Annotated in this window: 47 protein-coding genes, 3 tRNA genes and 1 pseudogene; 22 read left to right on the top strand and 29 right to left on the bottom strand. The window is 62.3% G+C overall.

What is annotated here, in order from left to right; translation table 11 throughout:
- From ACTJKL_RS29920 to ACTJKL_RS29905, 4 genes and pseudogenes are all read right to left on the bottom strand, one after another.
- Positions 1-230, bottom strand: a pseudogene (locus ACTJKL_RS29920) (IS110 family transposase); the annotation flags it as partial.
- A gap of 551 nt (positions 231-781) precedes the next feature.
- Positions 782-1,999, bottom strand: a complete 1,218-nt coding sequence (locus tag ACTJKL_RS29915) for a L,D-transpeptidase family protein (RefSeq protein ID WP_379942133.1) — start codon at positions 1,997-1,999, stop codon at positions 782-784.
- 130 nt (positions 2,000-2,129) lie between these two features.
- On the bottom strand, positions 2,130-3,422 hold the full coding sequence (locus ACTJKL_RS29910) for a DNA polymerase IV (RefSeq protein ID WP_379942135.1): 1,293 nt from the start codon (positions 3,420-3,422) through the stop codon (positions 2,130-2,132).
- Between the two features lie 206 nt (positions 3,423-3,628).
- Positions 3,629-3,901 (bottom strand): DUF3572 domain-containing protein, encoded by a 273-nt coding sequence (locus ACTJKL_RS29905; RefSeq protein ID WP_026168581.1) that lies wholly within the window; start codon positions 3,899-3,901, stop codon positions 3,629-3,631.
- A gap of 156 nt (positions 3,902-4,057) precedes the next feature.
- Here ACTJKL_RS29905 and ACTJKL_RS29900 point away from each other — a divergent pair, with 156 nt between their 5' ends.
- Both ACTJKL_RS29900 and ACTJKL_RS29895 read left to right on the top strand, forming a co-directional pair.
- Entirely contained in the window at positions 4,058-4,429 is a 372-nt protein-coding gene (locus ACTJKL_RS29900; RefSeq protein ID WP_003537642.1) for a response regulator, read from the top strand.
- A gap of 17 nt (positions 4,430-4,446) precedes the next feature.
- Positions 4,447-5,814, top strand: coding sequence for a PleD family two-component system response regulator (locus tag ACTJKL_RS29895; protein ID WP_100672208.1), 1,368 nt, complete (start codon positions 4,447-4,449; stop codon positions 5,812-5,814).
- 458 nt (positions 5,815-6,272) lie between these two features.
- Here the strand turns inward: ACTJKL_RS29895 and rpmG are convergent, their stop codons facing one another.
- From rpmG to ACTJKL_RS29845, 10 genes are all read right to left on the bottom strand, one after another.
- Positions 6,273-6,440: a 50S ribosomal protein L33 gene (gene rpmG, locus ACTJKL_RS29890; protein WP_003537640.1), complete on the bottom strand. Its 168-nt coding sequence runs from the start codon at positions 6,438-6,440 to the stop codon at positions 6,273-6,275.
- A 94-nt stretch (positions 6,441-6,534) separates the two neighbouring features.
- Positions 6,535-7,719 (bottom strand): MFS transporter, encoded by a 1,185-nt coding sequence (locus tag ACTJKL_RS29885; RefSeq protein ID WP_100672209.1) that lies wholly within the window; start codon positions 7,717-7,719, stop codon positions 6,535-6,537.
- Between the two features lie 12 nt (positions 7,720-7,731).
- Complete coding sequence (locus ACTJKL_RS29880; protein ID WP_275596417.1) at positions 7,732-8,448, bottom strand: NUDIX hydrolase; 717 nt, start codon at positions 8,446-8,448, stop codon at positions 7,732-7,734.
- Positions 8,445-8,900 (bottom strand): DUF983 domain-containing protein, encoded by a 456-nt coding sequence (locus tag ACTJKL_RS29875; RefSeq protein ID WP_275596416.1) that lies wholly within the window; start codon positions 8,898-8,900, stop codon positions 8,445-8,447. The genes ACTJKL_RS29880 and ACTJKL_RS29875 overlap by 4 nt, the downstream gene beginning before the upstream one ends.
- A gap of 36 nt (positions 8,901-8,936) precedes the next feature.
- The gene (gene rnr / locus ACTJKL_RS29870; protein ID WP_440854564.1) at positions 8,937-11,306 is read right to left on the bottom strand and encodes a ribonuclease R; all 2,370 of its coding nucleotides are present in this window, start codon (positions 11,304-11,306) and stop codon (positions 8,937-8,939) included.
- Between the two features lie 2 nt (positions 11,307-11,308).
- Positions 11,309-13,993, bottom strand: a complete 2,685-nt coding sequence (topA, locus tag ACTJKL_RS29865) for a type I DNA topoisomerase (protein WP_275596414.1) — start codon at positions 13,991-13,993, stop codon at positions 11,309-11,311.
- Positions 13,994-14,202: 209 nt separating this feature from the next.
- Positions 14,203-15,351, bottom strand: a complete 1,149-nt coding sequence (dprA, locus tag ACTJKL_RS29860; RefSeq protein ID WP_440854563.1) for a DNA-processing protein DprA — start codon at positions 15,349-15,351, stop codon at positions 14,203-14,205.
- Complete coding sequence (gene plsY, locus ACTJKL_RS29855; protein WP_100672215.1) at positions 15,351-15,962, bottom strand: glycerol-3-phosphate 1-O-acyltransferase PlsY; 612 nt, start codon at positions 15,960-15,962, stop codon at positions 15,351-15,353. Before plsY ends, dprA begins: the two co-directional genes overlap by 1 nt.
- A gap of 29 nt (positions 15,963-15,991) precedes the next feature.
- Entirely contained in the window at positions 15,992-17,284 is a 1,293-nt protein-coding gene (locus tag ACTJKL_RS29850) for a dihydroorotase (RefSeq protein WP_440854562.1), read from the bottom strand.
- Complete coding sequence (locus ACTJKL_RS29845) at positions 17,281-18,222, bottom strand: aspartate carbamoyltransferase catalytic subunit (protein ID WP_003533035.1); 942 nt, start codon at positions 18,220-18,222, stop codon at positions 17,281-17,283. Before ACTJKL_RS29845 ends, ACTJKL_RS29850 begins: the two co-directional genes overlap by 4 nt.
- Positions 18,223-18,364: 142 nt before the next feature.
- On the opposite strand from ACTJKL_RS29845, the gene ACTJKL_RS29840 reads away from it, so the two are divergent.
- Complete coding sequence (locus ACTJKL_RS29840; protein WP_411932872.1) at positions 18,365-20,017, top strand: acyl-CoA dehydrogenase family protein; 1,653 nt, start codon at positions 18,365-18,367, stop codon at positions 20,015-20,017.
- Here the strand turns inward: ACTJKL_RS29840 and ACTJKL_RS29835 are convergent.
- Positions 19,999-20,934, bottom strand: a complete 936-nt coding sequence (locus tag ACTJKL_RS29835) for an AEC family transporter (protein WP_100672217.1) — start codon at positions 20,932-20,934, stop codon at positions 19,999-20,001. The two genes, ACTJKL_RS29840 and ACTJKL_RS29835, sit on opposite strands and share 19 nt — an antisense overlap.
- Before the next feature lie 201 nt (positions 20,935-21,135).
- On the opposite strand from ACTJKL_RS29835, the gene ACTJKL_RS29830 reads away from it, so the two are divergent.
- Together ACTJKL_RS29830 and ACTJKL_RS29825 are read left to right on the top strand one after the other, a co-directional pair.
- On the top strand, positions 21,136-21,291 hold the full coding sequence (locus tag ACTJKL_RS29830) for a hypothetical protein (protein ID WP_440854561.1): 156 nt from the start codon (positions 21,136-21,138) through the stop codon (positions 21,289-21,291).
- Positions 21,288-21,623: a DUF6105 family protein gene (locus ACTJKL_RS29825; protein ID WP_275596409.1), complete on the top strand. Its 336-nt coding sequence runs from the start codon at positions 21,288-21,290 to the stop codon at positions 21,621-21,623. The genes ACTJKL_RS29830 and ACTJKL_RS29825 overlap by 4 nt, the downstream gene beginning before the upstream one ends.
- On the opposite strand, the gene ruvX is transcribed toward ACTJKL_RS29825, so the two are convergent.
- Positions 21,557-22,054: a Holliday junction resolvase RuvX gene (gene ruvX, locus ACTJKL_RS29820; protein WP_018094881.1), complete on the bottom strand. Its 498-nt coding sequence runs from the start codon at positions 22,052-22,054 to the stop codon at positions 21,557-21,559. The genes ACTJKL_RS29825 and ruvX overlap by 67 nt on opposite strands.
- Before the next feature lie 123 nt (positions 22,055-22,177).
- On the opposite strand from ruvX, the gene ACTJKL_RS29815 reads away from it, so the two are divergent.
- The 3 genes from ACTJKL_RS29815 (at position 22,178) to gatA (ending at position 24,805) form a co-directional block, all read left to right on the top strand.
- The gene (locus ACTJKL_RS29815) at positions 22,178-22,882 is read left to right on the top strand and encodes a metal-dependent hydrolase (protein WP_324763259.1); all 705 of its coding nucleotides are present in this window, start codon (positions 22,178-22,180) and stop codon (positions 22,880-22,882) included.
- Between the two features lie 104 nt (positions 22,883-22,986).
- Complete coding sequence (gene gatC, locus ACTJKL_RS29810; RefSeq protein WP_003533050.1) at positions 22,987-23,274, top strand: Asp-tRNA(Asn)/Glu-tRNA(Gln) amidotransferase subunit GatC; 288 nt, start codon at positions 22,987-22,989, stop codon at positions 23,272-23,274.
- Positions 23,275-23,323: 49 nt separating this feature from the next.
- Positions 23,324-24,805, top strand: coding sequence for an Asp-tRNA(Asn)/Glu-tRNA(Gln) amidotransferase subunit GatA (gene gatA / locus ACTJKL_RS29805; RefSeq protein WP_100672220.1), 1,482 nt, complete (start codon positions 23,324-23,326; stop codon positions 24,803-24,805).
- A 101-nt stretch (positions 24,806-24,906) separates the two neighbouring features.
- On the opposite strand, the gene ACTJKL_RS29800 is transcribed toward gatA, so the two are convergent.
- Positions 24,907-25,161 (bottom strand): YjhX family toxin, encoded by a 255-nt coding sequence (locus tag ACTJKL_RS29800; protein ID WP_018094884.1) that lies wholly within the window; start codon positions 25,159-25,161, stop codon positions 24,907-24,909.
- 332 nt (positions 25,162-25,493) lie between these two features.
- Between ACTJKL_RS29800 and gatB the strand changes: the two genes are divergently transcribed.
- The 4 genes from gatB (at position 25,494) to ACTJKL_RS29780 (ending at position 28,636) form a co-directional block, all read left to right on the top strand.
- Positions 25,494-26,996: an Asp-tRNA(Asn)/Glu-tRNA(Gln) amidotransferase subunit GatB gene (gene gatB / locus ACTJKL_RS29795; protein WP_018094885.1), complete on the top strand. Its 1,503-nt coding sequence runs from the start codon at positions 25,494-25,496 to the stop codon at positions 26,994-26,996.
- A 2-nt stretch (positions 26,997-26,998) separates the two neighbouring features.
- A complete protein-coding gene (locus tag ACTJKL_RS29790; RefSeq protein ID WP_275596406.1) occupies positions 26,999-27,496 on the top strand; it encodes a GNAT family N-acetyltransferase in 498 nt (165 codons plus the stop codon).
- Positions 27,497-27,668: 172 nt separating this feature from the next.
- Positions 27,669-28,064 carry an NADH:ubiquinone oxidoreductase subunit NDUFA12 gene (locus ACTJKL_RS29785; RefSeq protein WP_018094887.1) on the top strand — a complete coding sequence of 132 codons (396 nt, stop codon included), beginning with the start codon at positions 27,669-27,671 and terminating at the stop codon, positions 28,062-28,064.
- Between the two features lie 119 nt (positions 28,065-28,183).
- Positions 28,184-28,636, top strand: a complete 453-nt coding sequence (locus tag ACTJKL_RS29780; RefSeq protein ID WP_018094888.1) for a DUF2155 domain-containing protein — start codon at positions 28,184-28,186, stop codon at positions 28,634-28,636.
- A 97-nt stretch (positions 28,637-28,733) separates the two neighbouring features.
- Here ACTJKL_RS29780 and aat read toward each other — a convergent pair whose 3' ends face one another.
- The 5 genes from aat to ACTJKL_RS29755 form a co-directional block, all read right to left on the bottom strand.
- Positions 28,734-29,348, bottom strand: a complete 615-nt coding sequence (aat, locus tag ACTJKL_RS29775; protein ID WP_411932875.1) for a leucyl/phenylalanyl-tRNA--protein transferase — start codon at positions 29,346-29,348, stop codon at positions 28,734-28,736.
- A 9-nt stretch (positions 29,349-29,357) separates the two neighbouring features.
- Complete coding sequence (gene accC, locus ACTJKL_RS29770) at positions 29,358-30,701, bottom strand: acetyl-CoA carboxylase biotin carboxylase subunit (RefSeq protein WP_100672224.1); 1,344 nt, start codon at positions 30,699-30,701, stop codon at positions 29,358-29,360.
- A gap of 12 nt (positions 30,702-30,713) precedes the next feature.
- Positions 30,714-31,190 (bottom strand): acetyl-CoA carboxylase biotin carboxyl carrier protein, encoded by a 477-nt coding sequence (accB, locus tag ACTJKL_RS29765; RefSeq protein ID WP_003533074.1) that lies wholly within the window; start codon positions 31,188-31,190, stop codon positions 30,714-30,716.
- A 23-nt stretch (positions 31,191-31,213) separates the two neighbouring features.
- Positions 31,214-31,660, bottom strand: coding sequence for a type II 3-dehydroquinate dehydratase (gene aroQ, locus ACTJKL_RS29760; protein WP_018094891.1), 447 nt, complete (start codon positions 31,658-31,660; stop codon positions 31,214-31,216).
- Positions 31,661-31,789: 129 nt separating this feature from the next.
- Complete coding sequence (locus ACTJKL_RS29755) at positions 31,790-32,557, bottom strand: DsbA family protein (RefSeq protein ID WP_379942158.1); 768 nt, start codon at positions 32,555-32,557, stop codon at positions 31,790-31,792.
- Between the two features lie 227 nt (positions 32,558-32,784).
- On the opposite strand from ACTJKL_RS29755, the gene ACTJKL_RS29750 reads away from it, so the two are divergent.
- Positions 32,785-33,942 (top strand): pyridoxal phosphate-dependent aminotransferase, encoded by a 1,158-nt coding sequence (locus tag ACTJKL_RS29750; RefSeq protein WP_440854560.1) that lies wholly within the window; start codon positions 32,785-32,787, stop codon positions 33,940-33,942.
- 419 nt (positions 33,943-34,361) lie between these two features.
- On the opposite strand, the gene ACTJKL_RS29745 is transcribed toward ACTJKL_RS29750, so the two are convergent.
- Together ACTJKL_RS29745 and ACTJKL_RS29740 are read right to left on the bottom strand one after the other, a co-directional pair.
- Positions 34,362-34,577, bottom strand: a complete 216-nt coding sequence (locus ACTJKL_RS29745) for a hypothetical protein (RefSeq protein WP_100672230.1) — start codon at positions 34,575-34,577, stop codon at positions 34,362-34,364.
- A 163-nt stretch (positions 34,578-34,740) separates the two neighbouring features.
- A complete protein-coding gene (locus ACTJKL_RS29740) occupies positions 34,741-37,515 on the bottom strand; it encodes an Rne/Rng family ribonuclease (protein ID WP_440854559.1) in 2,775 nt (924 codons plus the stop codon).
- A gap of 758 nt (positions 37,516-38,273) precedes the next feature.
- Here ACTJKL_RS29740 and ACTJKL_RS29735 point away from each other — a divergent pair.
- From ACTJKL_RS29735 to prfB, 3 genes are all read left to right on the top strand, one after another.
- Positions 38,274-39,506: an N-acetylmuramoyl-L-alanine amidase gene (locus ACTJKL_RS29735; protein ID WP_275598079.1), complete on the top strand. Its 1,233-nt coding sequence runs from the start codon at positions 38,274-38,276 to the stop codon at positions 39,504-39,506.
- Positions 39,507-39,870: 364 nt separating this feature from the next.
- The gene (locus ACTJKL_RS29730; protein ID WP_275600015.1) at positions 39,871-42,324 is read left to right on the top strand and encodes a penicillin-binding protein 1A; all 2,454 of its coding nucleotides are present in this window, start codon (positions 39,871-39,873) and stop codon (positions 42,322-42,324) included.
- Between the two features lie 97 nt (positions 42,325-42,421).
- Positions 42,422-43,553 (top strand): peptide chain release factor 2 gene (gene prfB / locus ACTJKL_RS29725; protein WP_100672234.1). Its coding sequence is split into 2 segments (ribosomal slippage): positions 42,422-42,490 and positions 42,492-43,553, totalling 1,131 coding nucleotides; the frame shifts between segments, so codons are not numbered across the junction.
- Positions 43,554-43,797: 244 nt separating this feature from the next.
- Here prfB and ACTJKL_RS29720 read toward each other — a convergent pair.
- Both ACTJKL_RS29720 and ACTJKL_RS29715 read right to left on the bottom strand, forming a co-directional pair.
- A complete protein-coding gene (locus ACTJKL_RS29720; protein ID WP_440854558.1) occupies positions 43,798-44,298 on the bottom strand; it encodes a hypothetical protein in 501 nt (166 codons plus the stop codon).
- A gap of 87 nt (positions 44,299-44,385) precedes the next feature.
- The gene (locus ACTJKL_RS29715; protein WP_100672236.1) at positions 44,386-45,159 is read right to left on the bottom strand and encodes an NAD kinase; all 774 of its coding nucleotides are present in this window, start codon (positions 45,157-45,159) and stop codon (positions 44,386-44,388) included.
- Positions 45,160-45,353: 194 nt separating this feature from the next.
- Here ACTJKL_RS29715 and ACTJKL_RS29710 point away from each other — a divergent pair.
- Positions 45,354-45,429, top strand: a tRNA-Thr gene (locus ACTJKL_RS29710).
- 174 nt (positions 45,430-45,603) lie between these two features.
- Here the strand turns inward: ACTJKL_RS29710 and ACTJKL_RS29705 are convergent.
- Positions 45,604-46,029, bottom strand: a complete 426-nt coding sequence (locus ACTJKL_RS29705) for a bleomycin resistance protein (RefSeq protein ID WP_100672237.1) — start codon at positions 46,027-46,029, stop codon at positions 45,604-45,606.
- A gap of 130 nt (positions 46,030-46,159) precedes the next feature.
- Positions 46,160-47,101: a LysR family transcriptional regulator gene (locus tag ACTJKL_RS29700; protein WP_411932877.1), complete on the bottom strand. Its 942-nt coding sequence runs from the start codon at positions 47,099-47,101 to the stop codon at positions 46,160-46,162.
- 206 nt (positions 47,102-47,307) lie between these two features.
- Between ACTJKL_RS29700 and ACTJKL_RS29695 the strand changes: the two genes are divergently transcribed.
- Positions 47,308-47,928 carry an FMN-dependent NADH-azoreductase gene (locus ACTJKL_RS29695; RefSeq protein WP_018094902.1) on the top strand — a complete coding sequence of 207 codons (621 nt, stop codon included), beginning with the start codon at positions 47,308-47,310 and terminating at the stop codon, positions 47,926-47,928.
- Positions 47,929-48,036: 108 nt separating this feature from the next.
- Positions 48,037-48,321, top strand: a complete 285-nt coding sequence (locus ACTJKL_RS29690; RefSeq protein ID WP_411923622.1) for a hypothetical protein — start codon at positions 48,037-48,039, stop codon at positions 48,319-48,321.
- On the opposite strand, the gene ACTJKL_RS29685 is transcribed toward ACTJKL_RS29690, so the two are convergent.
- Positions 48,311-49,186: a TrmH family RNA methyltransferase gene (locus ACTJKL_RS29685; RefSeq protein ID WP_411932878.1), complete on the bottom strand. Its 876-nt coding sequence runs from the start codon at positions 49,184-49,186 to the stop codon at positions 48,311-48,313. The genes ACTJKL_RS29690 and ACTJKL_RS29685 overlap by 11 nt on opposite strands.
- A gap of 215 nt (positions 49,187-49,401) precedes the next feature.
- On the opposite strand from ACTJKL_RS29685, the gene ACTJKL_RS29680 reads away from it, so the two are divergent.
- The 3 genes from ACTJKL_RS29680 (at position 49,402) to tuf (ending at position 51,020) form a co-directional block, all read left to right on the top strand.
- A tRNA-Tyr gene (locus tag ACTJKL_RS29680) sits at positions 49,402-49,486 on the top strand.
- A 23-nt stretch (positions 49,487-49,509) separates the two neighbouring features.
- Positions 49,510-49,583, top strand: a tRNA-Gly gene (locus ACTJKL_RS29675).
- 261 nt (positions 49,584-49,844) lie between these two features.
- A complete protein-coding gene (gene tuf, locus ACTJKL_RS29670) occupies positions 49,845-51,020 on the top strand; it encodes an elongation factor Tu (RefSeq protein WP_100672242.1) in 1,176 nt (391 codons plus the stop codon).

Raw genomic sequence — 51,020 nt, 5'->3', positions numbered from 1 at the left:
GGCGCGATCAATTTCACCTCATGGCCGAAGGAACGCAGCAGTCGGGCCCAATGGTGGGAACCACCACACGCTTCCAGCGCAATACTGGTCGGTGCCGCCTTCTGGAAGAATTTCACCATTTCCTTGCGCGTCAGCTTCCGGCGCAGGATCGGTTGCTCGGCGGCGTTCACTCCATGCAACTGGAAAACGCTCTTTGACGTATCCATGCCAATTCGGATAATCTGCTCCACGGACGGTCTCCCTCGATTGAGATCTTAACGACTCACTCTGGCACATTGCGATGCCGTTGGGAGCCGTCCACCCCAACAGTGCTCGTCACAGGGATGAGAGCAGTGCCGCGTCTGCGGCGCGGGAAGCGTTCTTTCAGCCCAAGGACTTGGTCTGGCTGGATTCCTGTGACAAGCACAGGAATGAGGAACTGGGATGTGCGGCTACTACATCGAAGCGAAGCGGCACGCTGTATACGGGCGTGACCCGGGACCCGTCGTGTCGCCTCGCTATCTTCACGGTTTATGAAGCGCGCCGAGGGACCGCACCCTCTCCACCTCATCTCTGTGACAAGCACAGAGCCCTCCGAAAAGTTTCCTACAGCGCCGCCGCGTCTTATCAGACACGCAAAGCTCGCTGCAGCACTTTGAGCTGCTCTATGTCTTGTCCATTGATAGGCTATTATATCACCCGCTCGAAGAGCGGGCCTTTGCCGCTTGTCTCTTCGCCCCGCTTGCCGGGAGAAGGCAGGGCGATAAGGGCAAACCGGGGTGCGGAAATCACCCCATGCCTTTCACCCGCGCCGCTCCCTCGTCACGGTGATGAAATCCGTTCCCTTGCCCGTCTCCAGCCCCGATTCGGTATCGGTGATCGAGAGTGACGAGCCGTTTGCAAGGAGGCCGGCGAGGCGTTCGCGGACGTCTTCGGGCACGGTGAGGCGGCTCAGCGTTCGCTCCAGCGTGTCGGGCTCGCCTTCCGCTGTGATGCCAAGTCGCTTCTTGGTCGTTTTCGGCAGCTTGTTCTCGAGCGACATGCCGAACCACTTGCCCTGTCCGGTTTTCGTGTCGAGATCCTGGAACTGCAGCAGATGTGTCCCGAGCGCCATTTCCGGCTCCGCGATGGCAATCTCGGCTTCGAAAAGCGGCTGGAATTGCCGGCGCACGCGCAACACGCCATTCAACGGTGCACTGCGGCCCGCCTTGCGAAAGACGGCTTCGATCAGCTCCGGCGTTATCTTGCCATCGTCGGGCAGAGCTTCGGCCCTTTGGAACGCTTCGATTGCGGCGGCCGTTGCCGGACCGCTGAATCCATCCGGCAGACCTGCATCGTAGCCGAGCGTATTGAGGAGCGTCTGGAGGTCGCGCACGCTCTCTTGCGTACCGCGCCGGGTAATCAGAATACGTATCGGGGCCTTCGCCTCGTCGGATGTGACGGGCGAGGGGCGTTTGTCGGTCATGGCGACTTCAACTGCGCTCCGGTTGAACTCCCCGATCGCCGGCCGCAGGGGGACGTCCGACAGGGCAGGTCCCTGCGGTCGCGACTGGCTCGGCTGGAAAAGCATTTCGTGCGCGACCTCGACCGGGGCGATCTGCCGATCCGATATGACCACATGCATGCCGTAGCCCGTCATCTTGAACAGGCTCGCCGCGAATTTGCTCGGCAGCCGCACGCAACCGTGCGAAGCCGGATAATCCGGTACATGGTTTGAGCCATGCAGCGCAATGCCGGACCAGGTAAGCCGCTGCATGAACGGCATCGGCGCATTCGAATAGATGTTCGACGCGTGACGTCGGCGCTTCTCCAGGATCGAGAAAATGCCCGTCGGCGTCGCGTGCCCGGCCTTGCCGGTTGACACTTTCGACGTGGCGACGACCGTGTCGCCGTCATAGACGACGAGGGACTGCTGCTCCCTCGATACGACGATCTGCAACGGCGCCTTGGCGCCGGCCGCAAGCGCGGACGGCGACGCCATGACGAAAACCGCGAATCCCATCCGGAGAGCGAAACGCAACACCTACCCTCGTTCAGACAGTGGCGGCACCGCAAAACGGACGACGGAGCCGTGGAAGCAGGCTAGCGTCCAATATTTAAGGAATTGCCCCATACGATGCGTCAGCCGTCCGGTCGGGCAACCGTGACGGCTATTGCCGGCGCCGCCCCTTGCCGAACGTGTAGCCGGTCTCGACGCTCGTCCTGCCGAACTTGTCGCGCAGCTTGTTGATCGCGTCCTCGGCGGCGGCACGCCGGGACGCCTGCGGATCGACGAGATCCGGCGGATCGGCGAGGTCGGGATCGGCCAGATCGCTGACGCCGATCCCGATCAGCCGGTATTTCGTCCCGTCGACCTCCTTCTCGAGCAGCTGCAGGCCGGTGCGGAAGATGCGGTCGGCAAGGCGGGTGGGGCTTTCCAGCCTGCGGTTGCGCGTGCGGGTCTTGAAGTCCGCGGTCTTCAGCTTCAGCACCACCGTCTGTCCGGCGAGGGCGGAATTTCGCAAGCGGAATGCCACTTGTTCGCTGAGGCCCCTCAGATGCGTTACGAGGTCTTCCTGGCGCGCCAGGTCGTCGTTGAACGTCGTCTCGGAGGAGACGCTCTTCGCTTCGCCTTCGATTTCGACGGATCTTTCGTCCAGGCCGCGCGAGAGCCTGTAGAGCCGCCGGCCCATCGTGCCGTAGCGGCGCATGAGGTCCGCCTCTTCCATCGTCTGGAGCTGCCCGATCGCGCGGATTCCGTCCCTTTCGAGCGTGGCGGCGAAGGCCTTGCCGACGCCCCAGATGAGAGTAACGGGTTTGGCCTTCAGGAAGTCGATGGCTTCGGCCTGGCCGATGACCGAAAAGCCGCGCGGCTTCTGAAGGTCCGAGGCAACCTTGGCCAGGAATTTGCAGTAGGAGAGCCCTACGGAGACGGTGATGCCGATTTCCCGCTCCACACGCCTGGCGAAGCGGGCAAGCGTTCGGGCGGGCGGATCGTGATGAAGCCGCTCGGTGCCGCTCAGATCGAGAAAGGCCTCATCTATCGACAGCGGCTGCACGAGAGGCGTCAGCTCCTGCATCATCGCTCTGACTTCCCGCCCGACGCGCACGTATTTCTCCATGTCGGGCCTGATCACCACGGCCTGCGGACAGGCTTCGAGAGCTTTGAACATAGGCATGGCGGAGCGCACGCCGTGGATGCGGGCAATGTAACAGGCCGTGGAGACGACGCCACGCTTACCGCCGCCGATGATCACGGGCTTGTCGGCGAGCTCCGGATTGTCGCGCTTCTCGACCGAGGCATAGAAGGCATCGCAGTCGATATGCGCCAGGGTCAGCCGGTAGAGTTCGGGGTGCCGGAGGAGCCGCGGGCTTCCGCAGGCGAGGCACCGCCGTGCCTGGGCGGCTTGCTCCTTGAGGCAATCACGGCAGAAGCCGGAGGGTGGGGCGGCGCTGTCGATCATATCCGGAACAAATGTTGAACGGGGCGACTTTACGCTCTACGCTGCTGAGTCTCAAGGCGGCGGCTGGAGGCTGTTTTGGATATCGCAGTTAAATTTGAGACGGTGCCGGCCGATCGCCGGCCGGACTTCGGGATGCTCCTTAGTCGGCACGGCGCACTCGGCACCGGGCGGTGCACCGCGCTGCGCACGCCGCGTGCCGGCAGCACTCAGCCTTCCTCGAAATCGCGCGGGCCGGAGAGGGCATGGTGCGCCCGGACGACCTCGTCCGGCGAGGTTTGCGTTTCGTTGCAGAAGGCCATCAGCGTCGGCTCGTGCTCCATCAGGAACGCAACGATGCCCCCCATGAAGCCCGGCTCGCCGACGGCGCCGCGCAGGGAGGCGGGATCGGTGCCGGTGAGCGCCAGAAAGCGCGACATCAGCTCAGGCTCGTTCGCGAGCCAGGTCAGGATGGCGATCGCCGTATCCTCAGCGTTCTTCATGATATCCGCTCTCTTCTCGTTTGCCGGCCGCAATTACCTATTTTTCAACCAAATCGCGCTAGCCTGGCGATCGACGAAAAGGGTCGAGTCGCCGTTGTTGCAACTTAAATCTCTCCCGGAGACTTGCAAGGCGGCGGCAGACAGCAAGGGATCGACATGCCCAAACAGGTGATGATTGTTGAGGATAACGAGCTGAATATGAAGCTCTTCCGCGACCTGATTGAGGCTTCGGGCTACGCGACGATCCAGACGCGCAACGGCATGGAAGCCCTCGAACTCGCGCGCAAGCACCGTCCCGACCTGATTCTGATGGACATCCAGTTGCCGGAGGTTTCCGGCCTCGAGGTCACGAAATGGCTCAAGGAAGACGATGAGCTTCACGTGATTCCGGTTATTGCCGTAACCGCTTTTGCCATGAAGGGCGACGAGGAGCGCATCCGCCAAGGGGGATGCGAGGCCTATGTTTCCAAGCCGATTTCCGTTCCAAAATTCATTGAGACCATCAAAACATATCTGGGCGATGCCTGACTGCCAGAAAGATCGATATGACTGCGCGCATCCTCGTCGTTGATGACGTACCAGCCAATGTGAAGCTCCTGGAAGCGCGGCTGGTGGCCGAATATTTCGACGTGCTGACGGCTCCGGACGGGAATGCCGCCTTGGCGACATGCGAAAAGACGCCGGTGGATCTGGTCCTGCTCGATGTCATGATGCCGGGGATGGACGGTTTCGAGGTCTGTGAAAGATTGAAGGCGAACAGCCGGACCGCGCATATTCCGGTCGTGATGATAACGGCACTCGACCAGCCGTCCGATCGCGTGCGCGGGCTGAAGGCCGGCGCGGACGACTTCCTGACCAAGCCCGTGAACGATCTGCAGCTGATGTCGCGCGTGAAGAGTCTCGTACGCCTGAAGAACGTCAGCGACGAGCTGCGTCTCAGAGCTCAGACGGCACAAACGATCGGGCTGCAGGAGACGGCCCGCGTCGATCGGCCGGACGAGCCCGGCAGCGTTCTGCTCGTCGATGGCCGTGCTTCCTCACAGGAGCGGCTGACGCGTGCCCTGAAGCCGATCGCCGATGTCGCCGTCATATCGGACCCGCAGGCCGCTCTGTTCGAGGCTGCCGAAAGCAGTTTCGACCTGATCATCGTCAACGCGAATTTCGACGATTACGACCCCCTGCGTCTGTGTTCGCAATTGCGGTCGCTCGAGCGGACCCGCTTCATTCCGATCCTGCTGGTAACCGAGCAGGGAAACGATGAGAGAATCGTCCGCGCACTCGAACTGGGCGTGACGGACTACATCATGCGCCCCGTCGATCCGAACGAACTTGTCGCCCGTTGCCTAACGCAGATCCGGCGCAAGCATTGCAACGATCGCCTGCGCGCCAGTGTACAACAGACGATCGAATTGGCCGTGACCGATGATCTCACCGGCCTCCACAACAGGCGCTATCTGGAAAACCACCTGAAGCTGCTGATCGATCGCGCAACCACAAGGGGGCGTCCGCTGTCGATCTGCATCACGGATATCGATCGCTTCAAGCGTGTGAACGATACCTACGGTCATGATGCCGGTGACGATGTACTGCGCGAATTTGCCAACCGCGTTCGCGCCACGGTGCGCGGCGCGGATCTCGCCTGCCGTTTCGGCGGGGAGGAGTTCGTGGTCGTCATGCCGGATACGACGCCCGAAATGGCAGCGATCGTTGCGGAGAGACTCCGACTGGCGGTCGAGAGCCGTGGCTTCGACATTCCGCAGGCCGCGACGGTCCTGAACGTCACGGCGTCGCTCGGCATTGCAACCCTGAGGCCGGATGGCGATACGGCCGAGGCTTTGCTGAAGCGCGCCGACATGGCGCTCTATCAGGCGAAGAACGGCGGACGGAACCGGGTTGTCGCTGCCGCGGCCTGATCCGCCGCACATGCTGTGCTATTGAGGGCCTCGCGGGCTCTTCCAGTTGCGCTCTTCTTCGCGCGGCCGTGCCGGAGTAAGCACATCCGCAGGCGACACTGTCCGATTTTGGAACAGAATTAACCAAACGCCGAGCAACCCCTGCTCGGCGATTAAGAATGCGTTGATTTTTTTTTAGTTTCAGGCAATGCTGATAAGCGAGGAAGGAAACTTCCACAGAATTCGGTTACCCCATGATGCTCAGGTCCGCCGCATCTCCTGGGTCGTGGGGTCGGTCGGCTGGCCTCGGACTTGCGGATTCCTCGTGCTGCAACCGGACCAGTCGACCCCCATTCGAAAACGCCGCTTCGAAAGAGGCGGCGTTTTCGTTTTATCCCTTCGTTCCGTCCCTCCGGAGAGGGCAAAGAAAAAGCGCCGGCCCCGCGGGCGGCGCTTCTGGATCGAAGAAAGCGGCGACCTTACTTGATCTTGGCTTCCTTGAATTCGACGTGCTTCTTCGCGACCGGATCGTATTTCGTCTTCGTCATCTTGTCGGTCATCGTGCGGCTGTTCTTGGTGGTGACGTAGAAGTAACCGGTGTCGGCCGTCGACAGCAGCTTGATCTTGATGGTGGTAGCTTTCGCCATGGTCGTCCTGCCTTTATGAAAAATTGAAAGCCGTGGACAACCTGTTGCGGGCCACGGTCAAGTTGCCGCGAAACTACAAATCACGATCGAAAAGTCAAGACCGTTTTGGTTTCAAAACGATGCGGACCAGGGAAAGTACGACATAAAGCCCGAAGAAGCCGGCGATTGCCCAGGCAAATCCGTCATTGCCCGTCACATCCATGGCCGCCCCGATCACCTGCGGACCCGCTACCGTACCGACCGCGTAGGAGAACACGAAGGCGGCGTTGGCGGCCGCAAGGTCTGATCCCTGGAGACGGGAGCCGAGGTGGCTGAGGCCGACCGTATAGAGACCGGAGACGCATCCGCCCCAGAACAGAAGAACAAGCGCCATCAGAAACCAGTTTTCGACCAGCATAGGCAGGAACAGGGCGCCTACGAGCCCGATCAGGGTCAGCGCCGACAGGATCGTACGGCGGTCCTTCACGCGGTCGGAAAGCATACCGAGGGGGATCTGAAAGATGAAATTGCCGACGCCCATGACCGTCAGCAGCAGCGCTGCCTGCGATTCGCTGAAGCCCGCGCGCGTCCCGAAGATTGGAAACAGGGAAAGGCCGCCATATTCCACCGCCCCGAAGATGAAGACGGCGGCCGTCGCGGTCGGCACCAGCAAGACATAACGCATGAAATGGCGTTTCGGCTTTTCGTCCAGCACCGGGCTCTCATTGCGCGCGAGAAAGATCGGAATCGCGGAAAGCAGGATGACGCCCGCGCCGACCGCGAAGGGCAGGAAGCCTTCGCTGCCCAGGATCGAAAAGAGCAGGGGACCGCTCGCGAAGCCGAGCGAGAGTACCGTGCCGTAGATCCCGAGCACGAAGCCGCGCCTGTTGGGGGGCGCGGTGGCGTTGATCCAGAACTCCGAAAGGATGAAGAGGACAGTGATCGCGCCGTGAAAGACGATGCGCAGGGGAAACCAGAGCCAGAAATTCGTGAGGTAGTAGAAACCGAGCGAGCTCGCCGCCGCAAACACTATTGCCAGCAGCATGGTCGGAGCGACGCCGTGACGATGGGCGAATTTCATGGTGAACGGGGCGGCGGCCATCGATGCGAGGCCGGCCATTGCTGCATTCAACCCGTTCAGCGTGGGCGCGATGCCCCGCTTTTCCATGATGACGCTGAGCAGCGGGAGCCCCAGACCGATCGCGATGCCGACGGCAGTGATCGACGCGAGCGCGGCGATCAATGAAGGCCAGTGGATTTCGTCAACCGGTCTTGACGTACCGGGCGGCGGCTTCGACATGCGATAGGGCCCTCAGAGAAGCGTACGGTGAAAGCGCCCATGGCGCGTAAAATAAAATGGAACGGTTCTTTCAGGCGGAAGCGAAGGATCCGATTCGAGATCGTTTCTCAGATCCGAGAGGATGATCGCGGTGATCTCCGGCACGCGAAGCGCGGAAAAGTCGTTGACATCGATCCATTGCAAATCCTGAAGCTCCCGGCTTTCCGCCACCAGTGAGGGATCGATCTCAGCCTCGTCCGCGAAAACGGCAAAGAACCGCGTGTCAAATCGCCTCGGCAGTCCCGGAGGAGTAATGGCCCGCGCCATATAGCGCAAATTCGAAAGATCGGGAAGAAACGGAAGCGCCGAGCCTTGGCGCTCGTGCGTCCGGCCGAGGCTTATTCCGGCTTCTTCGTAGAGCTCTCTCGCGGCCGCAAGTGCTAGCGCGCGTGCGCGAGCCACCGTGATAGCCCGCCCTTCGCCTGCCCTGAGAGATCGCAGAACCGCCGGATGAAGATCGCCGTCAAATCTCAGGCGATGGTCGCCGGGATCGCGGCGGCCACCCGGGAAGACGTAAAGGTCCGGCATGAAGACGTGGGCGCTGTGGCGTTTGCCCATCAGCACGCGAATGTCCTTGCCCGATCTGTCGAGAAGCATGATGGAGGCCGCATCGCGCGTCCTGACCGTCGGACAACTCTCCGCTTCGGCGTCGAGTGCGAAAGCGCGGCCGCCAAGCCGCTCCGGGGTCATGCCGAAGGATCTCGCGGCGGAAGGACGTCTTCCGGCAGATCGTCGTGACCGCCGAAACCGTGCATTCTCAACGCCCACTGCAGGCCGATGACCGCGCCCTTGACCGGCTGCATCAGGGCGAGCGAACTGGCAAGCGTGACCGGCGCCCATATAGCGAGATGCTGCCATGTCGTAAGCGGCAGCACGAGATCGGTCATCATATAACCGCCGAGCACGGCATGGCCGACGATCGTGACGACGATGTAGGGCGGGAAGTCGTCGGCGCGGTGGTGATCCATGCGTTCGCCGCAAGCTTCGCAGGCGTCCACCGATTTAAGGAAGGCGCGGAACAGCCGACCGCGGCCGCAGGCCGGACAGGATCCGAAAAGGCCACGCTTGATCGAGCGGCCGACAGGCCTTTTGTCGCCCTCCGCTCCGCCGAGCTGAAGCATGTCTGTCGCCGTTGCCTTCATGTCCAATCCTCGTGCCGGACGTCGCGCGTCCGGCTCTCAGTGCCTGCCGCGGGGCGGTCGCGTCCCCGGCCGTTTGCGTGCACCCGTCCGGTCGCGGCGGCCGGCCTTGTGGAAGGAACGCATTGCCGTCGGCATCTTTCGTCCCTCGCTCAGCATTTCGAAACGGAGTGCACCGGCCAACGGCACCGCTTCTACAAGCTTGACCTGCACCGGGTCTCCGAGACGGTAGCCCAGCCCGGACTTCTCGCCGGAAAGGGCCTGATGCGCTTCATCATAGATGAAATAGTCGCGCCCGAGCGTAGATATAGGGATGAATCCGTCGGCGCCATAGGCGGGGAGAGTGACAAATAGTCCCGCCTTTGTGACGCCGGAAACCCGTCCGTCGAACTCCTCGCCGACGCGGCCGTTCAGATGATGGGCGATCAGCCGATCGATGGTATCGCGTTCAGCCGCCATGGCGCGCCGCTCGAAGGTCGAGATTTCGGCGGCGATATCGTCGAGCGTTGCTTCTTCCTCGGGCATGATGCCGCCTTCGCCGAGCCCGAGCGCGGAAACGAGCGCGCGGTGCACGATCAGATCCGCGTAGCGCCGGATCGGCGAGGTGAAGTGGGCGTAGCGCAGCAGGTTCAGGCCGAAATGACCGATATTTTCCGGGCTGTAGATCGCCTGGCTTTGCGAGCGCAGTACCATCTGGTTCACGATCGTCTCGTAAGGTTTTCCGTCGGCCTTCGCGAGAATCCCGTTGAAATGGTTCGCCCGCATGTTGCCACCTTTGGCGAGCGCGATCTCGAGTGTCGCAAGGAATTCGCGAAGGCTCTCCTGCTTGGCGAGCGACGGCTGGTCGTGGACACGATAGATCAGAACCTGACGCTTCTGTTCCAGCGTCTCGGCGGCGGCGACATTCGCCTGTATCATCATCTCTTCGATGAGCTTGTGCGCATCGAGGCGTTCCGGCACGAACACCCGATCGACCGTTCCGTCCGGTTTCAGGATGATCTTGCGCTCCGGCACGTCGAGTTCGAGCGGCTGACGGCGCTCCCTTCCGCGTGTGAGGATACGATAGGCTTCCCAGAGCGGTTTGAGGATCGTATCCAGTATGGGGCCGGTCTTGTCGTCGGGAGCACCGTCGATCGCGGTCTGCGCCTGTTGGTACGAGAGCTTGGCCGCGCTCCGCATCATGATGCGGTGAAACGTATGGCCGGCCTTGCGGCCTTCCTTGGAAAAGCGCATCCGGACCGCAAGCGCCGGGCGGTCGCCGCCTTCCTTCAGGGAGCAGAGGTCGTTGGATATACGCTCGGGCAGCATCGGTACGACCCGGTCCGGAAAATAGACCGAGTTGCCGCGTTTCAACGCCTCGAGATCGAGTGCCGAGCGTGCCCGGACGTACCAGGAGACGTCGGCGATCGCGACGGTGACGATGACGCCGCCGGGATTGTCCGGCGACGGATCCGGCTCCGCGTAGACCGCGTCGTCGTGATCCTTGGCGTCTGCCGGGTCTATGGTGATGAGCGGCAGGGTGCGCCAATCCTCGCGATGGGCCATTGTTGCAGGTCGCGCGGCTTCCGCCTCCTGCAACACCTTCTCCGGAAAGACGTGCGGGATACCATGCGCATGGATGGCGATCATCGAGATCGCCTTTTCAGATGCGACCGAGCCGATGACGTTCTGCACCTGCGCGCGCGGCAGACCGTAGCGGCCGATCCGCGAGAGATGCGCTTCGACGAGATCGCCTTCCTTGGCGTCGCCGGTGAAGTCCGGATCGATGAGGAGTTCCTCGCCCCGCTTGTCGATCGGCATCAGTCGGCCGCCACCACCCGGCGTGGCGCGGAAGACGCCGAGCACCGCGTCCTTGCGCTTGTCGAGCACCTTGATGATACGCGCGGTATAGGCGGGGCCGCCGCGTTCCTTGGCCGGGAAAATCTTTGCGAGCACCCGGTCGCCGAGACCGCCTACGGGCGTCTTGCCCTTGGCCCTGGCGACGCTTGATTGCTTGATCAGGACTGCGGGCGCGACGCCGTCGTCGTCGAGCCACTCGGCCGGGCGGCCGATCAGGTCGCCATCGACATCGCGAATGGTAATGTCAAGAACGGTGACGGGCGGGAGCCCGCCGGGACGAACGAGCGACTTGCGCTTCTTCTCGAGGAGTCCGTCCTCCTCGAGCGAGCGCAGCAATCGCTTGAGCTCTACCCGTGCTTCGCCCTTCAGGCCAAACGCCTTGGCGATATCGCGCTTCGAGGCGTGTTGCGGGTTCTCGGCGATGAAGCGCATCAGCACCTCGCGGGAAGGAACGACGCCGTGAACGATCGTCTCCTTTTCTCCGGCCGGTGCCGTCCTGGCCGCGCGGCCGGACTTCTTGCCTGCGCCCTTTGCGGGCGTTTCGGTCGGGTTGCGCGGAATCCTGGTCAAAGTCAGTCCTTCTTGGCCTTCGCGGCCGCTTTCGTTTTCGTCTTCGCTGCTGATTTCGGCTTCTCCGCTTTCGCGGTTCCGGCCGATGCAGCCTTGGCAGACTTCGCTCCGGCCGATTTTGCCGCGGCCGATTTTCCCTTTGCCGCCTTGCCCTTGGTCACGCCGCCCTTCGCTTCGCGCTCGGCGATGAGCGCAAGCGCTTCCTCGACCGTCACCGATTGCGGGTCCTTGCCCCGCGGCAGCGTGGCATTCACCTTGCCCCAGTTGACATAGGGTCCGAAGCGTCCGTCGCGAACAGTAATCGCGCCGCCGTCCGGATGTTCCCCAAGCTCCTTGAGGGCCGCCGCGGCGGTGCGACCGCCGCCGGCGCCCTTGGACTGCTTGTCGGCAAGGACGGAAATCGCGCGGTTCAGACCGATCGAGAAGACGTCTTCGACCGACTCCAGATTGGCATAGGTGCCGTTGTGAAGCACGAAGGGGCCATAACGGCCGATGCCGGTGGAGATCATCTTTCCGCTTTCCGGATGCGGCCCGATGTCGCGCGGCAAGGAGAGAAGAGCCAGGGCCTTCTCATGATCGATCGCTGCAGGCGTCCAGCCCTTCGGCAGGCTGGCGCGTTTCGCCTCCTTGCCGTCGCCGCGCTGAACATAGGGGCCGAAGCGGCCGTTGCGTAGCGTGATCTCCTCGCCGGTATGCGGATCCTTGCCGAGGCTTTGCGGCTCGTTCGCTGCGGCTGCTTCGGCGTCACCGCTGCTGTCGGAGGAGAGTTGGCGCGTGTAGTTGCATTCCGGGTAGTTGGAGCATCCGACGAAAGCGCCGTACTTTCCGAGTTTCAGGGACAGTTTGCCGGTGCCGCAGACCTGACAAAGGCGCGGGTCGCCGCCATCTTCCCGCTTCGGGAACACGAGCGGTGCCAATTCCTCGTTGAGCGCATCGAGCACGTTGGTGACGCGCAGTTCCTTGGTGTCCTCGATCTGGGAGAAGAAGTCCTTCCAGAAGTCGCGCAGCACGTCCTTCCAATTGAGCTCGCCCGCCGAAATCTGGTCCAGTTTCTCCTCGAGCGACGCGGTGAAGTCATATTCGACATAGCGGGTGAAGAAGCTTTCGAGGAACGCCGTGACCAGACGGCCCTTCGCCTGCGGCACCAGCTTGCGCTTGTCGATTTCCACATAGTCGCGGTCGATGAGGGTCGTGACGGTCGCCGCATAGGTGGACGGACGGCCGATGCCGAGTTCTTCCATCTTCTTGATGAGCGTCGCTTCCGAATAGCGCGGCGGCGGCTCGGTGAAGTGCTGGCTGGCGTTGATCTTCTGCTTGGCAAGATTTTCGCGCGCGTTGATTTCCGGAAGGCGGCCGCCCTCGTCGCCGTCATCCGACTGCTCGCCGTCTTCCTTCATGTCGGTATAGGCTGCGATGAAGCCGTCGAAGCGGATGACCGAACCGGTTGCCCTGAGGCCCGCCTTCTTGCCGGCATTGTCGGCAACGATCTCAGCGGTGGTGCGCTCGATCTCCGCAGATGCCATCTGGCTCGCGATGCCGCGCTTCCAGACGAGATCGTAGAGTCTGAGCATGTCGCCGTCGAGGAAGCGGCGAACCTGGTCCGGCGTGCGGTCGAAATCCGTCGGGCGAATGGCCTCGTGCGCTTCCTGGGCGTTCTTTGCCTTGGTGGAATAGAAGCGCGGCTTTTCCGGAAGATAGCGCTCTCCGAACTGGCTGCCGATCGCCTGGCGCGCGGCGGCGATCGCTTCCGGCGCCATCTGCACGCCGTCCGTACGCATATAGGTGATGAGACCTACGGTTTCTCCGCCGATATCGACGCCTTCATAGAGCTTCTGCGCAACCTGCATGGTGCGCGATGCCGAGAAGCCGAGTTTCGAGGAGGCGGCCTGCTGCAGCGTCGAAGTGGTGAAGGGCGGGGAGGGGTTGCGCTTGACCGGCTTTGCCTCGACGCTCTCCACGACGTAGCTCGCGCCGTCGAGCAGGGACTTCAACCGGTTGGCTTCCTCGCCATTGCCGATCGCCTTCGGCGGCAGCCGCTTGCCGTCGGCCGAAACGAGGCGCGCTTCGAATTCGTCGCCGCGCGGTGTCTTCAGAAGCGCCGAGATGTTCCAGTATTCTTCGGTGACGAAGCGCTCGATTTCCGCCTCGCGGTCACAGACGAGGCGCAGCGCCACCGATTGCACCCGGCCCGCGGAGCGTGCGCCCGGCAGCTTGCGCCAGAGCACGGGCGAAAGATTGAAGCCGACGAGGTAGTCGAGAGCGCGGCGTGCGAGATATGCGTCGACCAGCGAGGCATCGATGTCGCGGGGTTCGGCCATCGCATCGAGCACGGCCTTCTTGGTGATCGCATTGAAGACGACGCGCTTGACCGGTTTGTCGCCGATGACCTTCTTCTTCCTGAGAAGGTCGAGCACATGCCAGGAGATCGCCTCGCCCTCGCGGTCGGGGTCGGTTGCGAGAATGAGACCGTCGGACGATTTCACCGCATCGGCGATGTCCTTCATCCGCTTGGCGGAGGCGCCGTCGACCTCCCAGGACATCTCGAAGTCTTCGTCGGGGCGAACCGATCCGTCCTTGGCAGGCAGGTCACGCACATGGCCGAACGAGGCAAGCACCTTGTAGCCTGGGCCCAGGTACTTGTTGATCGTCTTGGCCTTGGAAGGCGATTCCACCACTACAACATTCATCGACATTCTCTGAGACAACTTGTTTGGCGACCCTGCGCGCCAATACCGACGCCACGACATGGACAGGGATTCGGGCGCGGTCAAGGGGTTTGATCGAAAATAGCTATATCGCGCTCGACCGCAACCAAGCGGCAACATTCGAATCGGCTCAACCGGTGGTCGTCATTCTTGCCGTTGTCTTTGGCGCGGCGACCGAAGGATCCGAGCCGTCATTCGGCGGTCGCGAGCGATACGAGATTGCCTCCGTGCCGGCAGAGCTGACCGGCAAGATCCAGTTCGACGAGCACCATATGGATCTGCGGTGCGGCAAGCCCCGTATACCGAATGAGATCGTCGATCTCGACCGGCGTCGGCCCGAGAGCCTCGACGACGCGCGCGCGATCGGTGTCGTCCGGGGCCGGCGGCGTCGATCGCGGTTCCTCGATTCCCCGTTCCTTCACGTCCAGCCGCGAGAAAAGATCGTCGCGGCTGAGAGGCGCCAATGCCTCGATCACGTCCGCCGAAGAGGTCGTGACGGTCGCGCCCTGTTTCAAGAGATCGTTGGTGCCGTGACAGCGCGGATCGAGAGGCGACCCGGGCACGGCAAAGACCAGCCGGCCGAAATCGGCCGCGTAACGCGCAGTGATCAGTGACCCTGAGCGGCTCGCGGCTTCGACGATCGCAACACCGAGGCTGATGCCCGCGACGAGCCGGTTCCGCCTCGGGAAGTCCCGGGCGCGCGGTTCCCAGCCGAAGGGCATCTCGCTGACCGCCAGCCCCTCGCCGGAGACGATTTCCTGCAGCAGGCTGAGATTCTCCGGCGGGTAGGGGCGGTCGAGGCCACCCGCGAGCACGGCGATCGTGCCTGTCCGCAGACTGGCGCGGTGGGCGGCCGTGTCGATGCCGCGGGCGAGCCCTGATGTAATGACATAGCCGGCAGCTCCGGCGTCGCGGGCGACCATCGCCGCGAACTTCGCGCCGCTGACCGAGGCATTGCGTGAGCCGACGATCCCGAGCGAGGGGCGGGCCGCCGCCTTCAAATTGCCCTTCGTCGCGAGAAGAGGCGGGGCGCCGTCGATCTGTCTGAGCGCATCCGGATAATCGGGCTCGCCGATGCCCACGAACACGGCGCCGAACCGGTGTGCGGCCTCGAGTTCTCGCTCGGCTTCTTCCACCGTGGCGACGCGGAAGGACCGGTCCGCCCCGCCACGACGCGAAAGTTCCGGCAGCGCCTCGAGCGCCGCCTCTGCAGTGCCGAAATGGCTGATCAGATCGCGGAAGGTTGCGGGGCCGACATTGTCGCTTCGGATCAGCCGCAACCATGCGATTTTCTGCCGTTCGCTCAGCGCCATCCCGGCACGTCGAGCGCCCGGCGGCATCAGCCCTTTTCTCCGATCCGGCTTTCGGTGCCGCTTAGAAGGCGCTGGATGTTGGCGCGGTGCTTGATCCAGGCGATGGCCGTCATGACCGCAAAGAGCACGGCCACCTTGCCGTGGCCGGCTGCATAGAGCGCGATGGGGACGACAGCGGTAGCGACGAGCGCCGACAGGGATGAGTAGCGGGTGATCTTTGCCATTGCCAGCCAGATGACTGCGAAGAGGAGCACCATCACCGGCACGAGGCCGAGCAGTACGCCGATATAGGTGGCAACGCCCTTGCCGCCCCGGAACGAAAGCCAGACCGGAAACAAGTGCCCGATAAAGGCGGCAAAACCGGCGGCGATGCCCGCTTCGACACCCCAGTAGGATGCGATCGCCGCGGCAGCCGTGCCCTTGAGCGCATCCAGCAGCAGCGTCGTGGCGGCAAGCTTCTTGTTGCCGGTTCTGAGCACGTTCGTCGCGCCGATATTGCCGGAGCCGATCTTGCGTACGTCACCGAGGCCGGCCATCCGCGTCAGGATGAGGCCGAACGGGATTGAGCCCAGCAGATAACCGAAAACAAGGCATGCGAGCGTCGAAGGCAGCCCCAACTGCCAGGAAAACATGTCCACCGGTCCCCCCTTCCGCTGACTCGCGCCGGTTATGCCGAATGCACGAGTTCGCCCGCAACATAGGTTTGGACGACCCGTCCGGTAAAGCGTGCATTTTCGAAAGGCGTGTTCTTGGAGCGTGAGACGAGTGTCTCCTTGTGGAGAACCCAAGGCTCGTCAAGGTCGATGACGGCGATGTCGGCCCGGGCGCCGGGCTTCAGCGTGCCGGCATCCAGGCCGAAGATCGCGGCCGGGCGGGTGGACAGAGCATCGATCAGCCGCATCAGCGGCACTTCGCCGCTGTGGTAGAGCCGCAGAGCCGCTGCCGCCAGGGTTTCGAGACCGATCGCCCCGTCCGCGGCATCCGCGAAGGGCAGGCGCTTGGTGTCGACATCCTGGGGATCATGGGACGAGACGATGATATCGATCGTTCCGTTGGCCAGCGCCTCGACCATTGCGACGCGATCGTCCTCGGTGCGCAAAGGCGGCGAGAGTTTGAAGAAAGTCCTGTACTCGCCGATGTCGTTCTCGTTCAGGGTCAGGTGATTGATCGAGATCCCACAGGTGACGTTGGTGCCGTTCTCGCGGGCGATGCGAATGGTCTCGGCCGATTCGGGAACGGAAATTTCGGCTGCGTGATAGGCCGCACGGGTCAGGCCGGCGATGCGCAGGTCGCGTTCGAGCGGAATGATCTCGGCTTCGCGCGGAACGCCGGGAAGGCCGAGCCAACTCGCCAGCAGCCCTTCATTCATGACGCCGTTGGCGCCGAGATACTTGTCTCGGGTCTCGAGCGCGACGACGGCACCGAACTCGCGCGCGTAGGTCATCGCGCGGCGAAGCACGAGCGTATCGTGTACCGGCTGTCGCCCATTGGTGAAGCAGACGGCGCCCGCATCGCGAAGCAGCCCAATCTCGGTCATCTCCTGGCCAAGCAGTCCCTTGGTCAGGGCCGCCGCCGGATGCACGTTGACGAGCGCCTTGTCGCGCGCGGTCTTCCGCACGAATTCGACCAGCGCCATATCGTCGATCACCGGATCGGTGTCCGGCATGGCGATGAAAGAAGTGACGCCGCCGGTCGCCGCGGCACGCGAGGCCGACTCGATCGTCTCGCGATGTTCGCTGCCCGGTTCGCCGACGAAGACGCGCGCATCGACCAAGCCCGGAACGGCGGTGAGACCGGCGCAGTCCTTGACGAAAGCGTCCGCAGGTACGCCCTGGTTCTGCGCATCCTTTCCTGCCGCGAGGATACGGCCGTCGTCCCCGACGATGACGGTGCCGGTTTCGTCCAGGTTCCGCGAAGGATCGACGATGCGGAGGTTCTGCAGAACGAGTGGTCTGGTCATAGGCGCGGCCCCTGGTTCTGGGAGAGAAGCAATGTTTCCATCACGGCCATGCGCACGGCGACGCCCATCTCGACCTGCTGTTCGATCACGCTTTGCGGCCCGTCGGCGATCTCCGAGGCGATCTCGACACCGCGGTTCATCGGCCCCGGATGCATGACGAGCGCGTCGTCCTTCGCGACCTTGAGCTTCTCGGCGTCTAGGCCGTAGTAATGAAAGTATTCGCGCACCGAAGGCACGAATGAGCCGGCCATGCGCTCGCGCTGGAGCCTCAGCATCATCACCACGTCCGCATCCTTGAGGCCCTCGGCCATGGAGTGGTAGACCTCCGCGCCCATCTCGGCGATGCCGGCGGGAAGCAGCGTCGCCGGCGCGACGACCCGCACACGGGCGCCCATCTGGTTCAAAAGCAGGATATTGGAGCGGGCGACGCGCGAGTGGAGAACGTCGCCGCAGATCGCCACGATGATCCGCGAGAGCTTGCCTTTGGCGCGCCGGATCGTCAGCGCGTCGAGCAGCGCCTGCGTCGGGTGCTCGTGCTGGCCGTCGCCGGCGTTGACGACCGAGCAGGAGACCTTCTGGGCAAGCAGCGAGGCAGCCCCGGCCGACGAGTGGCGAACGACCAGCACGTCCGGGTGCATGGCGTTCAGCGTCATCGCCGTATCGATCAGCGTCTCGCCTTTCTTCACCGAGGAATTGCCGACGGACATGTTCATGACGTCGGCGCCGAGCCGCTTTCCGGCGAGCTCGAATGAAGACTGGGTCCGGGTCGAGGCTTCGAAGAACAGATTGATCTGCGTGAGCCCGCGCAGCGAGGAGGTCTTTTTCTCCCTCTGTCGAGAGATCTTGACGGCCTCGTCGGCGCGATCGAGCAGGAGCGTGATATCCTGTTCCGTCAGCCCCTTGATGCCGAGCAGGTGGCGATGCGGGAAGGTGATCATGGGCCGCCCTTGCCTTTCTGGAATTCGGTCGCTCTATAGAACGTGGACCCCGGCGCGGCAAGCGGCGCGCCGCCCGTTCCGAAGAAAACTTGGGCCGACAGAATTGTTTCCATTTGGACAGGAAAGGCTCTAAAACCGGCCAATGAATCAGATGAACCGGACAGAACAAAAACTTGCAGAACTGAACCAGCCCAAGCCCTGGTCCGGTGTCAACGCCTTTCGCTCCGACCCGCTGGTGGTCGACATTACGTCCAGCATGCCGAAGACGCTGCGCGACGAGTTCGATGGGCTTGGGCGCTATGTGACTTCGCCCGAGGCGCAGGAACTGGCCCGGATGGCCAATGAAGGCGTGCCGAAGCTGAAGACGCACGGGCCGCGCGGGGAGCGCCTCGACGTCGTCGAGTTCCATCCCGCCTGGCATGCGCTGATGCGCCGATCCATGACGACCGGCCTGCATTCTTCCGCCTGGGAGAACCTGCCCGATGAGCGCGGCCGCTCGCACAAGGTAAGGGCGATCCGTTTCTATCTGACCGCGCAGCTCGAATGCGGCCATCTCTGCCCGCTGACGATGACGAGTGCCTCGGTCGCGGCGATTACCGCTTCCCCCGCCGTCCAGAAGGAATGGGCGCCGAAGATCCTCGCGCGCAAATATGATTCGTCCAATCGGCCGTGGATGCAGAAATCCGCGGTCACGATCGGCATGGGCATGACCGAGAAGCAGGGCGGCACGGATGTGCGCGCCAATACTTCCACGGCCGAACGGGTGGGGGAGGGCATTTATCGCCTCACCGGACACAAATGGTTCATGTCCGCGCCGATGAGCGACGCTTTCGTCATGCTGGCACAGACCCGGGAGGGGCTCGGCTGTTTCCTGGTCCCACGGCTGCTGGAGGACGGTGGGGCCAACGGTCTGCGTTTCCAGCGCCTGAAGGACAAGCTGGGCAACCGATCCAATGCGTCCTCCGAGGTCGAGTTTTCCGACACTTTCGGTTTCCTGCTCGGTACGCCGGATGCCGGTATCCGTACGATCCTGGACATGGTGACGCTGACGCGGCTCGACTGCGCGCTGGCTTCGGCCGGCATGATGCGCGCATCGCTCGCCGAAGCCGTCCATCATACCCGCGGCCGCAAGGTTTTCGGCAAAGCGCTTGTCAGCCAGCCGATGATGACCAGAGTGCTCGCCGACATGGCCCTGGATGTCGCGGCCGCAAGCGCGCTGTCGTTCCGCCTGGCCGAAGCCTTCGATAATGCCCATGGCAGCGCCGAGGATGCCGCTTACGCCCGCATCATGACGCCGGTCGCGAAATACTGGTGCTGCAAGATCGCCCCCGCGCTGATCTACGAGGCCATGGAGTGCATGGGCGGCAACGGCTATGTGGAGGAGCGGGCGCTTGCGCGCCACTACCGCGAAGCGCCGGTCAATGCGATCTGGGAAGGCTCCGGCAACGTTATGGCGCTCGACGTCCTGCGGGTGCTCGGGCGCCGCAAGGAACTGTTCGAGCAGCTCTTCGCAACGATCGGCCGCGATCTGGGTCCCGCCGGGCGCAAGACGATCGAGGTTCTGCGTGCCGCCATGTCGCTCTGCGAGCGCGACGAGGGCGCGGCACGCATGCTGGTCGAGCAACTGGCGCTGGCGGCGGCGGCTGCCGAACTCTACAGGCTCGGGGCCGGGCGCATCGCCGATGCGTTTCTGGAATCGCGCCTGGCCGCCGGCTGGCGCTCGACTTACGGCATGCTCGATTCGCGCTTCGATTCGGCCTATGTCCTCGATCTGCTCTATCCGGCCGCGACATAGCCCGTAACGAAGAGCACGAGCGGTATCGTCAGAAAGGAGGCCGCCGTCTGGATCGTGGCGACGGAGGCGTAAAGCTCCGCGTCACCCCCCATCTGTTTGGCCAGAAGATAGCCGTTCATGGCGGTGGGGACGGCCGCACCCACGGCGATGACCAGCAGGGCATCCCCCCGGATGCCGAGAAGCGCGCTGCCGCCCACCATGAACACCGGCATGACGATCAGCTTGAGCACGACCGCGAACAGGGCTGGGATGCTCGGGCTCAAGGCGTCGGCGACCTTGAGGCCGGCCCCGACCAGGATCAGACCAAGCCCGAGCGAAGCGCTCGCCAGCATGTCGACCGCCGTCATCACCGGCTCATAGAGTTCGATGCCCGTCAAATTGAACAATATCCCGAGCGCCGACGAGATGATCAGGGGATTGGTGATGATCTTCAAAAAGAAAAAACCGATGCCACGGCTGCCGCCGCCGAACCAGGTCAGAACGGCGATATTGTAGAAATTGATCGGGATGATGAGCAGTGCCATGACGAGGGCCGTCAGGCTGAGTCCAACCGCGCCGAAGAGTTTTTCAGCGACCGCCAGTGCAATGAAGGCATTCCATCGCGTGGCCGTCTGGAAGACCGACGTGAAGGTGGGGCCCGAAATGCCGCTTCGACGCAGCAGAGGCCAGGCCGAGAGGAGGGCGGCCGACATCAATGTCACGCTGCCGACCGTCGCGACGGCCGTCGCATCAGCCTCGAGTCCGGCCAGGTCCGCCTTCGCCAGCGTCGAGAAGAGCAGCGCGGGAAAGAGAAAATAATAGCCGAACTGCTCGAGCCCGATCCATAGCCCCTGGTCGACAAGCGTAGAGCGCCGGAGCGCGACACCAAGGATCACCAGCAGGAAGACGGGCAGAATGCTTTCGAAGACGATGGTCATCAGGGCTCCAGGCAGGTTCACGCACGTAGCGCCGCGCGTTCTTATGAGGTGCGCAGAACTCGCTGTAGGCCGCTGGACCGGCGGCCGCAAGCCGCCTTTCACCGTGAATATTAACCTTAACAAATGGTTTACGTTGCGCTTCTGCCTCCGAGGCGGAGATACTGGCGGTGCGATTTTTTCAAGGATGGAACGGAGCGGCCGGTGAGAGCTGCCTTGCTGATCATCATGGTGATGTTTTTTGCCGGCCTGGCGCTCGATATAGCGAGCCTCGCGGCCGTCCTGACCACGTTCGTCCTGCTTGATCGTGCGATCTGCTCGCTTCTGCGCGGCCATCAGCGGGAGAGGGGCGCTTCATGAAGTGGTTGCTCATCTTCTGGGGCGGTCCCGTGATGCTGCTTACGGGCTGGTACGGGCTCTCCTATTACGACATGAGCTTCGGCGTCTTCATGCTGACGCGGGAGGCGCATGAGCTCGTCTTCCGGGTTTACGGGAAAATCCTGGGAATGCCGCCGGAAACCATTCCGCCGCTCGTCGCCCGGGCCATGATCGTCGACAGCCTGATCGTGTTCGGCCTTGTCGCGCTCAGGAAGCGGCGGCAGATCGCGGCCTGGTATCGGCGCCGTTACGGTGCGTCACGATCGCCGGAAGCGCCTCTCGCCAGCGATGCCAATCTATCCAGCGCTCCCTGAAGAATGAAGGAAGCGGCTGCCGAGTCGATACGTTCGGCCCGCTTTTTACGCGATACGTCCATTTCGATCAGTACCCGCTCGGCTGCCACCGTCGACAGGCGTTCGTCCCATAGGACGAAGGGGATATCCGTCTTTTCCCCCATGTTGCGCACGAAGGCACGCGTCGCCTGGCAGCGCGGCCCCTCGGATCCGTCCATGTTCACCGGCAAGCCGATGATGAAGGCCGCGATCCCTTCCTTCTCCGCAAAGGCCAGGAGCGCCTGCGCGTCGGCGCCGAACTTGACGCGGCGGATCACATCGCGCGGCGTCGCAAAGCGCCGCCCCAGATCGGAAACCGAAAGGCCGATCGTTTTCGTCCCGAGATCCAGGCCCGCCACCGACCGATAGGGCGGCAGCCGCTCCGCGAGTTCCTCCATCGTGAGAATTGCCATGGGATTTACCGATTCGATCTTTCCAGTGCGCTGGTCTGATCCATATGCTTGTCCTAGACATAAATCGAACGATTTTATCGCCCGACTCGTCCGGGGTGCCGCGCGCGATCTGAGGAGAACATCATGAACATCAAATGGCTGGGACATTCCGCCTTCCACATCGAAACGGCGAAAGCCAAAATCCTGATAGATCCGTTTTTCACCGGCAATCCCGCCTTTCGGGACGAGGAGCGCAAGGCCGCAACGGCGGGACTGACCCACATTCTGCTCACCCACGGCCACGGCGACCACGTCGGCGACACCGTTGCCATAGCCAAGGAAACGGGGGCGACGGTCCTTGCCAATTTCGACCTCTGCATGTGGCTCGGCCGCCAGGGCGTTTCGAAGCTGGAGCCAGGCAATACGGGCGGAACCATCCAGCTCGGGAGCTTCACGGCCACATTCGTCAACGCGCTGCACTCGTCGGCGCAAATCACCGACGACGGCGTTTCGCATTCGCTCGGCAACGCCAATGGCCTTGTTCTCCATTTCGACGACGAGCCGACGCTGTATCACATGGGCGACACGGACATCTTCTCCGACATGGCGCTCGTGCAGGAACTGCACGAGCCGGAAATCGGCATCGTGCCGATCGGCGACCGTTTCACCATGGGCGGTGCCGTGGCCGCGCTCGCATGCCAGCGTTACTTCAAGTTCAATACGGCGATCCCTTGCCACTATGGCTCCTTCCCGATCATCGACCAGACGCCGGAGACCTTCGTTGCGGGCATGGACGGCGCCTCGACATTGGTCGCAACCCCCGAGGTCGGTGGCGCAGTAACCCTCTGAAGAGGAGCGCAGCCGAACCGGAAACCGGTCGGCGCTATTCGCGAGTTGCACGTTGTGCAACTCGCCTTTATAGCGGGGGAAACTTTGCGATACCGGAGACGATCATGTCCGTAGACCTTGCCACCGTGAAGCGCGTCGCGCGCCTTGCCCGCATCGCCGTCAGCGATGAGGAAGCCGAGCGGATGACCGGCGAACTCAACGGTATCCTGGGCTTCGTCGAGCAGCTCTCCGAAGTGGATGTCGACGGAGTCGAGCCGATGACGTCGGTGATGCCGATGAAGATGAAAAAGCGCGACGACATCGTCGCGGATGGTGACAAGGCGGACGACATTGTCGCCAACGCGCCGAACTCGGATCGCAACTTCTTCCTCGTTCCGAAGGTGGTCGAATAACCACCCGCCGTCCGCCCCGCCGTTTTGAATGCGAAAGTCCGATTGCACCATGACCGACCTTACGAGCCTCACGATCGCCGAAGCCCGCGCGAAGCTTTCCGCCAAGGAGATCACCGCGGTCGAGTTGACCGACGCCTATCTTGCCGCGATCGAGGCAGCCAACCAGACGATCAACGCCTATGTCGCCGTCACTCCGGAAAAGGCGCGCGAGATGGCGAAGGCATCGGACGCCCGCATCGCGGCCGGTAAGGCCGGCGCGCTCGAGGGCATCCCGCTTGGTATCAAGGATCTCTTCGGCACGGAGGGCATCCACACGCAGGCATGCAGCCACATACTCGACGGCTTCGAGCCGCGCTACGAGTCGACCGTGACCCAGAACCTCTGGAACGACGGCGCCGTCATGCTCGGCAAGCTTAACATGGACGAGTTCGCCATGGGCTCGTCTAACGAGACCTCCTACTACGGACCGGTCAAGAACCCGTGGCGCGCTAAAGGTTCGAATCTGGACCTGGTTCCGGGCGGCTCTTCCGGCGGCTCGGCGGCCGCGGTCGCGGCGCGTCTTTGCGCCGGCGCCACCGCGACCGATACCGGCGGCTCGATTCGCCAGCCGGCGGCGTTCACCGGCACCGTCGGCATCAAGCCGACCTACGGACGCTGCTCGCGCTGGGGCGTCGTCGCCTTCGCCTCGTCGCTCGACCAGGCGGGCCCGATCGCCCGCGACGTGCGCGATGCGGCGGTCCTGTTGAAGTCGATGGCGAGCATCGATCCGAAGGACACGACATCCGTCGATCTGCCGGTGCCGGACTACGAAGCCTCGATCGGCCAGTCGATCAAGGGCATGCGGATCGGCATTCCGAAGGAATACCGCGTCGACGGCATGCCGGAGGATATCGAGGCGCTCTGGCAGCAGGGCATCGCCTGGCTCAGGGATGCCGGCGCCGAAATCGTCGATATCTCGCTGCCGCATACGAAATACGCGCTGCCCGCTTACTACATCGTCGCTCCGGCCGAAGCGTCGTCCAACCTCGCGCGTTACGACGGCGTTCGCTACGGCCTGCGCGTCGACGGCAAGGACATCATCGACATGTATGAAAAGACGCGCGCCGCCGGCTTCGGCCAGGAGGTAAAGCGTCGTATCATGATCGGCACCTATGTACTCTCCGCCGGCTATTACGATGCCTATTACCTGCGCGCGCAGAAGGTCCGGACTTTGATCAAGCGCGACTTCGAGCTCGCCTTCCAGGCGGGTGTCGATGCGATCCTGACGCCGGCCACGCCGTCCTCCGCCTTCGGCATTGCCGACGAGGACCTCGCATCCGATCCGGTGAAGATGTACCTGAACGACATCTTCACCGTGACGGTGAACATGGCCGGCCTTCCGGGTATTGCGGTGCCGGGCGGGCTCGACCGCAAGGGGCTGCCGCTCGGTCTGCAGCTCATCGGCAAGCCCTTCGAAGAAGAAACGCTGTTCAAGACGGCCCATGTCATCGAACAGGCAGCCGGCCGCTTCACGCCCTCCAAATGGTGGTGACGGCGTAAAGAGGCGTAATCCGTCGAAATCGCGGCAAACCGACCGCATCGGATGCCGGAGACGATATCTCCGTCATCCGGTGCAATTCGGATCGCCGGCGCTCAGCGGTTGTTGAGCTCCGATCTGACCAGATGCAGTCCGCGTTCGGTGATGCGATAGGGCTTACCGGCCGACGATTTGATCGCTCTCTTTCGTTTCAGCTTACGGAAAAGCTCGAGATCGACACCGGGATAGACCCAGCCGTCTCTCGTAAAGCAGCGAACGTCCGCGATCGCCTTGCCTTCGCGCGTGATTTCAATGCGGCCGCCCTGGGCCAAATGGTGAAGAATGCGCTGTTCGGCGCGTGAAATGTCCATCGTTGGAGTGTTCCGGAATGGCGTTCGTCAGAACGCAGGAAAACGTTCCGTTCTTCGTGAGAAGAGCGGGGTTTACGTTTCCGGCCCATGCACGCTTTTCAGTGGAAGCGGGCAGGGCCCTTACCGGGACTCAGACTGATGGAACATAAAGACTCCTGTCGGATATCGCGCTTTCTAGGAGATCGCCGCGCAATCGTCAAGGTTGCAATGGCCGGCTGCGAGAGCCGGCATTGTCCAGTGCCCCATGTGCGGCCGCGCCTTACAAGCTTGCACCGTGGGATCAATTGCTCTACCGAGAAACCACGAATTCAGGCTTCAAAGAAGAGCATGACATGAGCATCGTCGACGTCCGCACTCCTGATCCGAAACGCTTCATTCCAGGCGCCACCGGCGACTGGGAGGTCATCATCGGCATGGAAGTCCATGCGCAGGTGCTGAGCAATTCGAAGCTGTTCTCCAGTGCGTCGACCGAGTTCGGGTCGGAGCCGAACGCCAATGTGTCGCTGGTCGATGCCGCAATGCCGGGCATGCTTCCGGTCATCAACGAGGAATGCGTCAAGCAGGCCGTGCGCACCGGCCTCGGCTTGAAGGCAAAGATCAACAATCGCTCGATCTTCGACCGGAAGAACTATTTCTATCCGGACCTGCCGCAGGGCTATCAGATATCGCAATACAAGGATCCGATCGTCGGCGAAGGCAAGATCATCATTTCCGTCGGTCCGGATCGCCAGGGGCAGTTCGAAGACGTCGAGATCGGCATCGAGCGCCTGCATCTGGAGCAGGATGCCGGCAAGTCGATGCACGACCAGCATCCCGCCATGTCCTATGTCGACCTCAACCGGTCGGGCGTCGCGCTGATGGAGATCGTCTCGAAGCCGGACCTGCGTTCGTCGGACGAGGCGAAAGCCTATCTCACCAAGCTCCGCTCGATCCTGCGTTATCTCGGCACGTGCGACGGCAATATGGACGAGGGCTCGATGCGCGCGGACGTCAACGTCTCGGTTCGCCGCCCGGGCGAAGCTTTCGGCACGCGCTGCGAAATCAAGAACGTCAACTCGATCCGCTTCGTCGGCCAGTCGATCGAATACGAGGCCCGTCGCCAGATCGCCATCCTCGAGGACGGCGGCGCGATCGACCAGGAGACCCGTCTCTTCGATGCCAACAAGGGCGAGACCCGCTCGATGCGTTCGAAAGAAGAGGCGCACGACTACCGCTACTTCCCCGATCCGGATCTCCTGCCGCTCGAGTTCGACGATGCCTTCGTGGAAGCGCTCAAGGCCGATCTTCCCGAATTGCCGGACGACAAGAAGGAACGCTTCGTTCGCGATCTCGGTCTGTCCGTTTACGATGCGTCCGTTCTCGTCTCGGAAAAGGCGATTGCCGATTACTTCGAAGCCGTGGCCGAAGGCCGTGACGGCAAGGCGGCGGCGAACTGGGTGATCAACGATCTTCTCGGCGCGCTGAACAAGGCCGGAAAGACCATCGAGGAAACGCCGGTCTCGCCGGCGCAGCTCGGCGGTATCATCGATCTCATCAAGGACGGCACCATTTCCGGCAAGCTCGCAAAGGATCTCTTCGAAATCCTCTGGAGCGAGGGAGGCGATCCGGCCGAGATCGTCGAGAGCCGCGGTATGAAGCAGGTCACCGACACCGGTGCGATCGAGAAGGCGGTCGACGAGATCATCGCCGCCAATCCCGACCAGGTTGAAAAAGCCAAGGCGAAGCCGTCGCTCGCCGGCTGGTTCGTCGGCCAGGTGATGAAGGCAACCGGCGGCAAGGCCAATCCGCAGGCGGTGCAGGCCCTCGTAAAATCCAAGCTCGGCATCGAGGAGTGACGATGTTCTTCGTCCGTACCGCGAGCGAGCGCGACCTCGAAAAGGTTCGCGCTCTGCTTGCCGAGACGTGGCACGCGACCTACGATACGTTCTACGGTGTCGAAAAGGTCAATGAACTGACGGCGAAGTGGCATTCCGTCGAGGCCCTTCGCGCGCGCTTGCAGCGCAAGCACTCCGAGTTTGTCGTCGCCGACAACGGCAGCGAACTTGCCGGGATGGGCTATGCCGCCATGTCCGAGTCGCTGGAAAAGACAGCCGTGTTGCACCAGCTCTATGTGCTGCCGAAGTATCAACGCCATGGCGTCGGTCGCGACATGTTCGCCGAGCTCGAGACCTGCTTCCCGGATGCGGAACGCATGCGGGTGGAAGTGGAGCCGCAGAACCTGCACGCGCTCGCCTTTTATCGCGCGCACGGATTTGTGGAAGTCGCAAAAACATCCAGTTGCGGCGACGAGCAGTCCGGCATACCGGCGCTCATCCTCGAAAAGCGTCTTTCCTGACCTTTGACGCCGCTCGCATCGATGCGACACACCCGCTTCGGCCGCCAGATGCAGGTGAAATGCCCCGCAGCCAAGAGCGGAATCACTGGACAAGCCGGAAGCGGCACGGCATAAGCGGGGGCGAGATTTTGACATCCGGCTGGCTCCCATCGGCCGGTAAAGGACGATGCCTATGAAGCTCCTGCTGCAGATTTTCACCTGGTGGAACGGACAGACGATCGGTACCCGGTTTCACACCTGGCGCCATGGCCAGCGCGTCGGGGAAGACGAGTTCGGCAACGTCTACTATCAGGGCGGCACGGACTCCGAGGGGCGGACGCGGCGTTGGGTGATCTACAACGGCCCTGCCGAGGCGTCTGCGATCCCGCCGGGCTGGCATGGCTGGATGCACCACCGCACCGACGTCTCCCCCGCCGACGAGAAATATGTCGTACGCGAGTGGCAGAAGCCCCACCGCGCCAACCCGACCGGCACGCCCGGTGCCTATCGGCCGAAGGGGTCGATTGCCGGCGCCGGTAAGCGCCCGCGTGTGACCGGCGACTACGACGCCTGGACGCCGCGCTCCTGAGCCTGGGCTCTTTGGGTATCATCCCGCGACATGCGGGACGATCACGGCGCAGCCACATTTCGGGTTTAGCGCCTGAAGTCCATCCGGGACTAACAGCAATGTGCGGGGGATTGGCGGTAATGGCGGGTTTCTGTCTGCGGGATTTGATTGGCCGGGGAGGGCGGTTCGCTGCCATTGCCCTTCTCCTTGCCGCTCCGGTGACGTCTGCCGTCGAAACCGCGCAGGCGGCGCGCCTTTCCAACGCCGTCGCGGTCTTCTCCGGCATCGACAAGATCACCGGCCGCATCACCAGTTTTGACGTCTATATCGGCGAAACGGTGCAATTCGGTGCGCTGCAGGTAACGCCGCGCGTCTGCCACAGCCGCGACGAAACGGAAGCGCCGAAGACGACCACTTTTGTGGAGGTGGACGAAATCACGCTCGACCGGAAGATCCGCCGCATCTTCACCGGCTGGATGTTTGCCGACAGCCCGGGGCTCAATGCGGTCGAGCACCCCGTCTATGACGTTTGGCTGCAGTCCTGCAAGACCTCGTCGGACGTCCCCCCGCCGGACACGGCGGCAAAGCAATAGAGCACTTGGCAAGGCGCCTCCTGCGATCCATCTCTCTTTGCCTGCCACTCACTGGAGCGACGCAAAGCGTAAGCCTTTCCTTGAGAAGGCATGATCCTCAGAATTCGAGATTTGGCGAAGCTATGGCTTTCGCGAGCAGAACTTCGTACTGAGCCTTGGGCACGTCGACTGCGCCGAAGGACTTCAGGTGTTCGGTCGTGAATTGCGTGTCGAGGAGCCGAAATCCCTTGGACCTCAATCGCTCGACCAGATGGACGAGGCAGATCTTCGATGCGTCGGTGCGCCGCGAGAACATGCTCTCGCCGAAAAAGGCTGCGCCGAGTGAAACGCCGTAGAGCCCGCCGACGAGTACGCCTCCCTCCCATGCCTCGACGCTGTGCGCATGGCCCATTTGGTGCAGGGCCGCATAGAGGGAGCGGATCGTGTCGTTGATCCAGGTCGTCGGCCTGTCCCGTGCGGGCTGCGCGCACCCCTCCATGACCTCGGCGAAGGCCGTATCGAAGCGAATGTCGAAGGGACGTCGGCGGATCGCCTTGGCGAGGCTGCGCGAGACGTGAAACCGGTCCAGCGGAATGATGCCGCGAATCTCGGGCTCGACCCAGAAAAGTTCAGGATCGTCGGCCGAGTCGGCCATGGGGAAGAGACCGATCGAGTAGGCGCGCAACAACATGTCCGGCGTGATATCCGGTTGTTTGCTGCGCGTCTCCTTCAATGTCGTATCCTATGCGGATGTTGTGGCCAGATGGTGCTCCAGCCAATGGATATCATAATCGCCGTTTGCGATATCCTGATTGTTGATCAGGTCCTGAAAAAGGGGAAGAGTCGTCTTGATGCCGTCGATGACAAATTCATCGAGTACGCGGCGCAGCCGCATCATGCATTCGACGCGCGTCCGGCCGTGGACGATCAGTTTACCGATCAGGCTGTCATAGTAGGGGGGGATACGGTAACCCTGATAGGCGCCGCTGTCGACGCGCACACCGAGGCCGCCCGGGGCGTGGAAATGCGTGATCGTGCCCGGAGAAGGAACGAAGGTGCGCGGATCTTCGGCATTGATGCGGCATTCGATGGCGTGACCGGAGAAGACGATATCCTCCTGCTTGGCAGAGAGGCCGGCTCCGGACGCCACGCGAATCTGCTCGTGCACGAGGTCGATCCCGGTGATCGCTTCGGTAATCGGGTGTTCGACCTGCAGGCGCGTGTTCATCTCGATGAAGTAGAACTCGCCGTTCTCGTAGAGGAACTCGATCGTGCCGGCGCCGCGATATTTCAACTTCTTCATCGCCTCGGCGCAGATTTGACCGATCTTCATGCGCTGTTCGACGTTCAGGGCCGGGGAGTTGGCTTCTTCCCAGACCTTCTGATGGCGGCGCTGCAGCGAGCAGTCGCGTTCACCGAGATGGATCGCATTGCCCTCGCCATCCCCGACGACCTGGATTTCGATATGGCGCGGCTTGCCGAGAAACTTCTCCATGTAGACCGCGTCGTTGCCGAATGCGGCCGCCGCTTCGGAACGTGCCGTCGCAACCGCATTTTCGAGTTCCTCCTCGGTGCGGGCGACCTTCATGCCGCGGCCACCGCCACCCGCCGTCGCCTTGATCAGCACGGGGAATCCGATCTGGCGGGCGATTTCCAGGGCGTTCTCCGGCTTCACTTCGCCATCGGAGCCCGGAACCACCGGAATGCCGAGTTCTTCCGCCGTCTTCTTGGCGGTGATCTTGTCGCCCATGAGGCGGATGTGCTCGGCAGTCGGTCCGATGAAAGTGATGCCGTGCGCATCGAGGATATCGGCGAACTTGGCGTTCTCCGAGAGGAAGCCGTAACCCGGATGCACCGCATCCGCACCGGTGATCTCACAGGCGGCAACGATCTGATGGATGTTCAGATAGCTCTCGCGCGAAGGCGGCGGGCCGATGCAGACGCTCTCGTCGGCGAGCCGGACATGCATGGCGTCGCTGTCCGCCGTCGAGTGCACGGCCACGGTCGCGATGCCGAGCTCCTTGCAGGCGCGCAGGACGCGCAGAGCAATTTCGCCGCGATTGGCAATGAGGATTTTCGAGATCATCGCCACCGTGCCCTATTCGATCACGATCAGGGGTTCGCCATATTCGACCGGAGCGGCGTCCTGCACGAGAATTTCCGTCACCTTGCCGGAGCGGGGGGCCGGAATCTGGTTCATCGTCTTCATTGCCTCGATGATCAGGATCGTCTGACCTTCCTTTACCACCGCACCGACTTCGATGAAGGGGCGGGAGCCCGGAGCCGGGGCGAGATAGGCGGTGCCGACCATGGGGGCCGTCACTGCGTTCTTGGCATTGTGACCGCCTTCGGCGGCACCCTGGGGCGCACCAGCCGGCTGGCCGGCGGCGATGGCGGGCGGCACCTGGTAGGCGGGCATCGCCGGCATGGACATGGCAACAGGCGTGCCGTTCCGCGAAACGCGGATGCGCAGATCGTCCTGCTCCACTTCGATCTCGGTGAGGTCGGTATCGTTAAGGATATTGGCGAGATCACGGATCAGCGCCTGATCGATACCCGGTTTCTTTTCAGCCATGGGATATGAGCCTCGTGTTCTTCTTATTTGGATTTTTCCGTCAGGTTCTTTAGCGCATGCAGCGCCAGAATGTAACTCTGTGCGCCGAAACCGCAGATAACGCCTTTGACGGCTGGCGCGATCATCGACTTGTGCCGGAATTCTTCGCGCGCATGAATATTGGAAAGATGCAGCTCCACCACGGGGACGGTGATCGCCCGAATGGCATCGTGCATGGCGATGGAGGTGTGTCCGTAGGCGGCGGGATTGATGGCGATGCCGACTGCCTTTTCGCCAGCCTCGTGTAACCAGTCGACCAACGTGCCTTCATGGTTCGACTGCCGGAAGTCGACGTCGAAGCCGAGGTGTCTGGCCTCCTCCTTGCACATCGCTTCGATGTCGGCAAGCGTCTTGCCGCCATAGATACCCGGTTCGCGTTTGCCGAGCGCGTTCAGGTTTGGGCCGTTCAGCACAAAGATAGTCGAAGGCATAAGGGAATCCGGTCCGGTGATGGAGGGTTACCTATAGACTGATGGTTCCCCGAGGAAAAGCCCCCTGGGTACCCGCGGGCTTTGTCCACAAGTCGTGCTGTTCCGATAGGGGCGGTGGCCGGCCGGCCGTCAGCAGACGGTCTTGCCGCACGCACGCATGTTGGCGACCTTCTGTTCGATCTCTGGCGCCCCGACAGCGCCGAAGACCGCCTCGTTGCCGACGACGTAGGAAGGCGTTCCCGTGATGCCGAGCTCGTTGGCGAGCGTATAGGCTTCGCGCATCGAGGCATCATACGGCCCGTCATCCATCTTTTCGCGCAACTGCGCTTCCGTCACGCCGAGCTTGGCCGCAACGGCGATCGCGGTTTCCTCCGTCGCGCGCTCCTCTCCCCCGAGCAGGGCGCGATGGAAATCGCCGTATTTCTCTGGTGCGATCACGCGGAAGGCGGCGCTGACCTTGTGGGCCGCGAGCGAGTCCGGCCCGAGAATTGGGAGCTCCTTGAGAACGAAGCGGACATTCTTGTCCTTGGCGAGGATGTCGTCCATGTCGGAGAGAGCCCGTTTGCAATAGCCGCAGTTGTAATCGAAGAACTCGACGATCGTCACATCGCCGTCCGGATTGCCGAGGGCAATGTCGTAGGCAGAGTTGAAGATCGCCTTCTTGTTGTCGGCGATTGCCGCCTGAGCGGTTTCCTGCTGCTTGGCCCGCTGCTTGGAGGTGAGGGCTTCCTGCACTTCCAGCATGATCTCCGGATTGGCGAGCAGGTACTCCTTGATGAAGGCGCCGAATTCCTCCTTCTGCTTGGCATCGAGCGCCGCCGCGGGACCGGGCAGGGCGACGCCGGCAGCAAGCGCGATCAGGGATGCTGCGGCAATCATCTTCATCTTGAGCGTCATTCTTTCCTCGTGGTCTGCTGTTCTATGTCGGTCGTAGGCTCCGCACGCTTGCGTCAATGCGCCAGTTTGAAGACGACGACAAGTCCCGGCTTGCGCCGACTGGTTGAAGCATAGGGCGTGGCGGAGGGAAACGAAACGGCAAAATCGGCCGAATTGCGGCGTTCGCGGACTTGTGAAGCCGCGAGCGATGGGGCAAAGGGCATCAAGAAACTCGCGAGGACCTTCCTTTGGCACAGATGTCGAAACGCAGCGCAGTCGAGCCGTTCCACGCCATGGATGTGCTGGCCGAGGCCACGCGGCGGCGCGATTCCGGCGACCCGGTCATATCCATGGCGGTCGGTCAGCCCGCGCATCCGGCGCCGAAAGCGGCACTCGATGCAGCAAGGAGGGCACTCGATCACGGTCGGCTCGGCTATACGGACGCTCTTGGCACACTCTCCCTGAAGAGGGCGATTGCCGCTCACTATCACAGCCGACACGGCATCACGCTCGATCCGCAGCGGATTGCGGTGACGACCGGATCGTCGGCCGGGTTCAATCTCGCTTTTCTCGCCCTGTTCGATCCGGGCGATCGCGTGGCTATCGCCCGCCCGGGCTATCCCGCCTATCGCAACATCATGGCCGCGCTCGGGCTCGAAGTGGTCGAGATCGAAGCCAATGCCGATGCCGGCTTCACTTTGACCCCGGACAGCCTGGAGCGCGCCGCCGCACGGGGCGGAAAACCGTTGAAGGGCGTGCTTCTCGCAAGCCCGGCGAACCCGACGGGAACGGTGACCGGCAAGGCGCAGCTGAAGGCGCTCGCCGATTATTGCCGGGACCACTCGATCGCCTTCATTTCCGATGAGATCTATCACGGCCTTACTTTCGCCGGGGAGGAGACGACGGCGCTTGAAGTCGCCGACGACGCCGTCGTGATCAACTCCTTCTCCAAATATTACTGTATGACCGGTTGGCGCATCGGCTGGATGGTTCTACCCGAGGCGCGGGTGCGTGCCTTCGAGCGCATTGCGCAGAGCCTCTATATTTCGCCGCCGGAGCTGTCACAGATTGCCGCGGAGGCGGCTCTCGGCGCACATGAGGAGCTCGACGGCTACAAGCGTGCCTATGCCGCGAACCGGGCACTGCTGCTCGAACGGCTGCCGCAGATCGGCTTTTCGATCGCCTCGCCGATGGACGGCGCATTTTACGCCTATGCGGATGTCAGCCGCTTCACCAATGACAGCATGGCCTTCGCCCGTCGGATGCTGGCCGAGATCGACGTCGCGGCAACGCCCGGCTTCGACTTCGATCCCGTCGAAGGGCATCGCACCATGCGCTTTTCCTATGCGGGGGCGGCTATCGAGATGGAGGAGGCGATGAACCGCATCGCGCGCTGGCTGGCCTAAGGCTTATCGAGATTCGGGCCGCCCGCGGCGCTTGTTTGATTTCCTCATTCCTGTGCTTGTCACAGGGATGAGGGTAGCGCCGCATCTGCGGCGCGGGACGCGTTCTTTCAGCCCAAGGACTTGGTCTGGCTGGATTCCTGTGACGAGCACAGGAATGAGGGACCGGGGATGTGCGGCTACTACATCGAAGCGAAGCGGGACGCTGTATACGGGCGTGACCCGGGACCTCCGCGCCGCCTCGCTATCTTCACGGCACCCTCTCTACCCTCATCCCTGTGCTCGTCACAGGGATCCAGCAGCGCCGCGTCTGCGGCGCGGGAAACGTTCTTTCAGCCCAAGGACTTGGGCTGGCTGGATTCCTGTGACAAGCACAGAAATGAGGAAATCAAACAAGCCGTCGCGGGTAGTTGCGCCGGCTTTTACCAGTTGCCGGGGTCTGCGGTGTGATCGACACTCGCAAACTCATCTGCCTCTTTCCGGTCCAGTGTCAGGTTGGTTGCGAGCTTCGTTTCATCCGTGACCGAATAATGCAAAGGGGCCGGCCCGTTGGTCAGTTGCTGATACATGAGCAAGGCAGCTTCCTCGGCAGTGTCGGCTTCGAACTCTTCCGTAACGATGACTGTGAACTTGTGCATGGCCTCATCCTCCCTCTGGAAAGTATAGAGCGGGATAAGGAAAACTATGTGCGGCTTTCCGTCCGGAAAGGGCGGAGTTTTTCAATGGGGCAGCTCACACCTGAGCCGCCACGCGTCCCGGCCATGAAAAAGCCCGGATCGCTCCGGGCTATTTCTTTGCTTCTTAGAAGAAACCGCGGCGCTGCCACCAGCCGCCCTTTTTGGGTTTTGCCGGCTCCTCTTCGCCCTCGCTTTTGCTGGACGTCACGACCGGCTCGGTAGCGATCGCCGACAGATCCCGGTTTGCGCGCGCAGGCTTTGCGCCTTCCAGATCGGCAACAGCTTCCTCCACCGCCTCAGGTGCGACTTCGGGTGTTTCGGGTTGGGACTCGACGGCCTTCTCGGCTCCTTCGTCGACACTCTCGGCCGGCTCCTCGGCCTTGACTGCTTTCTTGCGGCTGCGCCGGGGTTTGGCCGGTTTCGGCTCCTCCGCTGCTGCCTCGACGGCAGCGGCTGCCGCGATATCCGGCGACGTCTCCTCGGCTGCCGCGGCTGGGAGGACTTCCGCCTCTGCGTCGTCACCGGCCGCTTCGCCGGCTTCTGCAGCCACGCCGGCCTCGCCCTCGGCTTCAGCAAGTTCATCCTGACGACTGCGGCGGCCGCCACGCTTGCCGCGGCGGCGACGCTTGCGCTTCTGCTCGCTATCACCATTCAGGGCATCCGTGGCGTCGCCTTCATCCTCGGCATCGTCCACGGCGCCTTCATCGCCGGTCTCGTCCTCAGCCGCGTCGGCGGCCTCAGCGAAGGCTTCGTCCGCCCCCTGACCCGTGCCCTTGCCGCGCCGGCGGCGACGACGCTTGCGCTTGCGGCCGCCTTGCTCGTCGGTCTGACCCTTTTTCTGGTCCTGACGCTCGGCAGCAATCTCTTCCGCTTCCTCTTCGTCGGTCTCCTCCTCGATGAGGACCTCTTCTTCGTCTTCCGGCTCCGGCTCGAACTGCAGGATCTGGTCGATCCTCACCGGATTTTCGACCGGTTCACCGCGATCGATCGCGAAGTGCTGCGCACCGACATGGGCGTCCGCTTCGATGAAGATGGAGACACCGAAGCGCTGTTCGTAGTCTGTAATCGAGCTGCGCTTCTGATTGAGCAGGTAGAGCGCGATATCGGGTGTCGTGCGCACGCTGATGTCGTGCGTGGTGTTCTTGAGCAGATGTTCCTCGATGCCGCGCAGAACATGCAGGGCAACGGAGGATTGCGAACGAATATGGCCCGTGCCGTTGCAGTGCGGGCAGGTCTGCATCGTGCTTTCCAGCACCGAGGCGCGAATGCGCTGGCGAGACATTTCGAGCAGGCCGAAATGCGAGATGCGGCCGACCTGGATACGGGCCCGATCGTTCTTCAGGCAATCCTTGAGCTTCTTCTCGACGGAGCGGTTGTTCCGCTTCTCTTCCATGTCGATGAAGTCGATCACGATCAGGCCGGCAAGGTCGCGAAGGCGCAATTGCCGCGCTACTTCCTCGGCTGCCTCGAGATTCGTCTGGAGAGCCGTATCCTCGATCGAGTGTTCGCGCGTCGAACGACCGGAGTTCACATCGATGGAAACCAGAGCTTCGGTCTGGTTGATGATGATGTAGCCGCCAGACTTCAGCGTCACCTGCGGCTGCAGCATGCGATCGAGCTGCGCTTCGATGCCGGAGCGGGAGAAGATCGGATGCACGTCGCGATAGGGCTGCACGACCTTTGCGTGGCTCGGCATCAGCATCTTCATGAAGCCCTTGGCTTCCTTGTAGCCTTCCTCGCCCGAAACGACGATCTCGCTGATGTCCTTGTTGTAGAGATCACGGATCGATCGCTTGATAAGGCTGCCCTCCTCGTAGACGAGGCAGGGGGCAGTAGAGTTCAGCGTCAGCGTGCGGACGTTCTCCCACAGCCGCATGAGGTATTCGAAGTCGCGCTTGATCTCGACTTTCGTGCGATTGGCCCCGGCGGTGCGCAGGATCACACCCATTCCCTGCGGCACGTCGAGACCGCGGGCGATTTCCTTCAGACGCTTGCGGTCCTGCAGGTTGGTGATTTTGCGCGAAATGCCGCCGCCGCGCGCCGTGTTCGGCATGAGAACGGAGTAGCGGCCTGCGAGCGAAAGATAGGTCGTGAGTGCCGCACCCTTGTTGCCGCGCTCTTCCTTTGCGACCTGAACCAGCAGGATCTGCCGGCGCTTGATCACCTCCTGAATGCGGTATTGCTTGCGCGGCTTACGGATATGACGATCCGCTACCTCTTCCATGGCATCTTCGGCGCCGACGGATTCGATGATTTCCTTTTCGCCGTCGTGATTGTCGTCGTCATCGTCGTCGTCACGCTGACGACGCGCGTCGATATCCTCGGAGATCGAATCGGTATCGACCACCGCGGCCATTTCGTTCTTGTCGCCTTCACCGTCTTCCGACGGGCCGCCCTCAGGCGCCACGGGCTCTTCGCCGGCCTTCGGCTTCGCGCGGCGGGTACGCTTCGGCTTGGCCTTGGCCTTCGGCTTCTCCGCAGCGGCCTCGGCGGCTTCTCCGGCTGCCTCGGCGGCTTCGGCCTGTGCCACGACTTCGGCAACCGTATCGCCGGCCGGCGCGGATTTCTGTTCCGCCACGGTATCGTTCGGCTCGTCATCGTCGCGGCGAGCCTCTTCGGCTTCCGCCTTCAACAGGGCCTGACGGTCGGCGAGGGGGATCTGGTAGTAGTCGGGATGGATTTCGGCGAAGGCCAGAAACCCGTGGCGATTGCCGCCGTAATCGACGAAGGCCGCCTGGAGCGACGGCTCCACTCTGGTTACCTTCGCCAGGTAGATATTGCCGCGGATCTGCTTCTTATGTTCCGATTCGAAATCGAATTCTTCTATGCGGTTCCCGCGTACGACAACGACGCGCGTCTCCTCTGAGTGAGACGCATCGATAAGCATTTTCTCTGCCATCTAAGCTGTGCTCCTCGGCGCGGCGGGACGACAGACAGAGTGCCTTTTTCAAGAAGGCTGTCGAAGACGTCGGAGGCTGCGCCGGATATGAAAGGTCCTGTTTGGCGCAGGCGATGGTGCAGCAGCCAGACGGCAGCCGGAACGCTGGGGTCCCGGGGCCGCTCTACTTCTGACCGATACTGCTGAGTCACATCAAAGACCAAACAAGAATGCCAATGTCCTGGACCTCTGGAAGAGGCCCGATGAATGCGCCCGCTTGCGGGCATCCGGTGAAATTCACCATCAAGAACTCCGGCCACCGCCGGAAATTTGCGAACCAGTATACGGAGGAGGAAATGCGGCGACGGCGGATGAATTCCTGCGGCCGCGGAAGCTTGATACGGTTGCAACCGGTTGTTCCGGCTCGATCACTCCCTGGCGCCAAGCTCGTCTAAAAGCTCCGGCTGCCCGGCCGACGATTCTATCCCGTCAACACTTTCTCCTTGTGACGCTTTTATGTTTTCCATGTCACATTGGCAAGGGAAAAGCCTTTGCCGCCACAATATTGATCGATTCGCTTGCGCGGGTGTAACCGGACCTTCAGGAGAAGACAGCGCCGGCTGACGGGCGGTGCGACGGCCTCCGCGTCAAGCTTTGGTTAACCCTGAGGGTTCATTGGTTGAGGGGCGGATAGGGGGTGCCGGGGAGACCTTCGCCGGTACATTGATTGGATGAATGCGGGGTTTCAGGTGAGGCGTTCGGCGACTAGGCTGTGTTCCATGGAGGCGATCGGGCGTCGTCGCGGTATGCGCGTGCTCGTCGCTGCCTTTGGTGCCGTTTTGCTTCTCTTGTCGCCCGTGGCGGGCGTGCGCGCCGGCGAGCCGGTGCCTCTCCTCGCCTATGCCGCGCGGATTGCCGGCGACGATGCCCGCACGCGCCTGGTCATCGAGTTCGATCGCGAGCCGGCCTTCTCCATCCACTACGTCGCCAATCCTTTTCGCGTCATCGTCGATCTGCCGGAAACGTCGTTCGGACTGAAACCGGAGAGCCTGCAGCCTCGCGGGTTGTTCGACGCCATCCGCTACGGCGGAATGGGGGCAGGGGCCTCGCGGCTTGTGCTCTCCGCCAAGGGGCCGACGGAGGTGACCCATGCGGAAGTGAAGCCGGTGGAGGACGGGAAGGGCTTTCGCCTCGTGCTCGATGCGGAGAGGATCGGCCAGGACCGCTTCGACAAGCTCCTGGCCGAGCAGCAGTGGACAGGCACGGTGCCCTCCGCCAAGACCGACCGGCCGGCCGCCGCGCCACCCCCGAAGGCCGGCGTCTTCGTGGTTGCGATAGATGCCGGCCATGGCGGAATCGATACCGGTGCAATCGGTGGCGTCACGAAAACCGAAGAGAAACACGTGACCCTGGCCTTCGCGAAGGAGCTGGTGGAACGGCTCAATCACGAACCCGGCATCGAGGCGTTTCTGACGCGTGAACGCGACGAATTTCTCTCCCTCCCTCAACGCGTGCAGATTGCACGCCAGCGAGGCTCCAACCTGTTCATTTCGGTTCACGCCGACACATTACGGCAGAAGGATATTCGGGGCGCCACGGTCTACACGATCTCCGACAAGGCGTCCGACCACCTCGCAGCCGATCTTGCCGCACGCGAGAATCTCTCCGACGAGATTGCCGGGATTCCGCTTGAAAGCGAGCCGGCCGAAGTCGCGGATATCCTCATCGATCTCACCCGCCGCGAAACGCAGGCTTTCTCGGTCAACCTCGCCCGAAGCGTCATTTCCTCGTTCGAAGGGCAGATCAAGCTGATCAACAATCCGCACCGCCATGCGGGGTTCCGGGTCCTGCAGGCGCCGGACGTGCCCTCGGTGCTGCTCGAGCTCGGCTTCCTGTCGAACAAGGAAGATGAGAAGCAACTGCTCGATGCGGAATGGCGGAAGAAGGTATCCGCGCTGCTTGCGGACGCCGTTCAGCGCTACCGGAACACCGCGGTTGCAAACGGCGGTTGAATGCGCAGGGCATTCCGGGATCGCTGATCTCGTCCCAGCCCGGCGCCACGGAATGGGGATGTGATTTGTGTCGAGCCGGTAACAGCGATATGCTTTTCAGCGGATGCGCACTGTATAATCCGGTAACAGCCCTATTTTACTCACAATCCGGGCCCCTTAGGGGGAGGGCGTCCCGATTTGTGGGAAACGGTGTTGATGCTTCAGGTTCCTGGCCATATGAGGGAGCCCAAACGCGTGTAACTGAAAATGCCGGACGATTTCTTTGGAAGAGTTTGGCGAAGTCGGCTTCCTTTCGCGGAAAACGAGCGTTCGGGCACTCGGCGACCTCGCAATGGGACGATAATTAGATACCGGTACCTGACTGATGATCAGACTGATTGGATATTTTTTTGGCATTGGTGCGTTTCTGCTGCTTGGCACAGCCGCGGCCGTCGCGATCTATCTCGGCGGCATCACCAAGGACTTGCCCGACTATGAGGTGCTGGCCAATTATGCACCGCCGGTGACGACGCGCTTCCATGCGGGTAACGGCGCGCTGATGGCCGAATATGCGCGCGAGCGCCGGCTGTATCTGCCTATTCAGGCGATACCCGATCGCGTCAAGGCCGCATTCATCTCGGCGGAAGACAAGAATTTCTACCGGCATCCGGGTGTCGACGTGACGGGCCTTGCGCGCGCCATCGTCGTCAATGTGCAGAATTTCGGCTCCGGTCGGCGCCCGGTCGGAGCGTCGACGATCACCCAGCAGGTCGCCAAGAATTTCCTTCTGAGCTCCGACCAGACGCTCGATCGCAAGATCAAGGAAGCGATCCTCTCCTTCCGCATCGAACAGGCCTACAGCAAGGACCGCATTCTCGAGCTCTATCTCAACGAGATTTTCTTCGGGCTGAATTCCTACGGCATCGCCGGGGCGGCGCTGACCTATTTCGACAAGTCGGTGACGGAACTGACGATTGCCGAGACCGCCTATCTTGCGGCCCTGCCCAAGGGGCCGGCCAATTATCACCCGTTCCGCGAGGTCGAGGCTGCGATCGAGCGCCGCAACTGGGTGATCGATCGGATGGTCGAAAATGGATACGTCACCAAGGCTGACGGCGAGGAGGCAAAGCAACAACCGCTCGGCGTCAAGCCGCGGCGCGGCGGCGCGCACCTCTTCGCCTCCGATTTCTTCGCCGAAGAAGTGCGTCGTCAGATCATCCAGAAATACGGTGACAAGGCCCTTTACGAGGGCGGGCTTTCCGTGCGTACGTCGCTGGATCCGCGGCTGCAGATTGCGGCGCGCAAGGCGCTTCAGGACGGGCTTTTGAACTACGACGAGCGGCGAGGCTTTCACGGTCCGGTGAAGACAATCGAGATCGGCGGCGACTGGGGCGAGCCGCTGAGCAAGATCCCCATGCTCAGCGACGTGCCGGAATGGAAACTGGCGGTCGTGCTCTCTGTAGACAGCGAAGGCGCCGAAATCGGCGTCCAGCCGGAAAAGGAAGTCTCGGGCAAGATCGTGCCTGAACGGGTGACCGGGCGGATTGCCGCCAAGAACATGCAGTGGGCCTATCGCTCCGCGGGCGGAAAGCGCAAGAACGCCAAGTCGCCGGAGGGGGTCTTCGGGCCGGGCGACGTCGTCTATGTCGAGCCGTTGCAAGAGGCCGGCGAATATCGGCTGCGCCAGCCGCCGAAGGTTCAGGGCGGATTGGTCGCGATGGACCCGCATACCGGCCGCGTGCTGGCGATGGTCGGCGGGTTTTCCTACGGACAGTCCGAGTTCAACCGCGCGACTCAGGCGATGCGCCAGCCCGGTTCCGCCTTCAAACCCTTCGTCTACGCGGCCGCCCTCGACAACGGCTATACCCCGGCATCGGTCATTCTGGATGCGCCTATCGAGATCGTCGCGGGCGGTCAGGTCTGGCGGCCCGAAAACTACGGCGGCGGCTCTGCCGGACCGTCGACGCTCCGCCTCGGCATCGAAAAATCGCGCAACCTGATGACGGTCCGGCTTGCCAACGACCTGGGCATGAACATCGTCGCCGAATATGCCGAACGTTTCGGGATCTACGACAAGATGGCGCCGCTTCTTGCGATGTCCCTCGGTTCCGGCGAAACGACGGTGCTGCGTCTCGTGTCCGCCTATGCCGTCATCGCCAATGGCGGCAAGCAGATCAAGCCGTCGCTGATCGACCGGATCCAGGACCGTTACGGCAAGACCATCTTCCGCCACGAGGACCGGGCCTGCGAGAATTGCAATGCCGACCATTGGGAAGCTCAGGAAGAGCCGGTGCTGATCGACAATCGCGAGCAGGTCCTCGACCCGATGACCTCCTATCAGATCACCTCCATGATGGAAGGCGTAGTCGCGCGGGGGACCGCGGCAGGCAAGATCAAACTCGATCGCCCTGTCGCAGGCAAGACCGGCACGACCAATGACGAGAAGGACGCCTGGTTCGTGGGTTACACTCCCGACCTCGTCGCGGGGCTCTATCTCGGCTTCGACGACCCGGCACCGCTCGGGCGCGGGTCGACCGGCGGCGGCCTGTCGGCGCCGATCTTCAACGCCTTCATGCAGAAGGCGGTGGAGGGTACCCGTCCCGGCAAGTTCGTGGTGCCGGAAGGCATGAGCCTTATTCCCGTCAACCGCAAGACCGGCATGGCGGCCGTCGAGGGCGAGCCGGACACGATCATCGAAGCCTTCAAGCCGGGCACCGGCCCTGCGGACACCTTCTCGGTCATCGGCGACCTCGACGAATATGCGCCGCCGGAAGAAATATTGAGAACCTCTCCGCAGGCCAACCAGGCGGTAACCTCCGGCTCCAACGGACTGTTCTGATCCTTTCCATCGCACGCGGTGCCCGTCGCCTTTACATCGGCGGCGGGCACCGCTATTTGACCGTCACGTTGGAAAAGTCACCTGAAGAAGCAGGATCATGCGCAGCGAAATCGAGAACATCGTCGACGAAATCAAGCAGGCCATAAGCCTGCTGAGGAGGCATCTTTGACTGGGATCAGGCGGTAAGACGACTGGACTGGTTGAACAACAAGGCGGAAGATCCGTCGCTCTGGAACGATGCGGCCGAGGCGCAGAAACTGATGCGCGAGCGCCAGCAGCTCGACGATGGCATCAATGGCCTGCGCCGCTTCGAGCAGCAGCTCAACGACAACATCGAGCTCATCGAACTCGGTGAAGAGGAGGGCGATTCGGCGATCGTATCCGAGGCCGAGGAAGCGCTTCGCCAATTGCGTGGCGAGGCGGCGAAGAAGCAGGTCGAGGCCATGCTTTCGGGCGAGGCCGACCAGAACGACACTTATCTCGAAGTCCATTCGGGCGCCGGCGGCACGGAAAGCCAGGACTGGGCGAACATGCTGCTTCGCATGTATACGCGATGGGCCGAACGCCAGGGCTACAAGGTCGAGCTCATGGAAATCCAGGACGGGGAAGAAGCAGGCATCAAATCCGCTACGCTTCTCGTCAAGGGGCATAATGCCTATGGCTGGCTGAAGACGGAATCGGGCGTGCATCGCCTCGTCCGGATTTCTCCCTATGACAGCAACGCTCGCCGCCATACGTCCTTTTCGTCCATCTGGGTCTATCCCGTCGTGGACGAATCGATCCAGATCGACATCAACGAAAGCGATTGCCGGATCGATACGTACCGCTCCTCGGGCGCCGGCGGTCAGCACGTCAATACGACCGATTCGGCCGTGCGCATCACCCATATGCCGAGCGGCATCGTGGTGCAGTGCCAGCAGGAACGCTCGCAGCACAAGAACCGCGCCAAGGCATGGGACATGCTTCGCGCGCGGCTCTACGAGGCTGAACTGAAGAAGCGCGAGGAGGCCGCCAACGTCGAGGCGGCGTCGAAGACCGATATAGGCTGGGGTCACCAGATCCGCTCCTACGTCCTTCAGCCCTATCAGTTGGTCAAGGATTTGAGGACGGGTGTCGAAAGCACCAGCCCGGGCGACGTGCTCGACGGTGAACTGAACGAGTTCATGGAGGCAGCCCTTGCACATCGCGTCAGCGGTGGCGCGGATGCGGCCGTCGACGACCTGAGCTGATTGCCGTTGCCCCGGTATTGAGGGGGCGAGGGGAAATTCCTTTCGGGATGGGCGGTGTGCGGTCTGCGCTGAAAGCCGCCCCTCATCCGGCCTGCCGGCCACCTTCTCCCCCGCAAGCGGGGCGAAGGGGGCTCGCGGCAGGCCCTAGTCCCCTTCGCCACCGCATCCACAAGCATGGCGGATTTGGCTAATGACAAGTTATAAAGGTGCCGGCAGGCGGATGAGGGGCGAAGTTCAGTGACCCTCAATTCGTCGCGCGCTCGATCTTGATGTCGCCGAGCTCGTCGATGAGGACCGTCCAGGACTCGGGCTCGGTCGCGCCCGCTTCGGTCTTCAGATAAACCGTCGCGAACATTCCCGGCTGCGGCGTGATCCCTGTCGAGGTTTCGGGGCGAATATCGGTGACATAGGGCTTCAGCGCCGTGAATTCCTCCAGTTCCGCGGAGGAAACCACCTCGGGACCGGTCGGAGTGGAGGCGATCTGCTGCAGATGGACCTGCGCGGTGCCGTCCTCCTGTCGAACGGCAATCAGTTTATAATAGCCGCGCCGCCCACCGGGCGCCGCAGTCTTCGCACCCTTGTCGCCATCCCTGCTTTCGTCCGGCTGCGGCGCGCCGCCGCTCTCCTCCCAAAAGCCCGTGCTCGTCACGAAGATGACGTTCGGGGGCAGGAGGCCATTGTCCTGAGCGAAAAGCGCGCTTGAGGGCAGGGTCAGGCAGAGCGCTATCAGCAGGGCCTTGTGCATTGTGGATATCCTTCGCAACCGAACGCCGGGACCGCGAGGCACGCTACCGCCCGTGATCATACCATATCGGCCTTGCAACGTGAGATTTCAATTGGAAAACTGCTCGGCGAGAATGCGATCGGACCAGGAATGATCCGGATCCGAAAGGATCCGCGCCGTGAGCTTCTCCGATTCGGCGATGCGGACATGCACGACGGACTTGACTTCCTGGTGGTCTGCCACGGCGTTGACCGGGCGCTTGTCGGCCTCGAGGATTTCGATGTCCACCGTCACGTGATTCGGCAACAGCGCCCCGCGCCAGCGCCGCGGCCGGAAAGGGCTGACGGGCGTCAACGCCAGGAGCGGAGCTTCCAACGGCAGGATCGGCCCGTGCGCAGAAAGATTATAGGCGGTGGAGCCCGCAGGCGTCGCCAGAAGCAGCCCGTCGCAGGTCAGTTCGTCGAGCCGCGTCTTTCCGTCTACGATGACCTTCAACTTCGCGGCCTGGTAGGACTGGCGGAAAAGGTAGACCTCGTTGATGGCAAGCGCGGTGAACTTGTCGCCGTTGACGTCCGTGGTGCGCATCTCGAGCGGATGAAATGCGTTTTCGTCCGCATTGGCGATGCGCTGATGCAGGTTCTCGGTGCTGTAGCGGTTCATCAGGAACCCGACCGAGCCGCGGTTCATCCCGTAGACGAGCTTGCCGGTATTCATCGTCCTGTGGAGCGTGTGCAGCATGAAGCCATCGCCGCCGAGCGCGACGATCACTTCGGCCTTGTCCGCATCATGATCTCCGTAGAGGGCCCGGAGATCCTTGGCCGCCTTCTGTGCTTCCTCTGCCGGCGATGCGATGAAGGCGAGGGAGTTGAACTTGCGGGCCATGAACTCAGTCCGTCTGTCATTGCGGGGGCAGGGGCGCTTCCGCTTGTTTTCGCGTCAATTTAGGCGTGCGGCGCTATAGACGCCACGGTCGCTTTTTCTGGCACGGCCTCGGCACGAACGCATCCGAAAAATTGGGAGAAGCCGCATTTTTGCTTTACACCGGGAGAGAATATGGTAACTCCCAGCCCTAATATGCCCTTATAGCTCAGTTGGTAGAGCGGCTGATTTGTAATCAGTAGGTCGGGAGTTCGAGTCTCTCTGGGGGCACCATATCGCTTTCCGCCGTTATTTTTCCTTCGCTTTGGTGTTGATCCGTACTCGGAATGGAGACGCGGAAATCCTCTCGCCGATTTGTCCGGAGGGCGGCCGCACAACGTCCAACAGGCCCTCATATGGCCCTGCTGCACTCCGCTTCGGCGGGCCAACATGAGAAGCGAAGCAGCCTCATGAAGCTCCGGGGCGCAGCCCCAAAGGCTCATAGAACCGCAGCAGGTATCCGTCGGGATCTGCGACCACGAACTGGCGATTGCCGACCTCTTCCTCACCCCGTCGATACCAGCGTTCCTCGAGGGGGAGGTAGAGCGCGATTCCCTTGTCGGTCAAGGCTCGAACAAGGGCATCGGCTGAGGCAACGCGAATTTGGACGTTCAGCCCCTTTCCAAAGGGATAACTCTGCGGAAGGTGGCCGTCATCGAAGGTGCGCCCCGCGCCGATCTGATCGAGCATGAGTTCCGCGCCGTCCCGACTGAGATAACAAAAGCCCTCTTCCGGCCGTTCGTAGTCGCACGAGAAACCGAGGATATTACAGTAGAATTCTTTGGAAGCCTGCCAATCGGAGACAGCAAACTCTGGTACCAGCGCGTTACTCATCTTCAAGTCCTCCGGACATCTTAAAGTCCTCCGGGTTCCCGCATGCCTCGCCGTACCGCATCCTCGTCCTCGGCGCTCGATAACGCTTCGCTTCGAGGCGAATACGGGCGGGACGCACGAAACACCATCATCAAATCTCGAACGACGCGGCCGGCCTCGGGTCGACCTCGCGGCAGCGCTCCAGCGCCTTGATCAGATTTTCCGCCAGAAAGTCGATGAGGGCGCGGGTCGCGGGCAGCAGGCCGTGGCGCGAGGGGAAGACGAGGTGGACCATGACGTTGCCGGAGGTCCACTCCGGCAGGACCGGAACGAGGGCGCCGGTTCGGAAGGCGCGCTCGCAGATGTGGTCGGGCAGCAGCGCTATGCCCATGCCTTCGATGGCCGCGCGTTCGAGGATGAGAAAATCGCTGCAGCCGACTATGGGCCGGTGAGCGATCTCGATCGCTCCCCCGGTTGCGTGTACGAGCCGCCAGACATCATTGGGGTGCTGCTCGTTCATCGACAGCGTCGGCATTTGCGAAAGATTGTCGGTCGTGATCTCACCGAGGCGCGCGAGAAGCGTCGGGCTGGCGGCGAGGCGTTGGCGCACTTCGCCGAATTTTCGGACGATCAGCTGGCTGTCGGTGTCGAGCTGGTCGCGTGCGCGCAAGGCCACGTCGATCCGTTCCTCGATGAGATCGATCCGCCGGTTGGAGGCGGTGATCAACAGGCGGACGCCCGGATATCGGCGGTGAAAGGCGGGCAGGATGTCGGCGAGCATCGGTGTGAAGCCGATAGGACAGGCGAGCCGGACGACACCCGTCGGCTCGGCGCGCACTGCGGCGATCTCGGCTTCGGCGGCGGCCACGCCGTCGAGCAGCCCCTGGGCGTGCTCGTAAAAGATACGGCCGATTTCGGTCATTCGAAGCTTGCGCGTCGAGCGTTCGAGCAGACGCACGCCCAATTGCTCCTCCAGGCGTGCGACATGTTTGCTGAGCTTGGATTTCGGCACGTTCAGGTCGCGCGCGGCGGCGCTGAAGCCATTGTGTTTGACGACTGCGGCGAAGAGCGCGATATCGTTGAGATCCTGCATGAGTGCCTCCCATCAAAGGCGGTATCGACGTTCGGTGCGGCTCCCCGTCGATTGGAGGGTAACGATTGGAGCTCAGGGGGCCATCTGCCGCGATATATGCCGAATTGTTTCCCTGGGGAAACGGAATGTCAAATATTCGCTGACTTATCGAATGATTGTTTGCAGATCATATGTGATGCACCGCAACGTAAGCAAAGGTGCTTCCCATGAAAATCCTCCATATCGACTCCGGCATTCTCGGCGAACACTCCGTCTCCCGCCGCCTGACGTCGGCAATCGTGTCGCAGCTCAAGGCCGACCAGCCCGATGCGGAGATCACCTATCGGGATCTCGCATCCGAACGCGTTCCGCACCTGACCGGCGCACAGATCATGGCGCCCGCAGACCTCGATGGTGTCGATGCCGCTCTGGCCGCCGATGTGCGCATCGGCCGCCAGATGCTCGAGGAATTCCTGGCTGCCGACACAGTCGTCGTCGGTGCGCCGATGTATAACTTCTCGATCCCGAGCCAGCTCAAGGCGTGGATCGACCGTCTGGCCGTTGCCGGCAAAACCTTCCGCTATACCGAAGCAGGACCGGAAGGCCTCGCCAAGGGCAAGAAGGTTATCGTCGCCTCCACCCGTGGCGGTCATTATTCGGTCGCCCCGGCTTCCGCCATGGACCACCAGGAAACCTATCTGCGGTCGGTCTTCGGTTTCTTCGGCATAACGGACATCGAGTTCATCCGCGCAGAGGGCCTGAATCTCGGCCCCGACCAGAAGCAGTTCGCCATAGCCGAAGCCGAAAAGACGATTGCTCAGGGCAACGTTCTGAAGCTCGCAAGCTAATCATTCGGCCGGCGCCGTGGCGCCGGTTCGTTGCGGAGGATGCCGGCCGAGCAATCAGCCGGCATTCTCCGTTTCTGATCGGGTCGAAACTGCGCTATTCTGTCGGGCATGAAATGCGTGCGCGCCCTGCGGTTTCTGGCGTTGTCGCTCGCGGCCGTCGCCCTGGTGGCCGGAAGTGTTTCCGCGTCTGCGCCGGGCGGGCGGTGCACCTGTCGTCACCGCGATGGGGGCAAATACGAACTCGGCCAGACTGCGTGCATCCGCATCGGCGACATCTCCTATCTCGCGCGCTGCGAAATGAACCTCAACGTCACGACTTGGAAAAGATTGCAGGACGGCTGTCCGACGGCGGGGCTCACCGTGACGATCGTCCCGCCGGCTCCTATCCCCTAAGATGATGTCTTGCCGCGTACATTGCGATGGCGGCGGCATTCGACACGTTCAGCGACTTGATCGCGCCGGGCATGTCGAGCCGTGCGAGCGCCTTGACCGTCTGCCGGGTCTTCTGGCGCAGGCCCTTACCCTCCGCACCGAGCACCAGCGCGATCTTGTCGCCGGCGAATGTGCCTTCGAGCGGCTGCGGGCCCTCGGAATCGAGGCCTATCGTCATGAAGCCGAGTTCGTGGAGCTCTTCGAGGGTGTCGGCGAGATTGGTGATCTGGATATAAGGAATGAGCTCCAGCGCACCCGAGGCCGATTTCGCCAGCACACCTGATTCGGTTGGACTGTGGCGCATCGTCGTAATGAGCGCGCCTGCGTCGAAGGCGACCGCCGAGCGCATGATCGCTCCGACATTGTGGGGATCGGTCACCTGATCGAGAACGAGAATCAAGGGGCAGTCGCGAAGAGCCTCGAGCTTGCGGTGCGGCAGAGGCTGCGTCTCCAGCATCACGCCCTGGTGAATGGCATCGGGGCCGAGCATGCGGTCGAGCTCCTGCGGCGTTACAGTCTCGGCCGGGAAGGGGAGCGCCGCCAAATCGCCGAGCTCCAGGCGCGCGGCGGCGTTCTGCGTTACCGAGAGGCGGATGATGCGGCGTTCCGGATTGTCGAGGGCGGCGCGGACCGTGTGCAGGCCGTAGAGGAGCACCTGGTCCGGGGCGAGCGCCGGCGGCTTCCAGTCGGCGGGCAGCTTTCCGCGCTTGTCCTGGCGCGGAGTCGGAATCTCCCCGCGTTCGCGCCGGGCGTCCCGGTGCGCACGGCGCAGATTTGCATAATGGGTGTCTTTGGCGCTCTTGTCGCCGGTCTTGTCCTTGCTCATGCCGGTCTTATAGTAAGCTTCGCCTCCGGTTGAAACTGATTTCGGAAATCGCCGCTGCGGTCGGCAGTGGAGAAATTCTGAGAATTTGCATTTCGCCGTGTTGACAGGACGAATGCAGGCGGTCATATACCCGGCGCAGATCGCGGGGTGGCGACAAACGACGCCGGTTCTTACGCGATCTCAAATGCTTGGTCGATTGATCCCGACAGAAAAATGGAGGGATGCCCGAGTGGTTAAAGGGGACGGACTGTAAATCCGTTGGCTCAGCCTACGTTGGTTCAAATCCAACTCCCTCCACCATTCTGCTTCAGGATCGAAGGCCCGCGGGTATAGCTCAATGGTAGAGCAGCAGCCTTCCAAGCTGAATACGCGGGTTCGATTCCCGCTACCCGCTCCAGCTTCTTTTTCAAAGCATCAAAAAAATCCGCTGCACTTCAGGTTTTTGCCGCACGCGCTTGTTTACGTTCTATTTTCCGGCCCGAGGCGTAGCGCTTTGGGTACTTCTGCCGCCGCTTGCCGCTGCCTTTCTGAAGAGGCGAGACCTTGCCGTTCCGGCGCACGCAATTAAGTCTTGCGCAAATGCGACGAAACCCTTAAACGGCTCGACAAACCGGCCCCGCCGGCTGATCCATCCGATTTGACCACAGGAAGCGTACCCATGGCAAAGAGCAAATTTGAGCGCAATAAGCCGCACGTCAACATTGGCACGATTGGCCACGTTGACCATGGCAAGACGTCGCTGACGGCAGCGATCACGAAGTATTTCGGCGAGTTCAAGGCGTATGACCAGATCGACGCTGCGCCGGAAGAAAAGGCGCGCGGCATCACCATTTCGACGGCGCACGTCGAATACGAGACGCCGAACCGTCACTATGCGCACGTCGACTGCCCCGGCCACGCCGACTACGTCAAGAACATGATCACCGGTGCGGCGCAGATGGACGGCGCGATCCTGGTTGTTTCGGCCGCTGACGGCCCGATGCCGCAGACGCGCGAGCACATCCTGCTCGCCCGCCAGGTCGGCGTTCCGGCGATCGTGGTGTTCCTGAACAAGGTCGACCAGGTCGACGACGCTGAACTGCTCGAGCTGGTCGAGCTGGAAGTGCGCGAACTGCTGTCGTCCTACGAATTCCCGGGCGACGACATTCCGATCATCAAGGGTTCGGCTCTGGCTGCGCTTGAGGATTCGGACAAGAAGATCGGCGAAGACGCGATCCGCGAGCTGATGGCTGCGGTTGACGCCTACATCCCGACGCCTGAGCGTCCGATCGACCAGCCGTTCCTGATGCCGATCGAAGACGTGTTCTCGATCTCGGGCCGCGGTACGGTCGTGACCGGTCGCGTTGAGCGCGGCATCGTCAAGGTCGGTGAGGAAATCGAGATCGTCGGCATCCGTCCGACGACGAAGACGACCTGCACGGGCGTTGAAATGTTCCGCAAGCTGCTCGACCAGGGCCAGGCCGGCGACAACATCGGCGCGCTGCTTCGCGGTGTCGACCGCAACGGCGTCGAGCGCGGTCAGATTCTGTGCAAGCCGGGTTCGGTCAAGCCGCACCGCAAGTTCAAGGCCGAAGCCTACATCCTGACGAAGGAAGAGGGTGGCCGTCACACGCCGTTCTTCACCAACTACCGTCCGCAGTTCTACTTCCGCACGACGGACGTGACCGGCATCGTGACGCTTCCGGAAGGCACGGAAATGGTCATGCCGGGCGACAACGTCACGGTTGACGTCGAGCTGATCGTGCCGATCGCGATGGAAGAAAAGCTGCGCTTCGCTATCCGCGAAGGCGGCCGCACCGTCGGCGCAGGCATCGTCGCCTCCATCGTCGAGTAA

This window comes from Sinorhizobium sp. 22678 (genome assembly GCF_052044265.1).
Lineage (GTDB): Bacteria > Pseudomonadota > Alphaproteobacteria > Rhizobiales > Rhizobiaceae > Sinorhizobium > Sinorhizobium meliloti_A.
The sequence above is the reverse complement of the archived record's forward strand: the minus strand, read 5'-3'. Positions and strand labels throughout refer to the sequence as shown.

What these genes read in the sequence shown, in the direction of transcription:
- ACTJKL_RS29910 (WP_379942135.1), bottom strand. Translation starts at nt 3,422, where the DNA reads ATGATCGACAGCGCCGCCCCACCCTCCGGCTTCTGCCGTGATTGCCTC.
- ACTJKL_RS29905 (WP_026168581.1), bottom strand. Translation starts at nt 3,901, where the DNA reads ATGAAGAACGCTGAGGATACGGCGATCGCCATCCTGACCTGGCTCGCG.
- ACTJKL_RS29900 (WP_003537642.1), top strand. Translation starts at nt 4,058, where the DNA reads ATGCCCAAACAGGTGATGATTGTTGAGGATAACGAGCTGAATATGAAG.
- ACTJKL_RS29895 (WP_100672208.1), top strand. Translation starts at nt 4,447, where the DNA reads ATGACTGCGCGCATCCTCGTCGTTGATGACGTACCAGCCAATGTGAAG.
- rpmG (WP_003537640.1), bottom strand. Translation starts at nt 6,440, where the DNA reads ATGGCGAAAGCTACCACCATCAAGATCAAGCTGCTGTCGACGGCCGAC.
- ACTJKL_RS29885 (WP_100672209.1), bottom strand. Translation starts at nt 7,719, where the DNA reads ATGTCGAAGCCGCCGCCCGGTACGTCAAGACCGGTTGACGAAATCCAC.
- ACTJKL_RS29880 (WP_275596417.1), bottom strand. Translation starts at nt 8,448, where the DNA reads ATGACCCCGGAGCGGCTTGGCGGCCGCGCTTTCGCACTCGACGCCGAA.
- ACTJKL_RS29875 (WP_275596416.1), bottom strand. Translation starts at nt 8,900, where the DNA reads ATGAAGGCAACGGCGACAGACATGCTTCAGCTCGGCGGAGCGGAGGGC.
- topA (WP_275596414.1), bottom strand. Translation starts at nt 13,993, where the DNA reads ATGAATGTTGTAGTGGTGGAATCGCCTTCCAAGGCCAAGACGATCAAC.
- dprA (WP_440854563.1), bottom strand. Translation starts at nt 15,351, where the DNA reads ATGCCGCCGGGCGCTCGACGTGCCGGGATGGCGCTGAGCGAACGGCAG.
- ACTJKL_RS29850 (WP_440854562.1), bottom strand. Translation starts at nt 17,284, where the DNA reads ATGACCAGACCACTCGTTCTGCAGAACCTCCGCATCGTCGATCCTTCG.
- ACTJKL_RS29845 (WP_003533035.1), bottom strand. Translation starts at nt 18,222, where the DNA reads ATGATCACCTTCCCGCATCGCCACCTGCTCGGCATCAAGGGGCTGACG.
- ACTJKL_RS29840 (WP_411932872.1), top strand. Translation starts at nt 18,365, where the DNA reads ATGAATCAGATGAACCGGACAGAACAAAAACTTGCAGAACTGAACCAG.
- ACTJKL_RS29835 (WP_100672217.1), bottom strand. Translation starts at nt 20,934, where the DNA reads ATGACCATCGTCTTCGAAAGCATTCTGCCCGTCTTCCTGCTGGTGATC.
- ACTJKL_RS29825 (WP_275596409.1), top strand. Translation starts at nt 21,288, where the DNA reads ATGAAGTGGTTGCTCATCTTCTGGGGCGGTCCCGTGATGCTGCTTACG.
- ruvX (WP_018094881.1), bottom strand. Translation starts at nt 22,054, where the DNA reads ATGGCAATTCTCACGATGGAGGAACTCGCGGAGCGGCTGCCGCCCTAT.
- ACTJKL_RS29815 (WP_324763259.1), top strand. Translation starts at nt 22,178, where the DNA reads ATGAACATCAAATGGCTGGGACATTCCGCCTTCCACATCGAAACGGCG.
- gatC (WP_003533050.1), top strand. Translation starts at nt 22,987, where the DNA reads ATGTCCGTAGACCTTGCCACCGTGAAGCGCGTCGCGCGCCTTGCCCGC.
- gatA (WP_100672220.1), top strand. Translation starts at nt 23,324, where the DNA reads ATGACCGACCTTACGAGCCTCACGATCGCCGAAGCCCGCGCGAAGCTT.
- ACTJKL_RS29800 (WP_018094884.1), bottom strand. Translation starts at nt 25,161, where the DNA reads ATGGACATTTCACGCGCCGAACAGCGCATTCTTCACCATTTGGCCCAG.
- gatB (WP_018094885.1), top strand. Translation starts at nt 25,494, where the DNA reads ATGAGCATCGTCGACGTCCGCACTCCTGATCCGAAACGCTTCATTCCA.
- ACTJKL_RS29790 (WP_275596406.1), top strand. Translation starts at nt 26,999, where the DNA reads ATGTTCTTCGTCCGTACCGCGAGCGAGCGCGACCTCGAAAAGGTTCGC.
- ACTJKL_RS29785 (WP_018094887.1), top strand. Translation starts at nt 27,669, where the DNA reads ATGAAGCTCCTGCTGCAGATTTTCACCTGGTGGAACGGACAGACGATC.
- ACTJKL_RS29780 (WP_018094888.1), top strand. Translation starts at nt 28,184, where the DNA reads ATGGCGGGTTTCTGTCTGCGGGATTTGATTGGCCGGGGAGGGCGGTTC.
- accC (WP_100672224.1), bottom strand. Translation starts at nt 30,701, where the DNA reads ATGATCTCGAAAATCCTCATTGCCAATCGCGGCGAAATTGCTCTGCGC.
- accB (WP_003533074.1), bottom strand. Translation starts at nt 31,190, where the DNA reads ATGGCTGAAAAGAAACCGGGTATCGATCAGGCGCTGATCCGTGATCTC.
- aroQ (WP_018094891.1), bottom strand. Translation starts at nt 31,660, where the DNA reads ATGCCTTCGACTATCTTTGTGCTGAACGGCCCAAACCTGAACGCGCTC.
- ACTJKL_RS29755 (WP_379942158.1), bottom strand. Translation starts at nt 32,557, where the DNA reads ATGACGCTCAAGATGAAGATGATTGCCGCAGCATCCCTGATCGCGCTT.
- ACTJKL_RS29745 (WP_100672230.1), bottom strand. Translation starts at nt 34,577, where the DNA reads ATGCACAAGTTCACAGTCATCGTTACGGAAGAGTTCGAAGCCGACACT.
- ACTJKL_RS29740 (WP_440854559.1), bottom strand. Translation starts at nt 37,515, where the DNA reads ATGGCAGAGAAAATGCTTATCGATGCGTCTCACTCAGAGGAGACGCGC.
- ACTJKL_RS29735 (WP_275598079.1), top strand. Translation starts at nt 38,274, where the DNA reads ATGGAGGCGATCGGGCGTCGTCGCGGTATGCGCGTGCTCGTCGCTGCC.
- ACTJKL_RS29730 (WP_275600015.1), top strand. Translation starts at nt 39,871, where the DNA reads ATGATCAGACTGATTGGATATTTTTTTGGCATTGGTGCGTTTCTGCTG.
- ACTJKL_RS29720 (WP_440854558.1), bottom strand. Translation starts at nt 44,298, where the DNA reads ATGCACAAGGCCCTGCTGATAGCGCTCTGCCTGACCCTGCCCTCAAGC.
- ACTJKL_RS29715 (WP_100672236.1), bottom strand. Translation starts at nt 45,159, where the DNA reads ATGGCCCGCAAGTTCAACTCCCTCGCCTTCATCGCATCGCCGGCAGAG.
- ACTJKL_RS29705 (WP_100672237.1), bottom strand. Translation starts at nt 46,029, where the DNA reads ATGAGTAACGCGCTGGTACCAGAGTTTGCTGTCTCCGATTGGCAGGCT.
- ACTJKL_RS29700 (WP_411932877.1), bottom strand. Translation starts at nt 47,101, where the DNA reads ATGCAGGATCTCAACGATATCGCGCTCTTCGCCGCAGTCGTCAAACAC.
- ACTJKL_RS29695 (WP_018094902.1), top strand. Translation starts at nt 47,308, where the DNA reads ATGAAAATCCTCCATATCGACTCCGGCATTCTCGGCGAACACTCCGTC.
- ACTJKL_RS29690 (WP_411923622.1), top strand. Translation starts at nt 48,037, where the DNA reads ATGAAATGCGTGCGCGCCCTGCGGTTTCTGGCGTTGTCGCTCGCGGCC.
- ACTJKL_RS29685 (WP_411932878.1), bottom strand. Translation starts at nt 49,186, where the DNA reads ATGAGCAAGGACAAGACCGGCGACAAGAGCGCCAAAGACACCCATTAT.
- tuf (WP_100672242.1), top strand. Translation starts at nt 49,845, where the DNA reads ATGGCAAAGAGCAAATTTGAGCGCAATAAGCCGCACGTCAACATTGGC.